At 61.4% G+C, this 57,671-nt stretch carries 47 protein-coding genes (2 of these 47 cut by a window edge); 23 read left to right on the forward strand and 24 right to left on the reverse strand.

Features of this window, described 5'->3' with window-relative positions:
- The 6 genes from OU694_RS06960 to OU694_RS06985 all read right to left on the reverse strand — a co-directional run.
- A protein-coding gene (locus tag OU694_RS06960; protein WP_308910252.1) for an alginate export family protein crosses the window boundary here: on the reverse strand, positions 1–937 show its 5' portion. 284 nt of this gene lie to the left of the window's left edge; 937 of the gene's 1,221 nt are visible here — the first part of the coding sequence; it begins with the start codon at positions 935–937; the stop codon falls past the left edge of the window.
- 140 nt (positions 938–1,077) lie between these two features.
- A complete protein-coding gene (locus OU694_RS06965) occupies positions 1,078–2,259 on the reverse strand; it encodes a CmpA/NrtA family ABC transporter substrate-binding protein (RefSeq protein ID WP_308910253.1) in 1,182 nt (393 codons plus the stop codon).
- On the reverse strand, positions 2,252–2,866 hold the full coding sequence (locus tag OU694_RS06970; protein WP_308910254.1) for an ANTAR domain-containing response regulator: 615 nt from the start codon (positions 2,864–2,866) through the stop codon (positions 2,252–2,254). The genes OU694_RS06965 and OU694_RS06970 overlap by 8 nt, the downstream gene beginning before the upstream one ends.
- Positions 2,867–4,576 (reverse strand): ABC transporter ATP-binding protein, encoded by a 1,710-nt coding sequence (locus OU694_RS06975; protein WP_308910255.1) that lies wholly within the window; start codon positions 4,574–4,576, stop codon positions 2,867–2,869.
- An 11-nt stretch (positions 4,577–4,587) separates the two neighbouring features.
- Positions 4,588–5,676, reverse strand: a complete 1,089-nt coding sequence (locus OU694_RS06980) for an ABC transporter permease (RefSeq protein ID WP_308910256.1) — start codon at positions 5,674–5,676, stop codon at positions 4,588–4,590.
- A 1-nt stretch (position 5,677) separates the two neighbouring features.
- On the reverse strand, positions 5,678–7,081 hold the full coding sequence (locus OU694_RS06985) for a CmpA/NrtA family ABC transporter substrate-binding protein (RefSeq protein WP_308910257.1): 1,404 nt from the start codon (positions 7,079–7,081) through the stop codon (positions 5,678–5,680).
- Between the two features lie 325 nt (positions 7,082–7,406).
- Here OU694_RS06985 and OU694_RS06990 point away from each other — a divergent pair, with 325 nt between their 5' ends.
- The 7 genes from OU694_RS06990 (at position 7,407) to OU694_RS07020 (ending at position 18,110) form a co-directional block, all read left to right on the forward strand.
- Positions 7,407–7,619: a hypothetical protein gene (locus OU694_RS06990; protein WP_308910258.1), complete on the forward strand. Its 213-nt coding sequence runs from the start codon at positions 7,407–7,409 to the stop codon at positions 7,617–7,619.
- Between the two features lie 160 nt (positions 7,620–7,779).
- Positions 7,780–10,227, forward strand: coding sequence for a nitrite reductase large subunit NirB (gene nirB / locus OU694_RS06995; RefSeq protein ID WP_308910259.1), 2,448 nt, complete (start codon positions 7,780–7,782; stop codon positions 10,225–10,227).
- 4 nt (positions 10,228–10,231) lie between these two features.
- Positions 10,232–10,582, forward strand: a complete 351-nt coding sequence (gene nirD / locus OU694_RS07000) for a nitrite reductase small subunit NirD (RefSeq protein WP_289502877.1) — start codon at positions 10,232–10,234, stop codon at positions 10,580–10,582.
- On the forward strand, positions 10,579–13,212 hold the full coding sequence (locus OU694_RS07005) for a molybdopterin-dependent oxidoreductase (RefSeq protein ID WP_308910260.1): 2,634 nt from the start codon (positions 10,579–10,581) through the stop codon (positions 13,210–13,212). Before nirD ends, OU694_RS07005 begins: the two co-directional genes overlap by 4 nt.
- A complete protein-coding gene (cysG, locus tag OU694_RS07010) occupies positions 13,202–14,605 on the forward strand; it encodes a siroheme synthase CysG (RefSeq protein ID WP_308910261.1) in 1,404 nt (467 codons plus the stop codon). The genes OU694_RS07005 and cysG overlap by 11 nt, the downstream gene beginning before the upstream one ends.
- A gap of 219 nt (positions 14,606–14,824) precedes the next feature.
- Positions 14,825–17,278 (forward strand): TonB-dependent receptor, encoded by a 2,454-nt coding sequence (locus OU694_RS07015; protein WP_308910262.1) that lies wholly within the window; start codon positions 14,825–14,827, stop codon positions 17,276–17,278.
- Positions 17,279–17,453: 175 nt separating this feature from the next.
- Positions 17,454–18,110 (forward strand): GntR family transcriptional regulator, encoded by a 657-nt coding sequence (locus tag OU694_RS07020; protein WP_308910263.1) that lies wholly within the window; start codon positions 17,454–17,456, stop codon positions 18,108–18,110.
- Positions 18,111–18,178: 68 nt separating this feature from the next.
- Here OU694_RS07020 and OU694_RS07025 read toward each other — a convergent pair whose 3' ends face one another.
- From OU694_RS07025 to OU694_RS07035, 3 genes are read right to left on the reverse strand one after another with little or no spacing between them, the layout of a single operon-like run.
- Positions 18,179–20,041 carry a hydantoinase B/oxoprolinase family protein gene (locus OU694_RS07025; protein ID WP_308910264.1) on the reverse strand — a complete coding sequence of 621 codons (1,863 nt, stop codon included), beginning with the start codon at positions 20,039–20,041 and terminating at the stop codon, positions 18,179–18,181.
- A gap of 11 nt (positions 20,042–20,052) precedes the next feature.
- A complete protein-coding gene (locus tag OU694_RS07030) occupies positions 20,053–22,107 on the reverse strand; it encodes a hydantoinase/oxoprolinase family protein (protein ID WP_308910265.1) in 2,055 nt (684 codons plus the stop codon).
- 48 nt (positions 22,108–22,155) lie between these two features.
- On the reverse strand, positions 22,156–23,091 hold the full coding sequence (locus tag OU694_RS07035) for a hydroxymethylglutaryl-CoA lyase (RefSeq protein ID WP_373460271.1): 936 nt from the start codon (positions 23,089–23,091) through the stop codon (positions 22,156–22,158).
- 191 nt (positions 23,092–23,282) lie between these two features.
- Here OU694_RS07035 and OU694_RS07040 point away from each other — a divergent pair, with 191 nt between their 5' ends.
- Positions 23,283–24,473 carry a CaiB/BaiF CoA transferase family protein gene (locus tag OU694_RS07040; RefSeq protein WP_308910267.1) on the forward strand — a complete coding sequence of 397 codons (1,191 nt, stop codon included), beginning with the start codon at positions 23,283–23,285 and terminating at the stop codon, positions 24,471–24,473.
- Entirely contained in the window at positions 24,473–25,105 is a 633-nt protein-coding gene (locus OU694_RS07045) for an isochorismatase family protein (RefSeq protein ID WP_308910268.1), read from the forward strand. Before OU694_RS07040 ends, OU694_RS07045 begins: the two co-directional genes overlap by 1 nt.
- Before the next feature lie 25 nt (positions 25,106–25,130).
- On the opposite strand, the gene OU694_RS07050 is transcribed toward OU694_RS07045, so the two are convergent.
- Genes OU694_RS07050 through OU694_RS07060 form a run of 3 tightly spaced genes read right to left on the reverse strand, consistent with a single transcriptional unit; the run spans position 25,131 to position 27,645 of the window.
- Positions 25,131–25,772 (reverse strand): DUF4412 domain-containing protein, encoded by a 642-nt coding sequence (locus OU694_RS07050; protein WP_308910269.1) that lies wholly within the window; start codon positions 25,770–25,772, stop codon positions 25,131–25,133.
- 11 nt (positions 25,773–25,783) lie between these two features.
- A complete protein-coding gene (locus tag OU694_RS07055) occupies positions 25,784–26,710 on the reverse strand; it encodes an OmpA family protein (protein WP_308910270.1) in 927 nt (308 codons plus the stop codon).
- Positions 26,707–27,645, reverse strand: a complete 939-nt coding sequence (locus OU694_RS07060) for a hypothetical protein (RefSeq protein WP_308910271.1) — start codon at positions 27,643–27,645, stop codon at positions 26,707–26,709. The genes OU694_RS07055 and OU694_RS07060 overlap by 4 nt, the downstream gene beginning before the upstream one ends.
- Positions 27,646–27,860: 215 nt before the next feature.
- Between OU694_RS07060 and OU694_RS07065 the strand changes: the two genes are divergently transcribed.
- Positions 27,861–28,562 carry a hemerythrin domain-containing protein gene (locus OU694_RS07065; RefSeq protein WP_308910272.1) on the forward strand — a complete coding sequence of 234 codons (702 nt, stop codon included), beginning with the start codon at positions 27,861–27,863 and terminating at the stop codon, positions 28,560–28,562.
- 1 nt (position 28,563) lies between these two features.
- Positions 28,564–29,604 (forward strand): hypothetical protein, encoded by a 1,041-nt coding sequence (locus OU694_RS07070; RefSeq protein WP_308910273.1) that lies wholly within the window; start codon positions 28,564–28,566, stop codon positions 29,602–29,604.
- 18 nt (positions 29,605–29,622) lie between these two features.
- On the opposite strand, the gene OU694_RS07075 is transcribed toward OU694_RS07070, so the two are convergent.
- Complete coding sequence (locus OU694_RS07075) at positions 29,623–30,525, reverse strand: LysR family transcriptional regulator (protein WP_308910274.1); 903 nt, start codon at positions 30,523–30,525, stop codon at positions 29,623–29,625.
- A gap of 111 nt (positions 30,526–30,636) precedes the next feature.
- Between OU694_RS07075 and OU694_RS07080 the strand changes: the two genes are divergently transcribed.
- The 6 genes from OU694_RS07080 to OU694_RS07105 all read left to right on the forward strand — a co-directional run bounded on the left by OU694_RS07080 (position 30,637) and on the right by OU694_RS07105 (position 39,729).
- Positions 30,637–31,299: a glutathione S-transferase family protein gene (locus OU694_RS07080; RefSeq protein ID WP_308910275.1), complete on the forward strand. Its 663-nt coding sequence runs from the start codon at positions 30,637–30,639 to the stop codon at positions 31,297–31,299.
- Positions 31,300–31,363: 64 nt separating this feature from the next.
- Complete coding sequence (locus tag OU694_RS07085) at positions 31,364–34,033, forward strand: helix-turn-helix transcriptional regulator (protein WP_308910276.1); 2,670 nt, start codon at positions 31,364–31,366, stop codon at positions 34,031–34,033.
- Between the two features lie 145 nt (positions 34,034–34,178).
- Entirely contained in the window at positions 34,179–35,735 is a 1,557-nt protein-coding gene (locus OU694_RS07090) for a hydantoinase/oxoprolinase N-terminal domain-containing protein (RefSeq protein ID WP_308910277.1), read from the forward strand.
- 1 nt (position 35,736) lies between these two features.
- Positions 35,737–36,837, forward strand: coding sequence for an S-methyl thiohydantoin desulfurase family protein (locus OU694_RS07095; RefSeq protein ID WP_308910278.1), 1,101 nt, complete (start codon positions 35,737–35,739; stop codon positions 36,835–36,837).
- Positions 36,834–37,562, forward strand: coding sequence for an aspartate/glutamate racemase family protein (locus tag OU694_RS07100; RefSeq protein WP_308910279.1), 729 nt, complete (start codon positions 36,834–36,836; stop codon positions 37,560–37,562). The genes OU694_RS07095 and OU694_RS07100 overlap by 4 nt, the downstream gene beginning before the upstream one ends.
- 43 nt (positions 37,563–37,605) lie before the next feature.
- Positions 37,606–39,729 carry a TonB-dependent receptor gene (locus OU694_RS07105; protein WP_308910280.1) on the forward strand — a complete coding sequence of 708 codons (2,124 nt, stop codon included), beginning with the start codon at positions 37,606–37,608 and terminating at the stop codon, positions 39,727–39,729.
- Between the two features lie 78 nt (positions 39,730–39,807).
- On the opposite strand, the gene OU694_RS07110 is transcribed toward OU694_RS07105, so the two are convergent.
- From OU694_RS07110 to OU694_RS07125, 4 genes are all read right to left on the reverse strand, one after another.
- Positions 39,808–40,620, reverse strand: a complete 813-nt coding sequence (locus tag OU694_RS07110; protein WP_308910281.1) for an alpha/beta fold hydrolase — start codon at positions 40,618–40,620, stop codon at positions 39,808–39,810.
- A gap of 31 nt (positions 40,621–40,651) precedes the next feature.
- Entirely contained in the window at positions 40,652–41,209 is a 558-nt protein-coding gene (locus OU694_RS07115; protein ID WP_373460219.1) for a VOC family protein, read from the reverse strand.
- Between the two features lie 215 nt (positions 41,210–41,424).
- Positions 41,425–42,237: an IclR family transcriptional regulator domain-containing protein gene (locus OU694_RS07120; protein ID WP_308910283.1), complete on the reverse strand. Its 813-nt coding sequence runs from the start codon at positions 42,235–42,237 to the stop codon at positions 41,425–41,427.
- 73 nt (positions 42,238–42,310) lie between these two features.
- Positions 42,311–43,480, reverse strand: coding sequence for a CaiB/BaiF CoA transferase family protein (locus OU694_RS07125; RefSeq protein ID WP_308910284.1), 1,170 nt, complete (start codon positions 43,478–43,480; stop codon positions 42,311–42,313).
- A 161-nt stretch (positions 43,481–43,641) separates the two neighbouring features.
- Here OU694_RS07125 and OU694_RS07130 point away from each other — a divergent pair, with 161 nt between their 5' ends.
- The 4 genes from OU694_RS07130 to mobA all read left to right on the forward strand — a co-directional run bounded on the left by OU694_RS07130 (position 43,642) and on the right by mobA (position 48,275).
- Positions 43,642–44,433, forward strand: a complete 792-nt coding sequence (locus tag OU694_RS07130) for a citryl-CoA lyase (RefSeq protein WP_308910285.1) — start codon at positions 43,642–43,644, stop codon at positions 44,431–44,433.
- A gap of 240 nt (positions 44,434–44,673) precedes the next feature.
- Positions 44,674–46,884: a TonB-dependent receptor gene (locus OU694_RS07135; protein ID WP_308910286.1), complete on the forward strand. Its 2,211-nt coding sequence runs from the start codon at positions 44,674–44,676 to the stop codon at positions 46,882–46,884.
- Between the two features lie 79 nt (positions 46,885–46,963).
- A complete protein-coding gene (wrbA, locus tag OU694_RS07140) occupies positions 46,964–47,566 on the forward strand; it encodes an NAD(P)H:quinone oxidoreductase (RefSeq protein ID WP_308910287.1) in 603 nt (200 codons plus the stop codon).
- Between the two features lie 112 nt (positions 47,567–47,678).
- Positions 47,679–48,275, forward strand: a complete 597-nt coding sequence (gene mobA, locus OU694_RS07145; protein ID WP_308910288.1) for a molybdenum cofactor guanylyltransferase — start codon at positions 47,679–47,681, stop codon at positions 48,273–48,275.
- Here the strand turns inward: mobA and OU694_RS07150 are convergent.
- Positions 48,180–50,033, reverse strand: coding sequence for a pyridoxal phosphate-dependent decarboxylase family protein (locus tag OU694_RS07150; protein WP_308910289.1), 1,854 nt, complete (start codon positions 50,031–50,033; stop codon positions 48,180–48,182). The two genes, mobA and OU694_RS07150, sit on opposite strands and share 96 nt — an antisense overlap.
- Before the next feature lie 130 nt (positions 50,034–50,163).
- Between OU694_RS07150 and OU694_RS07155 the strand changes: the two genes are divergently transcribed.
- Both OU694_RS07155 and OU694_RS07160 read left to right on the forward strand, forming a co-directional pair.
- Positions 50,164–51,327 (forward strand): NnrS family protein, encoded by a 1,164-nt coding sequence (locus tag OU694_RS07155; RefSeq protein ID WP_308910290.1) that lies wholly within the window; start codon positions 50,164–50,166, stop codon positions 51,325–51,327.
- Between the two features lie 10 nt (positions 51,328–51,337).
- Positions 51,338–52,567, forward strand: coding sequence for a molybdopterin molybdotransferase MoeA (locus OU694_RS07160; protein WP_308910291.1), 1,230 nt, complete (start codon positions 51,338–51,340; stop codon positions 52,565–52,567).
- A 75-nt stretch (positions 52,568–52,642) separates the two neighbouring features.
- Here OU694_RS07160 and OU694_RS07165 read toward each other — a convergent pair whose 3' ends face one another.
- The 6 genes from OU694_RS07165 to narH all read right to left on the reverse strand — a co-directional run.
- Complete coding sequence (locus OU694_RS07165; RefSeq protein ID WP_308910292.1) at positions 52,643–53,878, reverse strand: alginate export family protein; 1,236 nt, start codon at positions 53,876–53,878, stop codon at positions 52,643–52,645.
- A gap of 118 nt (positions 53,879–53,996) precedes the next feature.
- Positions 53,997–54,656, reverse strand: a complete 660-nt coding sequence (locus tag OU694_RS07170) for a carbonic anhydrase (RefSeq protein ID WP_308910293.1) — start codon at positions 54,654–54,656, stop codon at positions 53,997–53,999.
- Positions 54,657–54,669: 13 nt separating this feature from the next.
- On the reverse strand, positions 54,670–55,107 hold the full coding sequence (locus tag OU694_RS07175; RefSeq protein ID WP_308910294.1) for a hypothetical protein: 438 nt from the start codon (positions 55,105–55,107) through the stop codon (positions 54,670–54,672).
- Positions 55,108–55,109: 2 nt separating this feature from the next.
- Positions 55,110–55,793 carry a respiratory nitrate reductase subunit gamma gene (gene narI / locus OU694_RS07180; RefSeq protein WP_308910295.1) on the reverse strand — a complete coding sequence of 228 codons (684 nt, stop codon included), beginning with the start codon at positions 55,791–55,793 and terminating at the stop codon, positions 55,110–55,112.
- Positions 55,790–56,494, reverse strand: a complete 705-nt coding sequence (narJ, locus tag OU694_RS07185; RefSeq protein WP_308910296.1) for a nitrate reductase molybdenum cofactor assembly chaperone — start codon at positions 56,492–56,494, stop codon at positions 55,790–55,792. The genes narI and narJ overlap by 4 nt, the downstream gene beginning before the upstream one ends.
- A protein-coding gene (gene narH / locus OU694_RS07190) for a nitrate reductase subunit beta (protein ID WP_308910297.1) crosses the window boundary here: on the reverse strand, positions 56,494–57,671 show its 3' portion. The gene runs 373 nt beyond the window's last position; 1,178 of the gene's 1,551 nt are visible here — the last part of the coding sequence; its start codon lies off the right edge, out of view; the stop codon is at positions 56,494–56,496. Before narH ends, narJ begins: the two co-directional genes overlap by 1 nt.

Here is a 57,671-nt window from a genome sequence, read left to right on the forward strand (position 1 = left end):
CGGCCCAGCCGTTGAACTTGTGGAGCGTGGCGAGCGGTGTCTGGAAGGCGGCACCGCTGTCTGCCCCCAAAAGCTCGTAATCAAGCCCGGCCATCAGCCCTTTGCCCGAAACGCTTGCGCCCACATGCCAGAAGTCAGCGGCATAGTCAGCCGGATTGGCCCCGTGGTCGGACTGGCGCGCATATTCAATCTGATAGCCGAGCGAAACGAGGTCCGAGAGCTTCGCACTGCCCGCAAACCGGATGCCAAGTGTTTTCGACGACAGGCCCGCCGCCCCCGGCGCGTCGAAGTCGAGGAGATAACCATAGGCCGTCAGTTTGCCGTAGCTCCAGCCTGCATAGCTGGCGTTGAAGAGATGCGTGTCGCCGTGCAGATTGCCGAGCGGATGATCATTCCCGAAGATGCGGTTGACGTTCCAGACATAAGCATAGGTGGCGCTGACGCCTTTGGCGGTCGTCACCGTCGCCGCCGCACTATCATAGGTCTGGTCATTCTGCCGCCAGCCGACGGTGCCGATGAAGCGTTGGTCATCGAAATTGATGCCCTGCCGCCCGGCCCTTACCTCGAATGCGTCAGACTTATAGCTTGCCCATGCCTGATTGACCTCAGTGCCGGTCGGGTCCGGTACCACGGGATAGGCTGACTTGCCGTTGACCGTGCTGTTATAGGCAGCCCCGCCGATGGCCGCCACATTGGTGGCTTCCAGATGGCCGCTGAAACCGTTCACATTGGCGGTCTTGAACCAGAGTTTGGTAAGAAGCGTGGAGGCGGTGGCGTTTTCCGTGAGCCCGTCCTGATCAACGGCCTCCAGTCGGTAGCGGAGGTCGAGCCCGGCGTCACCATTCTTGAAAAAGTCAGTGATATCGTCAGCAAAGGCCGATGGCGCCTGCACCGCAATCATCACGGATGCGCCGATATATTTTTGAAATGCCTTCATCGAAGGTCTCCCTGCAGAATGTTTCTTTCATGGGTGGACCCGGACACGATTCATCCGTCGCGTGCGGCGCTGCACGGCCAGGGGTCGTGTTCTCGGGGAGGGGCGCGCCGCCATTGACGCGCGAGGATAAAGTCAATCGTTCAGGCGCCGCGCCGGATCGGGAAACGGCGCCAGTAACCTTCCACATCGCCGCCATCGAAGGCGTTGCCATCGAACGGCATGGCCGCCATGCGGCGACCCGCGTTTGTGTGGCTGCCAGCATCCTGTCGGCCAATGCCGTCCATGATGGTGGTATCGAAAATCGCGCTGACCTCATCCTCATGCCCCGCGCCGACCTGACCCCAGCGCCGCATCTGGGCGAGGAGCCAAAGGCCCGCTTCCGCATAGGGATAGCCAAGGTCGAGCCCACCGAAGGAGAGATAATCGGCAACCGGCTGGCGCGTCTCGCCGGGCACCAGCCGCGGGGCGCACATCAGGCCGCCAAGGATCACCTCGCGGTCGGTATCCAGATAGTCGGGCCCCGCCAGCATGTCGGCCAGCGCATTGCGGTTTGCCGGTTGTGCCGCCCAGCGCATCGCCGCCACACAGGCAGCCACGAGCCGCGACACCGTCTCGGCATGCCCGGTGGCCCACGAGCGCCGCAGTGCCAGCACCTTTTCGGGGCTGTAGGGATAGAGATCAGCTTTGGTGGCCATGATGCGCCCGATACCTTCCTCGACCGCCAGCTGGCTCCAGGGTTCACCTACGCAGTAACCGTCGATCTGACCTGCCCGCAGCGCCTCCACCATCTTCGGCGGCGGCACGACGGAAAGTTCCACATCCTGATCCGGATCGACCCCGCCGTGAGCGAGCCAGGCGCGGAGTTCATAACTGTGGCTTGAATAGGCGTGCACGCTGGCCAATCGAAGCGATGCTTCCCCTGCCGCCCGGCGCGCCTGCACGACGGCAGCAAGCATGGCAGCCGACTGGGCGCGGTCGAAAATCACCCTGCCCTTCATCAAGGTCCGGGCTTCCTCATACAGCGCAACCGAGATGGTGATCGCATTGCCGCCGCGCCCGAGAAGAAGCGGCACCATCATTTCAGAGCGAAAACCGCCAAGCCCCAGATGCATGGCAAGGGTCAACCCGCCCAGCATGTGAGCGCATTCGAGCTTCTCGAACGCCAGCTGGTCGCGCACTGCCGCCCATGAGGGCAGACGCACGGGCTCGATCCTGATGCCTTCTTCAAGGTCAAGGCCCAGTTCGCGCGCCACCACAATTGGGGCACAATCGGTGAGCGCGATGAAGCCGGCGCGGATAACGGGGAGGTTGGCTTCAGGCATGGTGGCGGTCTCCGAGTAAGCCGGCATCCAGTTCAAAGGCCGTGATGATGCTGTCGGCGATATCGACAATCTTGCGGCTCTGCTGCATGGCTGTGCGGCGCATCATGCTGTAGGCCTCCTCTTCCGTGATGCCGCGATACTGCATCAGAAGCCCCTTGGCGCGGTTGATGCGTTTGATATCGGCAAGGGCCGTGCGGGCCTCGTCGCGTTCGCGCAATAGCTGGCTGAAGCTTTCAAAGCGGGTCACCGCCACTTCGACAATCGGGCGCACCCGGTCCTTCTTCAGGCCATCGACCACATAGGCGCTGACGCCTGCCTCAACCGCGCGTCTGATGGCGTCGTCGTCCGACTGGTCAACGAACATGGCAATCGGCTTTTTCACCGAGCGCGACACCTGAAACATGTTTTCCAGCGTGTCGCGGTCGGGGTTTTGCAGATCGATGATGATCACATCGGGTTCGATGGCCACGATACGCTGGTGCAGATTTGCCGTTGTCCGAAGCGTCACCACATGGGTATAGCCGGCCTCAACAAGCGCCCCTTCAAGGAGCGCGGCGCGGGCCGGATCCTCGTCGATCACCAGAATATTGAGGCCGTTTCCTGCCATTTACGCTGCGGTCCTCCGCTTGGGGGTCGGTTTGCTTTCGGCGTCAGCCGGGTCGCCATGCTCGTAGGCTTCAAGAAAGGACAGAAGTTCTTCCCTGTATTCATAATATTTCGGATGCCCGACGAGATCGCGGCGGCGGCGCGGCCGGGGGATATCGATCTCCATGATATTGCCGATCTTGGCGTTCGGGCCGTTGCTCATCATCACGCAGCGGTCGGCCAGAAGGATCGCCTCGTCCACATCATGGGTCACGCAGATGGCGGTGACCTGCGTGCGCGCCCACACGTCCATCAGCACCTCCTGCAACGCCCAGCGGGTGAGGCTATCCAGCATTCCGAAAGGCTCATCAAGCAGCAGCAGCTTCGGCGACAAGGCAAATGCACGGGCGATGCCGACACGCTGGCGCATGCCGTTCGACATTTCAGCCGCCAGCTTGTGCATGGCATCGCCAAGCCCCACACGGGCGAGATAATATTCGATCACGTCGCGCTTTTCCGCCACCGTTGCATGCGGATAGACGCGATTGACACCCAGCGCCACATTCTGGAAGGCGGTCAGCCATGGCATCAGGCTCGGCGCCTGGAACACCACAGCGCGTTCCGGCCCCGTGGAGATGACCTGACGCCCATCAAGGATCACGCCGCCGGCGCTGATCGAGGTCAGCCCCGCCGCCATATTGAGGACCGTGGACTTGCCGCAACCCGAATGGCCGATGAGCGTGATGAACTCGCCCTTCTTCATCTTCAGGTCGAAGCCATCGACGATGGTGAGCGGCCCCTTCGGGGTGTCATAAACCTTGGAGATTTGCGAGAATTCCACATAGCGGTCAACGCGCGGGCTGGCTGCCGCCTCACGGTATGCTTTAGGTGCCCGGCCAATTTCGATGGGGGCGATGGTCGGCAGGATGCCCTCGGCCGCTTGCCGTGCGGCGGTCGCACCTTTTTCGGCCTCGATCAGGAAGCTCGTCACTTCAGCCCGAAGTTTCACAAAGCCTGCGTCATGGTTCATCGCGGACCGCAGCCGCGGGCGCGGGATATCCACCTTGAAAGCAGGCCCGAGCGTGGCTTCAGGCCCCGGTGTCAGCGGGATAATCCGGTCAGCCAGCAGGATCGCCTCGTCCACATCGTTGGTGATCAGGATCACCGTCTTGCGGTCCTTCGCGCGGATCGCATCCAGTTCGTCCTGCAATTTGGCGCGGGTGAGCGCGTCAAGGGCGGACAGGGGTTCATCCAGCAATAGGATTTCCGGGTCCATGGCCAATGCGCGGGCCACCGCCACCCGCTGGCGCATGCCACCCGAAAGCTCGTGCGGTTTGCGGTCGCGGGCATGGGTAAGGCCGACCATATCGATATAGCGGTCAACGCGCGCCTGCCGGGCCGCCTTGTCTTCGCTGCCGAAAAGGCTATCGACCGCCAGCGCGATATTGCCCGCAACTGTCAGCCACGGCATCAGCGAATAGTTCTGGAACACCACGCCCCGGTCAGGGCCGGGGCCGGTGACCGGGGTGCCGTTCATCGTGATGCTGCCGCGTTCGGGCTTCACAAGACCCGAGATCAGCGAGATGAGCGAGGTTTTGCCCGCCCCCGAAAAGCCGACGATGGCCAGAAACTCGCCTTCCTCGATGGCAAGGTTGATATCCCGCAGCACGGGCGTACGCCCCCTGCCCTTGCCATAAGAAAAAGCGACGTCCTTGAGTTCAAGATGTGCCATTTTCCGCCCCCTCACCGCTGTGCCCGGCTGGTGACCAGCGCTTCAAAGGCGAGCATCAGGCGGTCCAGCAGGAAGCCGATGATGCCGATCGTGAAAACGGCGACCATGATACGCGCGAGCGAGCTGGATGACCCGTTCTGGAACTCATCCCACACGAATTTGCCAAGCCCCGGATTCTGGGCCAGCATTTCGGCGGCGATCAGAACCATCCAGCCAACCCCCAACGAGAGCCGCATGCCGGTGAAGATGAACGGCAGGGCCGACGGCACGATCAGCTTGCGCACCTGCACACCGGGTGACAGCCGTAGCACGCGGCCGACATTCAGGAGGTCCTTGTCGATCGAGGCCACCCCCATCGACGTATTGATCAGGGTCGGCCAAAGCGAGCAGAGCGTGACGGTGATGGCGGAGGTGAGGAACGCCTTGTCGAACAGCGGATCATCGCTCACATAAAGCGCACTCACCACCATCGTGACAATCGGCAGCCAGGCCAGCGGCGACACGGGCTTGAAAATCTGAACCAAAGGATTGATCGCTGCGTTCATCGCGGGCGACAGGCCGCCGACGATGCCGACGGGTACGGCCACCAGCGTGGCGAGCAGGAAGCCCATGAAAACGGTCTGTATGCTCGTCCATATCTGGTCAAAATAGGTCGGCTTGCCAGTATAGGGATGGATTTTCGGCTCGTAAGTCGGGTCTTCGGCGACCCGCACCTCGTTCCGCGCCCGCTGGCGCTCGTAGAAAGCTTCCGCTTTCTCGCGTTCCGCCATGTGGCTGTCCACAAGGCCGCCGAAGGCTTCGGCCACCTGCGCCGGCCCCGGGATCGCCCCGAGGCTTGTATCCACCTTCGGCGCCATCTGGGCCCACAGCCCGAGAAAGAGGACGATCGACGCGAGCGGAATGCCAAGGCCGCGCCACAGGGCTTTGAGTTGTGCCGAGGGATCCTCGCCGTTCGCCAGCCGCAACATCGGGGTGACCCAGCCAAAGCCGAAGATGGAGATATAACCGTCAATCCGCCCGATGATCAGGCCGCGCTGAGCCTGTGCAGCCTTGCGGGCAGCGCGGGCAAGTTCGGGGTCGTTCTTGGTTGTTGCGTTCATGTCAGTTGCCTCCCGCTCGTACAGGGGCCGCGTCGTCCTTCAGGCCGATGCTGAATTTGCGCAGGTAGGCCGTCGGCGCTTTGCCGTTGAAGGCGATGCCATCGATGAAATGGGTCTGCGGCGGCCGGTAGCCGTCTGTGTCCCACGGAAAATCCTCTTCCAGTGCCTTGCCTTCCTGCACCAGCAGCCGGGCGGCTTTCAGGTAGATTTCAGGCTGATAGACCTTGCGGGCGACCTCGTCGTACCAGGCATCGGGCTTCGCTTCCCCGACCTGGCCCCAGCGGCGCATCTGGGTGAGATACCAAACAGCGTCGGAATAATAGGGATAGGTCGCAAAGTAGCGGAAAAAGACGTTGAAATCGGGTACATCGCGCTTGTCACCCTTTTCATATTCAAACGTCCCGGTCATCGAATTGGCGATGACGGCGGCATCCGCCCCCACATAGGCGGGCTTTGCCAGCATCTTCACCGCTTCCTGCCGGTTGGCATTATTGTTTGCATCCAGCCACATGGCTGCGCGGATCAGCGCCTTGACGACAGCGAGATGCGTGTTCGGATATTTCTTCGCCCACTCGGCCGAAACGCCGAACACCTTTTCCGGGTTGTTCTTCCAGATTTCATAATCGGTGACGACCGGCACGCCGACGCCCTTGAACACCGCCTGCTGGTTCCAGGGCTCGCCCACGCAATAGCCGAAGATGGTGCCCGCCTCCATCGTCGCCGGCATCTGCGGCGGCGGGGTCACGGAGAGCAGCACTTCGGCGTCCGTCGTGCCTGTCACATCGCCCGTCGTATAATAGCCCGGATGGATGCCGCCAGCGGCGAGCCAGTAGCGCAGTTCATAATTGTGGGTCGAAACGGGAAAGACCATGCCCATCTTGAAAGGCTTGCCCTCGGCCCGGTACTGCTGGACCACCGGCTTCAGATAATCCGCCTTGATCGGATGCACGGGCTTGCCGTCAGCCCCTATGGGGACATGCTTCTTCATCGCAGCCCACACCTCGTTCGACACGGTGATGCCGTTGCCGTTGAGGTCCATCGAAAAGGCGGTGACGATATCGGCCTTGGTGCCGAAGCCAATGGTGGCGCCGAGCGGCTGGCCCGCCAGCATGTGGGCGCCGTCAAGCTCGCCCGAGATCACGCGGTCCAGGAGCACTTTCCAGTTGGCCTGCGCCTCAAGCGTCACATAAAGCCCCTCGTCTTCAAAATAGCCAAGCTCGTAGGCCACCGCGAGGGGGGCCATGTCGGTCAGCTTGATGAAACCAAGGGTCAGGGTTTCCTTCTCCGGCCAGAGATTGTCCGCCGCTGCCGGCAGCCCGAAGCCGCAAACAAGGGCCGCGAGCGCCGCAACGCGGCGGCATGTGCTGGCAATCCGTTTGCTGATGTCAGTCGTTTTTCCTTGCATCCTATCCTCCGAAAGCCTTGTCTCTGCCTCGAATGATCGATGCGTCGATCAGCCGGAGGCCAAAAGCCGCTGCCTTCATGCGGGCGAGCCCGGCCAGAAGCTTGCAGCGATGTCTTTCGACCCTCCGTTGGATCGGAAACCTGGTACGCCTTCATCGGCGACCGACAGGCAGCAAGCAGCAAAGCGCGTGCCAAGGAACCTGCCCGTCATGGCGCCCGAAGGTGTCGACTGTCAGGGCTAAGGCATAGAAATCGCAGCCGCCTGCGGGTTTCCTTGCTGCAGAGCAACGCAAAAATTGTTTCTATATTCCCGAAAGGAATGGCCGATGGGGCGGTTTCGCCTCGAATTCGACCTGCGTTTCATGTTGCAGCGCATCTATTTTATTGACTATTTTTTGTTCATTGATTATTTTTTAATCATTGTGACCAGCTTCAATCGACGCCACCGCGTAACGGGCGGCATGCTGGCAGACGGCAGAATCGCAGGGCTTCGGCGCCATAATCGGCCATCAGGCCTCGCATGGCATGCTCCTTGCTGATCTTGACCGGTACAGGCACCCGATTTGCCACCGACCCAACGGCGGGTCATTTCAGGATAACGACGTCCAGGGCCACAGCCATCAGGCTGGCGGGCGGATGTCGTTTTTCACCTCCCCCTCCTTCCACCGGCACCCCTGGACCAGCCAAGTGGAAGCGACCATGACAAAGTCCAAGAAACCCAGACTGGTGATTGTCGGCAACGGCATGGCCGGCATTCGCACGCTCGAGGAACTGTTGAAGCGCGCGCCGGATACCTATGATGTCACGGTGTTCGGGCAGGAGCCGCGCCTCAATTATAACCGCATCATGCTGTCACCCATCCTCGCGGGCGAGAAAGCCTATCAGGACATCATCCTCAACGACTGGGACTGGTACGAGGCCAACAATATCCGCCTGCATGCGGGTGACCCTGTCATCGGGATCGACCAGAAGCACGGCTTCGTATTCTCGGCCGCCGGCCGCAAGGTGCCCTACGACAAGCTGTTGCTCGCCACAGGCTCAGAACCCATCGTCATTCCCGTCCCTGGCCACAAGAAAGAGGGCGTCATCACCTTCCGCGACATGAAGGACGTGGAAACGATGATCGACGGCGCCGGGCGCCTGCAACATGCCGTGGTGATCGGCGGCGGGCTGCTGGGTCTTGAGGCGGCTTACGGCCTTTCCACACTCGGCATGAAGGTCACCGTGCTGCATCTGGCCCCGCACCTGATGGAACGCCAGCTGGATATCGCCGCCGGCACACTGCTGAAGCAGGAGCTGGAGCGGCGCGGACTCGATATCATCCTCGAGGCCGATACCGCCGAAATCACCGGGGGCGATCATGTTGAAGGCGTGACGCTGAAGGATGGCCGCAGCTTCCCGGCTGATCTTGTCGTGATGGCCGTGGGTATTCGCCCCAACACATGGCTCGCGCGTTCACACGGGCTGGCCACCGGCCGGGGCGTTCAGGTGGACGATCACATGATCACCTCCAACCCGGATATTCTGGCGATCGGCGAATGTGTCGAGCATCGCGGCCTTTGCTACGGCCTCGTCGCCCCCATCTGGGATATGGCACGGGCCGCTGCCGACACGCTCGCCGGGTCGGACGGCAAGGGTTATCAGGGCTCGGCCATCTCCACAAAGCTCAAGGTCACCGGGGTCGATCTTTTCTCGGGCGGCGATTTCTCGGGCGGCAAGGGCACCGAGGATATCGTGTTCCGCGATGCTGCCCGCGGCGTTTACAAGCGGCTGGTGGTGAAGAAAGACCGCCTGATCGGCGCCGTGCTTTACGGCGATACGGGTGACGGCCCCTGGTATTTCCAGATGATCAAGGACGGTACCGACATCAGCCCCCTGCGTGGCACCATGGTCTTTGGTCAAGGCTTCGAGGAGGGAGCGCTTTCCGACCCTTTTAAGGCGGTCGCGGATCTGCCGGCTGACGCCGAGATCTGCGGCTGCAACGGCGTTTGCAAAGGCACCATCCAGACAGCCATCACCGAAGGCGGCCTCACCTCGCTTGCCGAGGTGCGCGCCCAAACCAAGGCCTCATCCTCCTGCGGGTCCTGCACCGGGCTTGTGGAAAAGCTGATCGGCTTCACATTGGGGGATGGCTATGTGGCCGATAGCGGACCGAAACCGCTCTGTGGCTGCACCGCGCTTGATCACGGCGAGGTCCGCCGGCTGATCGTCGCCAAAGGCATCAAGGATATCCCGAGCGTGTTTCAGGCACTGGAATGGCGCACGCCGGATGGCTGCCATACCTGCCGCCCTGCCGTGAACTATTATCTCCTCTGTGCCTGGCCCGGCGAATATCAGGACGACGCCCGCGCCCGCTTCATCAATGAACGCGTCCACGCCAACATCCAGAAGGACGGCACCTATTCCGTGGTGCCGCGCATGTGGGCCGGCGTCACATCCGCGAAGGAACTTCGGGCCATCGCCGATGTGGTGGACAAGTTCAATATCCCGACGGTGAAGGTAACAGGCGGCCAGCGGATCGACCTTCTGGGCATCAAGAAGGATGACCTCACCGCCGTCTGGGCCGACCTGGGCGCCGCCGGGATGGTTTCAGGCCATGCTTATGGCAAGTCGCTGCGCACGGTGAAAACCTGTGTCGGGACCGACTGGTGCCGTTTCGGCACGCAGGACAGCACCGGGCTCGGTGTGAAGCTTGAGCATGCCACATGGGGCAGCTGGATGCCCCACAAGTTCAAGATGGCGGTCTCGGGCTGCCCCCGCAACTGCGCCGAAGCCACGATCAAGGATTTCGGCATCGTCTGCGTGGACAGCGGCTACGAACTGCATGTCGGCGGCAACGGCGGCATCCATGTGCGCGCCACCGATCTTCTCTGCAAGGTCACAACCGAGGAAGAAGCCATCGAATATTGCATGGCCTTCATTCAGATGTACCGCGAGGAAGCCTGGTATCTGGAACGCACCGCGCCATGGATCGAGCGGGTGGGGATCGACCATATCCGCGACCGCCTCACCAGCGACTCCGAAGCTCGCATCAAACTACGTGACCGTTTCCTCCTGAGCCAAAAGGACGCGCAGGATGACCCGTGGGCGGCGCGCGCAAATGGCATGGATGCCCATGAATATCAACCTCTTGTGACGATTGGATGAACCGATGGTTAAAGCATCCACCTTCACCCTTGTCGGCCAGCGGGACGATATTCCCCGCCTCGGATCGCGCCGCGTGCGCACCCCGGCGGGCGAAATCGCCCTCTTCCGCACCAGCGACGACAAGGTCTTCGCGCTGAGGAACGAATGCCCGCACAAGAAGGGGCCTTTGTCTGAAGGCATCGTGCACGGGCACAGCGTTACCTGCCCCTTGCACAACTGGGTGATCAGCCTGGAGACCGGCGAAGCGCAAGGCGCCGACACGGGCTGCACGGGCAAGCTTGCCGTCGAGGTGCGCGACGACGGCTCAATCTATCTGGCCATTCCTTCGGGCATGGCCGAGGCGGCAGTGGCATGACAATCACAAGGACCACATGCGCCTACTGCGGGGTGGGATGCGGAATCATCGCCACCAAGATGGAAGGAGGGGTCCGGATCGAGGGCGACCTGTCCCACCCCGCAAACCGCGGCCGCCTGTGCTCCAAGGGACTGGCGCTTGGCCAGACGCTCGATCATACCACCCGCCTTGCCTATCCGATAATCGACGGTGAGCGCGTTTCGTGGGACACCGCGACCCGCGCCGTTGCCGACAGGCTTTCCACCGTTATCGAAGAACATGGCCCCGATGCCGTTGCCTTTTATGTTTCCGGCCAGTTGCTGACCGAGGACTATTATGTCGCCAACAAGCTGATGAAGGGCTTCATCGGCAGTGCCAATATCGACACGAACTCGCGCCTGTGCATGGCATCGACCGTGGCAGGCCACACCCGTGCCTTCGGCGGCGATATCGTGCCCGGCGATTACGGCGACCTTGAAGAGGCCGATCTTGTGGTGCTTGTGGGCTCCAACCTCGCCTGGTGCCACCCCGTATTGTTCCAGCGCTTGCGGGCGGCCCGCGAGGCGCGCGGCACAAAGGTGGTGGTGATCGATCCGCGCCGCACCGAAAGCTGCGATATCGCCGACCTCTATATTCCCGTGATGCCGGACGGCGACGTCCTGCTGTTCAACGGCCTTCTCTCCCACCTGGACGCCTGCGGCGCTGCGCCCACCGCCTACACCGGCCATTACGTAACCGGCTATGCCGATGCTGTCGCGATAGCCCGGCACGAAGCACCGGAACTGGCGGCTGCCATCGCCGCACGCGGCATTGAGGCTGAAGTCGCGGCCTTCTACCGTCTGTTTACCGCCACCGAAAAGGTGGTGACCATCTTTTCCCAAGGCGTCAATCAAGCCCACAATGGCACCGACCGGGTGAACGCCATCATCAATTGCCATCTGGCCACCGGCCGCATCGGCCGGCCCGGCATGGGGCCTTTTTCGGTGACCGGCCAACCGAACGCGATGGGCGGGCGCGAGGTCGGCGGGCTTGCCAGCATGCTTGCCGCCCATATGGGCTTTTCGGACCATGAGTGCGATCTCGTGCAGGGCTTCTGGCAATCGCCCGCCATCCCCCGCGCGGCAGGCCTTCGCGCTGTCGACATGTTCGACGCCGTTCATGACGGGCGCATCAAGGCGATCTGGATCATGGCGACCAACCCGGCGGTCAGCCTGCCGCAGGCCGCAAAGGTCCGCGAGGCGCTGGCCCGCTGCCCCACTGTGATCGTGTCCGACTGCGTGAAAGATACCGACACACAGGCTTTCGCCCATATCCGCCTGCCCGCCACAGGCTGGAGCGAGAAGGACGGCACCGTCACCAATTCCGACCGCACGATCTCCCGCCAGCGTGCGTTCTGGGCACCCTACGCCGAAGCACGGCCCGACTGGCGCATCATCTGCGATGTGGCCACTGCCATGGGGCATGGTACGGCCTTCGCCTACGAGAGCCCCGCTGATATCTTCCGCGAACATGCCGCCCTCAGCGCGTACCGCAACGAGGGCAGCCGCGCCTTCGATATTGGCGCACTGGCCGACATAGATGCCGCCGCCTACGATGCGCTCGGGCCCACCAAATGGCCGCAACAGGCGAGGGAGCGCAGCCAGACACGACTTTTCGGGGATGGTGCCTTCTTCACGCCGGACGCGCGGGCGCGGATGGTCGCCCTCGGTCACCGCCCGTCGCCTGCCGTCCCCTTGCCTGATTATCCGCTTCTCCTGAACACCGGGCGCTACCGGGACCAGTGGCACACCATGACCCGCACCGGCCTCGCCCCCAGCCTGACGGGGCATAGGCCCGAGCCGCTTCTGGACATATCCCCCACGGATGCACGGTCGCACGGACTGACCGACAAAGGCTTTGCCAAAGTCGCCAGCCCGCGCGGCCGTGTCGTCGTCCGTGTACGGGTGACCGAAGACCAGAAGCCCGGCGAGCTGTTCCTGCCGATGCACTGGTCCGAAACCCATGCAAGCGCCGCCCTTGTTGGCACGCTGATCGCACCGGAGGTCGATCCCCTTTCCAAGCAGCCCGCCTTCAAGTCCACGGCGGTCTCCCTTGCCCCCGCCGTCATGACATGGCGGGGGCTTCTTCTCTCCCGCGCGGAAATTGAACCCAATACACCCTACTGGACCCGGACCCGGCTGAAGCATGCCACGCTCACCCGCCTCGCAGGCCGCGCCGAAGCCGATCTCGAATCATTTCGCGAGCATCTTCAACAATTGGCACCCGACATCGCCAGCACCCGGGATGGCTCTGGCCTGCGGCTCGCCGGCTTTGAAAAGGGAAAGCTGTTATTCATGCTTTTCGCGAGCGAAAGCCTTGCCGGCATCGACCTTGGCTGGGCGGACAGTCAGTTTGAGGCAGCAAGCCTTGAGGAAAACGCTCGCCGACAGCTGCTCGCCGGCCGCAGTCCCGGTGCCGTGCGGGACACCGGCCCGGTCGTCTGTTCCTGCTTTCAGGTCGGCCAGAACACGATCCGCGATGCCATCTGCAAGGGCCGCCTGACCAGCACCGACGGTGTTCGCGACGCCACCGGGGCCGGTGGCAATTGCGGCTCCTGCATCCCTGAAATCAAAGCCCTCATCACCCGGGAGTTAAGCCCCAATGCAGCCTGAATCCCTGTTTCCGATCAGCCTTGACCTCCGCAGCCGCACTTGCCTGATGCTCGGCGGCGGCTCGATTGCCGCCAACAAGGCAAAGCCACTCCTCGACGCGGGCGCAACGCTGCGCCTTGTGGCCGACCATCTTTGCCCCGACATGGCGGCACTGATGAAAGATCACCCCATCCAGCACGTAGGTGCCTTACTGGATGAAGCGCATCTCGACAGCGTCATGCTTGCCATCGACAGCGGCGAGATGCCGGCCTTCGCCGACGACCTACGCCGCCTGACACTGGCGCGAAGCATCCTCCTGAATGCCGTCGATGCACCCGCCCGCTGCGACTTCCACATGCCTGCCGTGGTACGGCGGGGCCCTATTCAGGTTGCAATCTCTACGGGCGGTGCCGCCCCCACACTCGCCCGGAACCTTCGCCAAATGATCGAGCGCCTGTTGCCGCATGATATTGCCCAGCGTGTGCGCCGCGCCGCCACCCTCCGCGCCGAGGTGAAGGAGAAACTGTCACCCGCTGCCCAGCGTCGCCTGTGGGACCGGATGTTTGACCTTGGCCGACTGGCAGGCACGGAACCAGATCTGCCGGACCACCTGACCGAGGCCGAAATCGCGGCGGCACAAGGCGACGGCACCCCCGGCGAGGTCTGGCTTGTGGGCGCAGGTGCCGGCAGCGCCGACATGATCACCCTCAAGGGCCTGAAAGCGCTGGAAAGCTCCGATGTGGTGCTGCATGACGCGCTGATCGACCCCGCGCTCCTGTCGCACGCCCGGCGCGATGCCCGACTCATCGCTGTCGGCAAGCGCTGCGGCAAACGTTCGGCAAGCCAGGAGTTTATCAATCGCACGCTCGCCAACCTTGCAACACAGGGCCGGAAGGTGGTGCGCCTGAAATGCGGCGATCCCTTCATCTTCGGGCGCGGCGGTGAGGAACTGGATCACCTGCAGTCAGCCGGTATCCGCACCCATGTCGTGCCCGGCGTGACGGCTGCTTCCGTTGCTGCCGCCGATTGCGGCATCGCCCTCACCCACCGGGGTGTCTCGCGCCGCCTGACGCTGATGACGGCAAGTACGAACGATGCCCTCGCCGAAGACAGGCCAGACTGGCAGGCCCTGCTGACCGGCGGGACGGTGGCGCTTTACATGGCCCGCAACAAGATCGACAGCCTGATGACTGAAATGACCGCGAGCGGCATCCCTGCGCACCTGCCGGTGACGATCATCGCCAATGCGGGACGTGCGGACCGCCACCTCACCGCTGGCACAATCGCTTCCCTGCGCGCAACACCGCCCACCCTCGCGGACGACGCTCCGACCCTCATCCTCGTCGGCGCATCATCGGCGCCCCGGCTTGCCGCCGCGGTTGAACCGAACGCCTCTTTCGTCGCAACAGCCTGACCGGCCCCCACCCACCAGACACGGAACCCCGGCCAAGGGAAACCATGGGCGGGGAAACCTCATGCCTGATGCCGACCGGCCCATTGCACAACAAATGACAGATTAATGTATACAATTATCTTTACGCCCGCCGCAGAATATGTATCCTGTGAATGATAGGGAAAGTGCGGTTAATCCGGGATAAATTGTAAAATACGGTAAAAATCAGGAGAGGGTGTCATGCGGAAATTGGGTTCCAGCCTGCTGGTATTGTGTACGTACGGACTAAGCCAACAGGCAGTTGCACAGACAGAAGACAATAACGACGACTTCGCGCTGGAAGAAATCGTGGTCACGGCGCGCGGCCAGCGCGAGATTCTGCGGGAAACCCCCGCAACACTGACGGTACTGACCTCCGAAACGCTGGAAAAGACGGGCATCAAAACGGCGTCCGACTTTGTGAATTTCACCCCCGGCGTTTCCATCGTGGCCAACACCGCCGAGGCTGGCGACAACCAGATCAACATCCGCGGCATCAACAGCGCGCGCGACGCAGAATCCTCTGTGGCTCTGGTCGTTGATGGCATCCTCAAAACGAATACGGCGGTTCTCAATCAGGATCAGGGCACTGTCCGCCAGATTGAAATCCTGAAAGGCCCGCAAGGCGCCATCTATGGCCGCAACGCAGCCGCCGGCGCCATCGTGATGACCACCGCCGAACCCGGCGACGAGATGGAAGGCGGCTTCAAGGCGAGCGGCGGCAACAACAGCAATTTCAGCGGTGCCGCCTATATCAGCGCCCCGATTTCCGACACGGTCGGCTTCCTCGTTTCTGCAGATTACACAACAACGGACGGCTTCTTCCGGAACCGCTATCTTGGCGACCGCGCGATTGTCGACGACCGCGAAGCATGGAACCTCAATGGCCGACTGGTGCTGAAGCCGAGCGACGTGACGAAGATCGACGCCAAACTGCGCTACGGCGAACTGAGCGGCGCCTCGATCAACTTCAACCCGATCTTCGCCCTGCCCACCTTCGCAAGCGGCCTTGGCGTACCTGCCTTCTATGAAGACATCAACAAGCACACCTTTATCTATGACAGCAACATCCGCCCCGAGAATGACCAGCGCACCTTCGAAGCCTCGGTCAAGCTGGAGCATGAATTCGATACGATGCGGCTGACCGCATGGGCCCTCTACAGCGACGTGAAGAACGACCTGACCGCCGATGGCACCTCGGGTGACTTCTTCCGCTATGCCGCAGTGCCGGAATGTATTGCCTCTACAGCCGAAGCCGTGGGCTATCCGGCCAATCCGCCTTCCTATTTCGCGGGTGAATTCGGCCAGCTTTACGGCGCCTACTCGCCCACGACCTGCGACGGTACCCAGTATCAGATGCGCAACCAGAAAGACTTCAGCGCCGAAGTCCGGCTGGCGTCGCTTGATGACGGACAGCCGCTGCAATGGCAACTGGGCTCATACTATCTCAATATCGACCGCACGACGGCGGTGAGCCTCGGTGCCGACCTCAATCAGGGTGTGCTGCAAAATCCCTATAACGGCCCGACCTCGGCCAATCCGACATCGCAGCTCTATTGGGATAATTTCAACACCAATGTTTATGCCGGCTTCGGCTCGCTGAGCTATGCCATGAGCGAGGCGCTGAAAGGCACCCTCGCCCTGCGCTACGACCGCGAGGAACGCAAGGTGCACAACCTCGCCCCCGCGGTGTTCGACCCCTATACCGGCGGCCCGATCAACCCCGGCCAGCAGGTAGTGAACGGCGTCGTGCAGCCGATTGAGGACCAGTCGAAAACCTTCGACCAGATCGAGCCGAAAATCAGCCTGAGTTATGCCCCTGACCGCACCTTCACGGCCTTTGCCAACTGGGGCATTGGCTTCAAGTCCGGCGGCTTCAACAACCAGGGCAGCAAGGCGCTGATCGATGCCAACTTCAACTCGGCCCCGGTTAATGCGGGTGTGGTGATCAACGACCAGTTCCGCAAGGAAACCTCGAGCGCGTTTGAAGCAGGTATCAAGGGCAGCTTCCTTGACGGCCGTGTCAGCTACGACCTTGCCGGCTATTACACCAAGGTCGACGACATGCAATTCTTCGAATTCTTCGTCGGCGGCTTCGGGCTCCTACGCGTTGTTTCCAACATCGACCGGGTCGATATCAAGGGCCTTGAAACCAACGTCAATGTCCGCATCACGCCAGAATGGCGCGTGTTCGGCGGGGTGAATATCACCGACAGCGAGATCAAGGAAAACTCTTCCCGCCCCAACACTGTCGGCAACAAGTCGCCCTATACGCCGGATTACACGATCAATGCCGGCACCCAGTATAGTCACGAGATCACCGACGATATCGACCTCTTCGTGCGGGCCGACTGGCGTCGCGTGGGGCCGACCTGGTTCCATACGGTTCAGGACCAGACGCGAGTGACGATCTTTGAAGCCTTCTATCCGGGCCTCGGCACCGCCAATTATGACATGACGCAACGCAAGGCCTATGACCTCGTCAATCTGCGCATCGGGTTCGAAACCGATACATGGAGCCTCACCGGCTATGCGACCAACCTCTTCAACGAGAAATTCGTCGAAGAAGTGATCCCGGCCGTCGAGTTCGGCGGGTCGTTCGTCTCGCCCGGCGCGCGGCGGTCCTACGGCCTCGAGCTGACCTATAAATTCTAGGAAACTCCGGGTGTACACACCCTCGTAACAATCATCGAGGCGCAGCTGGCAACGGCTGCGCCTCTTTTCAATGGCATGAAAGAGCATACAGCCGGCGCGAAGCCCCTGTTTTGGCGTGCCAAAGCCGGGCAAGTTCCGTATAGAGGCTGTAGTCCTTCCGGAAAGGAACTCGAAGGTGTCGAAAGCGACTGAAAAGGCTTATGAAACGATCCGCGCGGCGATCCTGTCCGGGCGCTACGCTCCGGGCGCCCATCTCAAGGAAGAGGAACTGGTCGGCCTTTGCGGGGTGAGCCGCACCCCGGTGCGCGATGCCCTCAGGCGGCTTGCAGCCGACCGTTATGTGGTCGCGCGCCGCAATCAGGGCACCTATGTCAATGAATGGTCGCTCGACGACATCGCCTGCATCTTCGAGATGCGCGCCCTTCTCGAAGGCTATGCCGCCGAACGCGCCGCCTCCCGCATCACGCCCGATCAGCTCGCCCGTGTCGACAAGGCATGGCGCGATATCGAGGACGTGCTCTCGAAAGACAGTCTGGACATCCCGGAATTCCTGCGCGCCAACCGCGTGTTCCACACAACGATCATTGAGGCGGCCTGCAACCGCCAACTCCGCGAAACCATCGACCAGCTGGTACAGCCCCCGATCGTCAATCGCACGGCGATGACCTATTCACGGCAGGATCTGCGCCAGAGCAACGATCACCACGGGCTGATCCTGTCGGCACTTAAAACAGGCGACGCGGTCACCGCCTGCACGGCGATGCGCCAGCACCTGCTGACGTCCTATCAAAATTTCCTGCGCAATTACGACCGGTCGCTGGGGCAGGAATAACCGGAAAAACCATAGAAAAGGGCCGCCTGTGACATCCACCGGCGGCCCTTTTTCATTTTATGCAGCGATCAGTGCTGGCGCGGCGGCATTGGCGCTGGCAGGCCGGTCTCCACCTCGCAGCGTGCCCGCAGTTCCTCGATCGACGGGCCGAAATTGAAGATCTGGCTGGTGTCGATTGTCTTCGCCATTTCAGCGCGGCGGGCCGTGGTGGCGGCTTCATCGACTGTGAAGTCATCCCGCACTTTCACGCCATAATTGTCAAAGGCACCCTCAATGCTCACAAGGCCGCGTTTCACCTCAAGTGCAACGAGATCGGCGTCACGCTCGACCGGGCTGCCCCAGCCGCCGCCACCCCAAGTGATATAGTCGAGCTCGTCGCCTTCCTGTACCTCTATATTGTCGCACTTGGCGGGCAGGATGATTTCCTCGCCCGATTTGCGGCGCAGTACCTTCCTTGAACGCTCGCCCGGCTCGCCACCATTCACGCCCCAGGGTGAAGTGAACCAGCGGTCGTCGTGGATCGCGATGATGCCGTCATTCAGGAAGGCATAGGTCATCAGGATGCCATTGCCACCGCGGTTCTTGCCCGCCCCGCCGCTATCGGGAAGCGAGGTATAGCGGGTGATCCGCATCGGGAAATAGCGCTCCAGAAATTCGTTCGGCACGTTGGTGAAACCCGGCCACAGGCTGTGACCATCGGGCCCGTCGCCCCAGGGACGCCCCGGAATGCCGCCGAAGCCGATCTGGAAGAGCTGGAACCATTCGCGGCTGTCCTTGTGGAAGCCGGAATACATCAAGTGCGGACTTGAAGAGAAACCGGCCGCGTTCAGGAATTCCGGCTGCCCCTGCCCCAGAAGCCCGCCAAGCACATCAAAGATGCGGCCAAGCGCGTGGGTGCGGCAGGAGAGCGCCGCCGGGAAGGCCGGTTTCAGAAGGCTGCGTTCCGGGATACGCACGTCCACGAGGTCATAGAAGCCGTCATTGAACAGCACCTGCGGGTCAAACACCATGATCATGTAGATGCCGAAGAACATCTTGAGCATGTTTTCATTGAGATAGAAGTTCACCGAACCCACGGCCTGCGGATCTGTGCCATCGAAATCCAGAATGACCTTCTCGCCCTCTCGCCACATGGTGCATTTCAGTTTATAGGGGCCGAAACCGCGCCCGTCATCGCAGATATAATCTTCGAAGCTGACTTTCTTTTCGGAAACCGCCGAGGCGATGAGATGCCCCATCGCGCGCTTGTTGCGGGCCAGAAGCTCGTCAGTTGCCGAGGCGAAAAGATCGTCGCCGAAGCGCTCGCAAATCTCGTTCACACGGCGCTCGGCCACCCGGCAACTGGCAACGATGGCCAACAGGTCGGCACGGCACCATTCCGGCATCCGCACCTGATGCAGCACCAGCTTCAGGATATCTTCCTGCAGCACATCCTTGCGGAACAGCTTGATCGGCGGGATGCGCACACCTTCCTCGAAGATGGAGGTAGCGTCAGTCGGCAGCGAGCCCGGTACCTTGCCGCCGATATCCGTCTGATGGCCGAACATGCAGGCCCAGGCGGTCAGGCGTCCCTGACGGAAGATCGGCCGGATGATCAGCCAGTCGTTATTGTGACTGACAGCCCCTTCGCACGAATAGGGATCGGAAAGCCAGATCATGTCGCCTTCCTCGATCTCACCTTCATAGGCGCGCAGGAAGCCGCCAATGAAGCTGCCGAACTGGCCGACGACCATCAGGCCGTTGCGGTCGGCAATCAGCGGGAAGGCGTCGCCCTGCTCCCGGATGCCGGGGCTCATGGCCGTGCGGAAGAGTGTGGCATCCATCTCTTCCCGCGCATTGCGCAGGGCATTTTCGATGATATCGAGCGTGATGGTATCGACCTCGATCGGCGAGAAGGGCGTTTCGTTTGTCTGGATGATTGTTGCAGCCATTGTCTTTCCCCTCACGCGACCGGATTGATCAGGATATTGCCGAAGTCATCAACGACCCCGACATGGTCGGGCAGGATCACCGCGGTCGAATCCATTTCGGTGATCACGCACGGGCCCGCCAGCCGGTCACCGGCCTCAAGCTTGGCTCGTTCATAGATCACAGCGTCGCGTTCCTGACCCTCGACCCACATGCGATGATCGCGCAGCTTCGCCTGCGCGGGGTCAGTGTCTCCCTTGGCGAGCTTCTGGGCCGGCATTTCCGCCGCCTTGCCAAGCCCGATGGCCCGAAGGTTGACGATTTCATGCACCACATCGAGATTGAAGGTGAAAAGCCGCTTGTGTTCGGCATCGAAGGCCGCTTTTACCGCCTCAATGCCTCGGCCTGCCTCGAAATCTGCGATATCGATGGCCATGCTGACCTCGAACCCCTGGCCCGCGTAGCGGACCCCGGCCTCGAACCGTACCGATTGCTCGTCCTCGGGCACGCCTTCGTCTTTCAGGTCACCTTTCACCACCTCGCGCATCTCGGCCAGCAGCGTGGCGATTTCGGCATCTTCCGTCTGGTTCACCATCTTGTTGAACGATCGGGCATGTTCGTAGCGGAGCTGCGTGGTCGCGTCCCCGGTGGCACAGAGCACGCCGGGACTGACCGGCACGATCACCGGATAAGACCCCATCAGCTTGCCGACAGCGTTCGAATGCAGGGAACCCGCGCCGCCAAATCCCATCAGCGCGAACTCGCGGGGGTCATAGCCCTGCTGCACGGAAACAAGGCGAAGCGCGCCGAACATGTTCTCGTTGGCGATATCGATGATGCCCTGTGCTGCCTCATAAAGGGTGACCCCCAGTGCATCGGCCACTTTCTGGACGACCGCCTTGGCAGCGTCCCGGTCCAGCTTGAAGGTGCCGCCCAGAAGCGATTCCGGCAGGTTGCCAAGCACGACATGTGCGTCCGTCACCGTCGCGCGGTCACCGCCCTTGCCATAAGCCGCAGGCCCCGGCACGGCACCCGCCGATTCCGGCCCCACACGCAGAGCACGGGTCAGTTCCGGCACATGGGCGATGGAGCCACCACCAGCGCCTACCGTTTTTACATCCAGCGACGATGCCCGCACGGTGAGGTGCCCGACGCTTGTTTCGCGGCGCAGCTTGGGCTCGCCGTTTTCAATGAGCGCCACGTCGGTCGACGTGCCACCCACATCAAGCGTCAGGATATTGCCGATCCCTGCATTGCGCGAAACCCACAAGGCGCCTGTCACGCCGCCGGCTGGGCCTGACATCAGAAGGTTCACCGGATGCCCCTCGGCCTTCTCGGAGCCCATCAGGCCGCCGTCGGAGCGCAGAAGGTTGATCCGGCCTTTCATGCCAAGGGCGCGGAGCTTGGCGCGCAGGTTGGCCACATACATGGCCATCACCGGGCGCACCAGCGAGTTGGCAACAGTGGTGAGTGCCCGCTCATATTCCTGCATCTCGGGCAGGATTTCGTGGCTCAGCGAAACCGGGATATCGGGGAAAATCTCCGCGGCGATTTCACCGACGCGTTTCTCATGCGCGCCGTTCACATAGCTATTGATCAGGCAAACCGTCAGCGCCTCGATCCCTTCGTTTTTCAGGCGCTGGAGGGCCGCCCGCACGCTTGCCTCATCAAGCGGCTTCACCACACTGCCGTCAGCGGCGAGCCGTTCGGTGACTTCGACGGTTGTCTCCAGCGGGGCCAGCGGCTCGGGCTTTGGCCAGGTAATCCAGGCGGCAAGCCCGCCAGGCACCAGCGACCGGGCAACCTGCAGGATCTGGCGGTACCCTTCGGTGACCACCAGCCCGGTGCGGGCCCCCTTGCCTTCGAGCACAGCGTTCGTCGCAACCGTCGTGCCGTGCAGGAACTGGTCGATCTCGCCAGGCTTCACGCCCGCTTCGGCACAGATGGCCTCGGTGCCGTTGATCACGGCGACAGACGGATCATGCGGCGTACTTGGCACCTTGTTACGCCATGTTCTGCCGGTCTTTTCCTCGATCAGCAGGAGGTCGGTGAATGTCCCCCCAACGTCTACTCCGAGCCTGTATGACATCCCGTCTGTCTCCCCGTATCGGCCTTGAGCCGTTCTGAAATCATGATATCAGGCAGCGCAACTGGTGCCGCCGCCTTCTGGAAAGCCGCCCGCCTGCGCCACTTGCGACGGCACCGGACGGCCAAGAATTGTTTCGACCCAGCGTGCACCCGCGACAATCGCATCAAGCGACAGGCCCGTTTCGACCCCGCATTCCGCGAGCATATAGACAAGGTCTTCGGTCGCGATATTGCCGGTCGCCTTCGGTGCGAACGGGCACCCGCCAAGCCCGCCGATGGAAGCATCCAGCACATCGGCGCCAGCCTCGTAGGCGGCCCATGCATTGGCGATCCCGGTGCCGCGCGTATTGTGAAGGTGGACCCGGACGGGCATCCCCGGCAAGCGTTCCTTCAGTGTGCTGACAAGCGACGCCACGGCACGCGGGTTGGCGACGCCGATGGTGTCGGCGATGGCAATCTCGCGCGGGCCGGCCTCTGCCAGCGTTTCGGCAATCGAGACGATCCGGGCCGGATCGACCCGCCCTTCAAACGGGCAACCGAAGGCTGCCGAAATCGTCACCTGCGCCGACATGCCGTTTTCCACCGCCATACGCACGATCTGGCTTGAAACCTCGATCGATTCTGCCGACGTCTGCCCCTGATTGCGGGTCGCGAATGTATCCGTCGCCACCACGACGGCGCCTGCTTCGTCGACCCCGCGACGCCCGCCTTCCCGCGTGGCAAGGGCCCGCAGGAGGCCGCGTTTGTTGAGAACAAGCCCGATATAGGTCACATCATTGCGGTCCGGCAGCCCGGCGATCACGTCTTCAGCGTCCGCCATTTGCGGCACGCGGGCGGGATTGACGAAACTTGCCACTTCAAGGCGCCGCGCACCGGCATCGATGGCACGCGTGATGAGCGCGAGCTTGTTGGCTGTCGAGAAGATCACCTTCTCGTTCTGCAGGCCGTCCCGCGCGCCAACTTCGACAATTTCGACCGGTCTCATCATCCGTGTCTCCCGCCCTATCCATACGCATTTCTATTGACTGTATACAATCTCAAAAATAATTTGTATACAAAATTGGGACGCGATAAATCTGGCCATGGAAGCGATTGCCGGTCATGGGCCAATTTAAAAGAATGTATAAACTGAAGGGTCCGGTTCGCGGGGCTTCGGGTCTGGAAAAGGAGACAAGCATGTCGGACAATGGCTTTGGCGCCCTGCAGGGACTGCGCATGATCGAGCTCGGCCAACTGATCGCAGGCCCCTTCTGCGGCCAGCTGATGGCCGACCATGGCGCCGAGGTCATCAAGATCGAACAGCCCGGCAGCGGCGATCCGATGCGCGAATGGGGCCGCAACAAGCCCGTCTGGTGGCCGGTCATCGCCCGCAACAAGAAATCGGTGACGCTGAACCTGCGCGTACCCGAGGGGCAAGATATCCTGCGCGAACTGGTGCGGGACGCCGACTTCCTCCTCGAGAATTTCCGGCCGGGCACCATGGAAAAATGGGGCCTTGGCTATGATGAGCTTTCCAGGATCAACCCGCGCCTGATCATGATCCGGGTTTCGGGCTATGGCCAGACCGGGCCGTATGCGTCCCGCGCCGGCTATGGCTCAATCGGGGAAGCCATGGGCGGCATGCGCAATCTGGCAGGCGACCCTTCCACCCCGCCGAGCCGCGTGGGCCTTTCGATCGGCGATTCCCTTGCGGCCACCTATGCCACGCTTGGCGCCCTGATGGCGCTGCACCGGCGCAACGTGACGGGCCGTGGGCAGGTGGTGGACAGCGCCATCTATGAAGCCGTGCTGGCGATGATGGAATCGACTGTTCCCGAATATACCGAAGCCGGTTTCATTCGCGAACGCACGGGCTCGATCCTGCCCAAGGTCGCGCCTTCGAACGTCTATCCGACCAAGGACGGCGAAATCCTGATCGGCGCCAACCAGGACAGCGTCTGGACCCGCATGGCCGAGGCCATGGGCCGTCCGGAACTGGCCACCGACCCCCGCTATTCAAGCCACCATGCGCGCGGCGAAAACCAGCAGGAACTGGACGACCTGATCTCGGCATGGAGCCGCGGCTTCACGTCGAAGGAACTCCTGGACCTGATGGAAGAAAACGGCGTGCCGGCGGGCAAGATTTTCAAGGCACCTGATATGCTTGAGGATCCACACTTCAAGGCGCGCGACGCAGTGGTGAAAGTGGATCATCCGGGTTTCCAGAATATCTGGATGCAGAATGCCTTCCCGAAGTTTTCAGAAACGCCGGGTGAAATCCATTGGCCGGGCCCCGAGCTTGGTGCGCATAATGAGGATGTCTACAAGGGCATCCTTGGCCGGTCGGATGCCGACCTTGCCCGGATGAAGGCGGAAGGAATCATCTGATGGCGGGACGCACCCCAGAAGACCTGCAGGACGATTACCGAAAGGCTGGCTTTTCCGGAACGCTCGGCTTCGGCAAGCGCCCCGCCCTGTTGATCATTGATGTATGTGCTGCCTACCTCGACCCCGAAGCCCCGCTCTATGCCGGGATCGAGGCTGAGTGCGCCAGCATCGAAACGCTCCTGCAGGCATTCCGCGCCAAGAGATTGCCGGTCGTTCACACGCGGGTAGAATTTCTGCCGGGCGGCGCCGATGGCGGGCATTTCTACCGCAAGGTTCCGGCCCTCAAGGCCTTCGACCGCGGCAGCCCGCTCGCTGAGCCGCCAACCGCGCTGGCACCGGCCAAGGGTGAGGTCGTTGTCACCAAACAATATGCCAGCGCCTATTTCGGCACGTCGCTCGCCAGCACGCTCACAGCACTCGGCGTCGACAGCGTGGTGATCACCGGGGTCAGCACATCGGGCTGCGTGCGGGCCTCCTGCCTCGATACGCTGCAGCATGGCTTCATTCCGCTCGTCGTGGAAGATGCCTGCGGTGACCGTGACCGCCGTGTCCATGACGCCAATATCTTCGACATGGGCGCCAAATATGCCGATATCGTCTCGACAGCCGACGTACTAAGGCATCTGGCCTGAGCCAGATGCCTGCCGCTGCAGTAGGCTATTCGCCTGCAGCATCCTCGATCATGTCAGCCGGAAGTTCAAAGAGGTCACGAGGGAGACTTGTGCTTTCCACCTTTTTCAGGCGGGTAGCGCTTTCTTCACCCCGAACGATCACCGGCACGCCCGAAAGGCCCATCGATTCCATGTCGTTATAGGCACCCCCGCCGAAGGACATGGCCGCTTCCATCGATGCGAGTTCATCTTTCGTGAGACCAAAGGCCGCTTCATCGGCAAGGCACACCTCAATCGTCACCATGCCGGTGGCGTTCAGCTTGGCCCAGCGGCAGGCGATACCGCCCGCGGTGCCCTCTTCGCCCGTCCAGGTGCCTGCGAATTTCATCAACGGATTCTGCTGCGCTTTTTTCATCTGGGTGAGCATGGCGCCCGACATGCGGCGATACATCCCGTCCGCAGGGAAGCCGAACACATAGGACGGCCCGGCCGGGTCATAGATCGTGAAGCGGGCGTCATCATCTTCGGTTTCCGGCTGGTCGATCCGCACCTTGCCGTGCCCGACCGAAATCTTCATTTCTGCCTTGTCTTCGGTTTCGAACGTGAGCACGGCGTCGGCGTTTGCCGATACGGTGACAAGGCTCGCGAGCATCGCGGCGAGGCCTGCATTGATGGTCTGTTTGTTCATGATTTTTCTCCTCATTTGCTGTCGTCCGTTTGTTGATTGGATTGCAGGCGCAAGGTGACCCTGCGATTGCGGGCGCGGCCCGCGTCGGTCGCGTTGTCGGCAACAGGCTGGCTTGCCCCGAAGCCTGTTGGTGTGAAGGCGTCGGCGGTCGCCCCGCGTGCCGCAAGGGCCGCGACCACCGCTTCCGCCCGCGCTTGCGACAGGGCGAGATTGGCAGCATCCGATCCGATGGCGTCCGTGTGCCCCTCGACGCTGAAACGCGCGCCGGGGTCTGCCTTGTGCAGCGCGATGATCTCGGCCAGCACCGCTTCGCTTTCAGGCCGGAGGCGCGCGCTGCCAAAATCGAAATACAGGCCGTACAGATCGGCCTTGCCGTCCGCCTTCATGCGTTCAGCAAGGCTTTTTTCGACCGCGACAGGCGGCAGCACGCGGGTATAGCCGAGCTCGGTGTACCAGGGATGGCCCCAGTTGCTGTTGATCACGAACTTCAGGAAGCGGCCCTTGATTGGCGCTGTCCTGACCGACTGGCCGGCCTTGTTGCGCTCCAGTTCGAATGCGGCAACTTTTGCAAGACTGGTTTCCTCCGGCCCGACCCAGATCTCGATTTCGCGGGCGGAGATGCCCGGATGATCGGCTTCGTCGGCCAGGTAATTATCAAAGACGAACGTCTCGAATGTCTTTTCCTCCGGGAAGGAAAAGAGCAGCCAGTGCGGAAACGGAGCCTGGCTCGCCGAACTCCAGATGCGGGAAAGGATCGCGGATCCGTCCTCGTCCCCTGCATGGCGGATCAGGTTGGCCGCTTCCCAGCCCGAGCCAAACTCCGAGCTGAAGGCATGGACCCTGGCACCCGTCGCTTCGCTCAGAAGCTCGTCTTCCTCGGCCGCCACCGGTACGGCGAAGGCAAGGCAGAGCGCAGCCGCTATAGCTCCCCGCCTCATTGCCCGCCTCCGGTCAGCATGTCGATGATCGGCGAAAAGTCGGTGCGGGCGAGCCACTTGTCCATCATGGCCTGCAATTCCTTGTCGCCTGTCGAGTTATCAAGCCAGACGGAAGCAAAGCGCGGATCGCCCTGATCACTGCCTTCTTCATACAGGACCGGATTCAGATAAACGCGGGGAGTGGAAGCACCGCCTTTGACCGTCTCATACGCCCACATGGGATTATCGGGCGACTGGCCGGAATAGCCGGTCTGCTGCGAAAGTTCTTCGCCCGAAAGGCTTGCGAGCCTGTCATCAATGTCCCACATCTGCTGGGAGGCAAACTCGGCACCGCCATTCATCGCGATTTCGGCGAGGCGGGCCTTCCATTCTGTCAGATGGTCTTCAACCGTATAGGGCAACAGGATATCGGTGCCGACAGGTGCCAGCAGCAGGAACCCTTCCTTGCCATAAATCGGCAAGGCCCTGTTTTGCCCTTTCTGTTTGGGCAGGGGGAATGGCCGCAGCGGGCTGTCTTCCTGTGCGGCGTCGCTAAATGCCAGAATGTCCGAACTATTGATCTGGATATTAACAGCCGCGCGCAGCTGATAATCGGCCATGCCCTGGTCCAGTCCGCAATTGCCTTCCCAGACATCGCGCGGGTGAAAGCCAAGCTGGATACTGACCGTGTAGGGGGCGCCGTCGCGCGACGGATAGCCGGTAAAGATGGTCAGTTGCTGGCGGTAGCCCGGCATGCTGCCGAGCATGGGATCCTTTTCCAGCCAATCGGCAATCTTGCGGGTTGCTTCCACAAGGCGCGACCCTGCAACACCCTCGGCAACTTCGTCGCTGGCAACGGAATTGCGCTCCTCCACCCAGCAGCCCGCAGAGGCGCTGCTTGAGAGAATGGTGGACAGGAAAAGGAGGCCGAGACATGCCCGGCCAGAGTTTTTCATGATCATTTTATCCTCACTGTTCGTGTAGCAACCGGTGGGTTGCGGCTGCCCGTTTCTTGTGAGGCGCAAGATGCGGATTTGCTGCCGCGCCGGGAAGCTGCCAATTGCGCAGTTACATTCTGCGTTTATGCAGAACAAAACTGCAGGTCCGGTGACTTTGCCGAAGCACGCGCTGCGCCTATTGCTGTGGCATCCCAATCCACCGGAGAAGAAAAATGACCAACACGATAGCAACGCGCACAATAGCGATCCGCCCGAACCTTTACCGCGATATCCACAAGGGACTCCGGCACGGCCACGGGCTGATGCTCACTCGCCTCGGCAACAGCGACTGGCGCGACAATCACCAGACGCAGGCGTTGCTCGAGGCACTTGATGCCCATCTGCACCTCTGCGAGCGGCATCTGAAGCATGAGGATGATTTCATCCATCCCGCACTCGCCGCCTTCGACACCGGCCTCCTCCACAAGCTGGCATCCGACCATGAGAATCACGAGGTTGCACTCGGCACCCTCAGCGCCCGGATCGACAGCCTCAGCGCCACGACCGAAAACCTGCGGCCGCTGCTTGGCCACCAGCTCTATCTCGCCTTCGCCCAGTTCGTGGCAACGGATTTCGAGCATATGGAACGCGAGGAAGCACTGGCGATGCCGGTGCTGTGGGAGAATATGGACGACGCTGAAATCGGCATCATCCATGGCCGGATCGTCGGCGCTATCCCACCGGAGGAAATGATGGCCTATATGCGCCTGATGCTGCCGGCGATCACGCCTGCCGACCGGCTCGGCATGCTGGTAGGCATTCGCGCTGGTGCCCCGGCTGAGGCCTATCAGGCGATCCTGCAACTGGCGGCCCGCCCTTCGCTGAGTGCCGACGACTTTGCGTGGCTGACGGCCGAGCTTGAAAAGGCTGCCTGAGATGAAAACCCTTAAATTCGTTGCAGCACTCGGCTGTGCTGTTTTCATCGGCGGATATGCCTCTGCCGAACCCTTCAAGGTTTCGGTCGAGGCGATGGAACGTTTCGACCTGCAGAGCGAATCCAGCGAGGCGCTACCGGGTGAAAAGCTGTTCCTTCGGGTTCGCTATTATGACGGGGACATGCGGCCGGCGTGCCGCGATGCCCTCGAGGAAAACGTCCCGCAGGATTGCAGCCTCCTGACCCCGCTCATCACCTATGAGGTGACAGAATGGACCGTCAACGGCATCCAGAACGGCAATGGTGACGTTGGCGCGATTTCCAGCCTCTCGGATGGCCGGGTGACTTATATGGCCCCCGCCGAACCGCCGAAGCGCAATCCCGTGGCGGTCACCGCAAAAGTACGGGTCGGCAGTCAGGATATTCTTGTCAGCACCGAAATCACCATACGCCCACCGAGCAAGTGGGAAGGCTATGTGACCTACAATTTCGAAGCGGATTATCAGGAAAACGATCAGGGCGCGAACCGGACCACCAACGGCAAGGTCAAATTCTTCGGCGCCTACGAGATCGATGAAGTCCTTTCCGACAGTTACGGGGACGACGGCACAGGGGTCGTCTTCCTCGCTATCGCGCCGCGTGAGGCCGAGTATGAATTCGACGAAAAGACCAGGGACGACTGTGACCGCACCTCCAGAATGCGGGGCAGCTTTCTGAAAGGCCTTAAACTGCCGCCGCCCAACCAGACACTGAACCTGGCTGTTGGCAAAGACGGCCTCGAATTCGGGAACGTGATGCCCATGCCGATAGATGCTCAAGGGGAATGGCATGTGCGCAATTGCATTGCCGACAAAGGGCTGGAAAGTTCGGGCGAGATGGAAGACTTCGTCAATATGGACTTTCTGATCGATGGCGCTTTCAAGGCCCCGCTTGAAGGCGGCATTTACCGGGGCAGTTTGCAGGAAGAAAGGACCTTCAGTTTTTCAGGCCGGGAGTTTACCGGCATGCTCACCATGGAATGGCGCTTCCGGCGGCATAACTGAGAAACCAGATACTGCGGGTCAGCGTACCGGCCCGCAGTGTTTGCCGAACTCGGCCGCGAAGAAATCCATGAAGGCCCGGATGCGGCGCGCGTTGCGCATGCTTTCGCGCACCAGCATGAAAAAATCGTACCGACTGCCCGGTATTGCGCCCATACAGCGGTGCAGGTCCTCGTAATGATCGCCAATAAGCTGGGGCAAGGGTCCGATGCCAAGCCCTGCCCTCACCGCGGCCACCACATTCGTGAGACTTGAAGAGGTTGCGCCGACAGGGGCGTCACGTGCGGTTTCCTTCAGCCATGCCATGGCCGGCATCTGGCTGACGCTGCCTTCACACAGAACAACCGGACGTTCGCAGAGTTCCGCGATCGTTTCCGGCATCCCGCAGCGCGCGATATAGGCGGAACTGGCATAAAGATACCAGTCGGCAACCTGCAGCTTCCTCACGACAAGCCCCGCGTCGTTGGGCACGGTGCCGGAGCGCAGCGCGATATCGGCTTCCCCCTTCAGGAGATCGAGCCGCCGGTCCTCGACCATGATTTCGATCCTGACATCGGGATATTCCTCATAGAATCGCCCAAGTGCCGGAACCACATAGAGATTCGCAACCGATTCAGACATGGTCACCCTGACCGTACCGCTGATGCCGCGACGGCGCTGCTCCATTTGGGCGGCAAGGTCGGTAGCGATACTGTTCATCCGCACGGCATAATCGAGGACGGCGATCCCGTCCTCGGTCGGCAGATAGCCGGATTGCCGCCGTTCGACGAGCGTCAGCCCCATGGCCTGCTCGAGTGCCGCTACCCGGCGCGCCACGGTCGTCTGGTCCACCTTCAGCTTGCGGGCAGCGGCCAGCGTGGAGCCTTCCTCGAACACGGCGAGAAGGTAGCGCAGGTCGTTCCAGTCGAAGGTCGGGGCGGCCATCAGTTTTTCCGGTCAAATTGCTTTTGCAGCGCGCCACCCTTTCGGGCAACAATGCGCCGTCATTAACCAAGGCGACTGTAGTCATGCCGCCGACCGCGTCAAGGATGCCGAATGCTGCGCCTCTATATGGACCCGATTTCAACGACTTGCCGACCGATCCTGATGTTTGCCGAGGAAGCAGGGATCACGCTTGAGCCGGTGCTGATCTCGCTCATGAACAATGAGCAGATGTCGGCTGATTTCATCGCCATCAACCCGGCCCACGCCATCCCGGTGCTGGATCATGACGGCTTCATCCTGACGGAATCGTCCACCATCCTGAAGTATCTGGCTGACCTGCACGGGTCGCCCGCCTATCCTGCCGACATCAAGGCTCGCGCCCGGGTCAACGAGGCGATGGACTGGTTCAATACCGGCTTCTATGGCGCGTTCGGGCGGGGCTATGTCTATCCGCAGGTCATCGACTTCTTCATCTGGCCAACGCCTGAGCAACAGGAAGCAGCGCTCGAACGCGCGCTCATGCTCGCCAAGGACCGCTTCGCGCAGCTTGAAGGGCGGCTTGCCCTGAACGGCCGGTTCGTTTGCGGCGAAACGATCACCCTCGCCGACTATTTCGGCGCCTGCCTTGTCAGCCTTGGTGAACTTGTCGGCTTCTCGCTCGCCCCATGGCCCAATGTGCAGGCATGGATGGCGCGGATGCAGACGCGGCCGGCATGGGGTAACACTCATGCAGCTTTCAACGGCTGGGTGGCGCACTGCAGATCTGGAAATTGATTGTCAGGCCCATCGTCTCCTAAGATGTTAAGCGGGCACAGCCACAAAAAGGTGACAGGGTTTCATGGACAAAGGGCCGAACATTCCGGAATGGCTGGTAGGCGCCAAGGTCCAGCCACCGCGACAGGGACGGGACGAATTGTTCCGCCTGCCGACGGAAGAAGACGAAGCCCCTGCCTTTATCACCTATGTCGAAGCCCCTGCGGGATATGGAAAAACAACGTTCCTGACCCAGTACCGCCAGCGGTGGCTGGCGCGCAGCGATTCAAAGGTTCTGTGGCTGACCTTTTCGCGCGATGAAAGTGCCCGCAGCCTTGTTGAATATCTCGCCTTTGCCCTGCTTCGGCAGGATGTGTCGCTGGCGCATGACTTTTACGAGGGCGTCGCCGAAAACACCCAATTGACCCGCTATCTCAATATCATCGCCAACACGCTGGAGCATGACGGCAGCGACTGGCTCGTGGTGTTCGACGATCTGGAAGTGATCGGACGCGAGGTTCTGGAAGCGGTGGAATATCTGATCAGCATCGCACCGCAGAATGTGAACTTCCTGATAGCGGGCCGCACCAATCCCGGCCTCGCTCTCACCCGCTACGCGGCCCAGATGCAGCTTGATCAGGTGCGGGCGGAAGACCTTTGCTTCACCGCCCAGCATATCCTTGCCCTGTTCGGACAGAAGATATCGCTGGATGATGCCATCCGGATCGAGGAAGCGACGCTTGGTTGGCCCATTGCCGTGAAGCTCGTGCAGATGGACATCAAGTCCGGATGTTCACTCGACGAAGCCCTTCGGCGACTCGGCGATTCGTCAGCAACCGCCGCCCATTATATCAAGGAGCAGATCGAAACCCGGCTGCCGGCTGACATGCGCATCATGCTGCTGGAGGCCGCCGTCCTTGAATGGCTGGAAGCCGACGCCCTGAGAGCGACGCAGGGCAGTGACAATCTCCTGACCCGGCTTGGAGAGTTGGGCGAGATCGGATCGCTGATCAGCATGATTGATGACGGATCCGAAACGTTCCGCCTGCACCCCCTGTTACGTGACCATCTGGGCGAGACGCTGAAGCGCGAGGCGCCCGAGAAATACCGCGACCTGCATCGGCGCGCCGCCCGCTGGATGGCAGACAGGAACCGCCTGCGGCTCGCGCTTTCGCATGCCTATCTTTCGGATGACCGTCATCTGGTCGGCACCCTGATCGAGGAATTCGGGGCTGTGCGGCTCTTTTTCCGCGAGGGCGTGACCCGCGCCTACAGTTTCCAGGTTTATCTGAGCGACCCTATCCTCGAAAGCTTCCCGCGCGTCGCGCTGATGTATTGCGTGGCGCAAACGAAACTTGGCGCCCTCAGGGATGCCCGCCGGGTTTACCATCGGGTATCGGGCCTGACAGCCGGCTTCACCAAAGATCGCGACAGCGGCGATGATGTGGCCCTTGATCTCGACCACCGCTTCTGCCGGGTCTTCCTTGCACTCTACGGCTGCCTTGCCGGGAGCGACCTCCGGCAGGAAGATCTGGACCGCATGCCCGAACGCATGGGCACCTCGGCCGTTGTGGACGGCGCCTTCAACAACACCCTCTGCGTATCGAACTTCGTGCGGGGACAATTGGATGAAGCCGCGCGCCGCGCGTCCCACGCCCGCGCATCCTACGAAGATGCCTCCTCTCTCTACGGTCAGCTTTATATCGACCTGCACGAAGGCGCCATCGCCTTCAACCGGGGGGACCTTGACGCCGCAACCCGCCATTTCGAGGCAGGCAAGGCGCGCTACCGCCGCTATTTCCGTGAAGATGAAGGCGCCAGACTCGCCTGCGATGTCATGCAGGCCGAACTTGCACTTTACGCGGGCGACATGGACCGGGCGGCAAGACTGCTGCCCTCCTTCAAGCGGCGCCTTGTAGCGTTCGAGGCATGGCGCGACATTTATGCGATGGGCATCACTGCCGCTGTCGATCATTTCCTTGCTGAAGACAGGCTCGCCGACGCGCGCGACCTGTTGAAAGAACTTCGTCACTATTTCGAGGAAGAGCAGGTTGCTGACATGCTGCCGATTGTCGGCCGCCTCGAGATGGTGCTGAGGGCCGCAAATGGTGAAGCCATCGGCACCACACTCGGGTCGGGATACCTGCCGACGCCCGAGGTGCTCCTCGAAAATCTTGCAGATCTCGGCTGGCGGGACAGCGAGAATATCGTGCGCACCCATTATCTTTGTCAGCGATACCAGCGCCGCGACCTGAAACTCGGTGACATTGCGGAGGCTGTTGCCACGTATTTCCTGAAGCTCGGCCTGAATGTCCCGGCTTGCAGGGTGCTTGTCACGGCGGCCGCGTCCGAACATGCCACCGGCAAGCCTGAAGCCGCCTTCCGGCTTCTCGCCCTTGCTTTGCCGACGCTGCGGGCAACAGGCGGCGCCGGCCTCGCACGGCTTGAGGCGGCGGCTATCCGGGGCATTCTGGATGATGCCGCTGGCCCGATTGGCACCGACACGGACGATGTGTGGATCACCGAACTGGTGCGACAGGAATCCGCCCCGGACGGACCACTTTTCAGCCCGCGTGAAAGCGATGTCTTGCGCCATCTCGTTGAAGGAAAACAGGACAAGGTGATTGCCCGCGAGCTTGGCGTCACCGAGCATGCCGTGCGCTATCACCTGAAAAACATCTATGCCAAGATGCAGGTATCAGGGCGGCACGAGGCGGTCGCACGGCTTGGCAAACTGAGGCCGGTGGCTGGCTGACCTACCCAAACCGGTAGGTGGAGGCAAATGGCGCCGGTAGCTGCAAACCCACTGCTGCCACACCTGAATCTACTAATCTTCGCTTTTGTCCACCGGCGGCAATCATGCCTACGCTTGGGAACGTTTTCCAATCCCGAGGTAGGTTATGCGCATAGGTGTAGATGTTGGCGGCACGAATACGGATGCGGTCCTGATGGACGGCAGCAAGGTGCTCGCCTCCCGCAAGATGCCCACGACGGCTGACGTCAGCAGCGGCATCGAAGCTGCCATCGGTGCAATCCTCACCGAAGCAGACGTCACCGGCAGCCAGATCGACTGCGTGATGATCGGCACCACCCATTTCACCAATGCCTTTGTGCAGGCGAAGGATCTGGCGCGCGTATTTGCCCTGCGGATCGGTGCACCGGCGGGCCGCGGCATTCCCCCCTTCTCCGCGTGGCCCGCCGCGATGCGGGATGCCGTCTTCGGTGGTTATGCAATGGTCCGCGGCGGCTACGAATTTGACGGTCGGCAGATTGCGCCGCTCGATGAAGCTGCAATCGCCGCTGCCGCACGCGACATCAAGGCCAAAGGCATCGGCCATGTGGCGGTCTCCGGCATTTTCAGCCAACTGAATGCCGATCAGGAAATCCGCGCCGGCGAAATCCTCGCCGACGCAGTGCCGGGCCTCAGCGTATCGCTGTCATCGCAGCTTGGCCGCGTGGGGCTTCTGGAACGCGAAAACGCGGCCATCATGAATGCCAGCCTGCGCAGCCTCGCCGATCATGTGGCCGATGCCTTTGCCCGCGCGCTGGAAAGCCTTGGCATCACGGCCCCCTTCTTCGTCAGCCAGAATGACGGCACCCTGATGAAAACCGACCAGCTTCGCCGGTATCCGGTGCTGACTTTCGCGGCCGGCCCCACCAACAGCCTGCGGGGTGCGGCGTGGCTGACCGGCCTGAAGGACGCCATCGTTGTTGATATCGGCGGTACCACCACCGATATCGGTGTGCTGGTGAACGGTTTCCCCCGTCAATCGAGCGTAGCGGTCGATATCGGCGGTGTGCGCACCAATTTCCGCATGCCCGACATCATTTCCATCGGCCTTGGCGGTGGCAGCCGTGTGCGCGAGCATGGCGGCAAGGTCACCGTCGGTCCGGATTCCACCGGCTTCCGCCTGCTGCGGGAAGGCCTGATTTTCGGCGGCGCCACATTGACCGCAAGCGACATTGCCGTCGCCAGCGGCAAGGCCGATTTCGGCGACAGGAAAAAGGTCGAGCATCTGGACGAAGGTCTGGTCTTTGCCGCCCTTGATGCCATCCACGGGCTTGTGGAGGACGGGATCGACCGGATGAAAACCAGCCGCGGCAAAACCCCCATGATCCTTGTCGGCGGCGGGCATGTACTGATCAGCCGGCCCCTTGAAGGCATTTCGCAGACCGAAGCACCCGACCACGCCGGGGTCGCCAACGCCGTCGGTGCAGCAATAGGCCAGATCAGCGGCGAAATCGACCGCATCTACAATATCGCGAACGACGACAGCCGCGAGGCCGCCCTTGCGGATGCGCGCGAGCGTGCCATCGAAGCCGCTGTTCTGGCAGGGGCCGACCGGGCAAGTGTGGAAATTGTGAATATCGAAGCCGTGCCGCTGCAGTATCTACCGGGCGGTGCGACGCGTGTGGTTTGCCGGGCGGTCGGTGACCTTGTGATGGAGAAGGCGTGACATGGCGACTGAAATCAATCTCGACAATATCGAAGACCTCGCCGTCGGCTCCGCCTTCCTCGGCACCGGCGGGGGTGGGGACCCCTATCTCGGCTCCCTCCTCTGCCGCGAGGCAATTGCAAAATATGGCCCTGTGCGGCTCGTGTCGCTCGACGACCTGAAAGACGAGGACAGTGTCTATGTCGCCGCCGCCATTGGCGCGCCGACGGTGATGATCGAAAAACTCTTCTCGGTCGAGGACCAGCACCATGCGGTCAGCCTGCTTGAGCGCTATCTTGACCGGCCAGCGACAGCCATCACATCGGCCGAAATTGGCGGCTGCAACTCGATGATGCCGGTTGCCTATGCCGCCATGCGCGGCCTACCACTCGTCGACGGCGACGGCATGGGCCGCGCATTTCCCGAATTGCAGATGACATCGATGAATGTGGCCGGCATCGCCTGCGCCCCGATGACCCTGGCGGACGAACATGGCAACAGCCTGCTCATCCAAGCGAACAGCGGCAAGAAGGCGGAATTGCTGGCCCGGCCCGTGGTCGCCGAGATGGGGGCCAGCATATGCATGTCCTGCTACCCCATGACCGGGGCGGAAGCCCGTCGCGGCCTTGTCCGCGATACGATCAGCGCCGCGGTGGCAATTGGCGAGGCCGTACGCACGCGCGGCGATCTCTCGGCCATCGACCGGCTGGTCGGCGCCCTGCGTCAACATGCCTATTATGCCGATGCCTATCGCATCTTCGACGGCAAGATCACTGAGATCGAACGCACCACCCAGTCGGGTTGGGTGACAGGCAAATGCACCATCGCCGCGGCACTTGGCAAACGCGAGGCGCAACTTACCTTCAAGAACGAAAATCTCGTCGTCTATGTGGACGGCGTCCTGCGCTGTGTGGTGCCGGACCTGATCACCGTGGTCGACCAGGAAACCGGACAAGCCATTCCGACCGAGCGACTGGCCTACGGGCAGCGCGTCTCTGTCATCGGCTGCAGCGCACCCGCCCCGCTGAAAACTCCAGCGGCTCTTGAAGTGGTGGGTCCTGCCTGTTTTGGCCTCAGCGAAGCCTACACCCCGATCCGCGCGCTGATGGAGGGCAAGGAATGACCCATATCCGCCTCATCACACCGGTTATCACCGAAGGCATCCGCAAACTGGATGATATCGCCTTCCTGAAAAGCCCGACCCTTGAATTCAGCCACGTCCTTCTCGCGACCGGCCCTTCCTCGATCGAATGCGAGTTTGACGAGGCGCTTGCCGTGCCGGGCGTTGCCGCCCGCGCGCTGGAAGCAGAAAAGGATGGTGCGGACGCGGTGATCATCGATTGCATGGGTGACCCCGGCCTTGGCGTAGCGCGCGAACTGGTGTCCATCCCGGTCCTTGGACCTTTCGAATCTTCGGCGCATCTCGCGGCCATGATGGGTCACCGCTTCTCGGTGGTGACGGTGCTCGATTCCGTGCGGCCCATGCTTGAAAATCTGGCGACCATCTATGGTGTCGCAGACAAACTCGCTTCCGTGCGGGTGATTGATGTCCCTGTCCTTGAGCTTGAAGCCCGCATCACAGAAGTGCAGGCAGCCCTTGCCAAAGAAGCCGAGCAGGCTGTGCTGCACGACCATGCCGACACCATCATCCTCGGCTGCACCGGTTTTCTGGGCTGCGCCGAAGCCATTCGCGCCCATTTGCTGGCCAAAGGGCTGGATGTGCCCGTGATCGACCCTATCCCGACAACGGTTTGTCTCGCCGAAGCGTTCGTGAAAGCAGGGCTTGCTCAGAGCAAGCATTGCCATCCGCGCCCGCGCCCAAAACCCGTCGCCGGTTACGACTTCTGAAAATGGTGAAGTGCAATAGAATAATATGCAGGGAGATAAAGCCATGAAACTGGCATCGTCGTTTAAGAGAAATACGAGTGTTCTGGCCATTTCCATGGCCGTTGCCACCCTTATACCTGCGGCCGCATCGGCACAGACAGCCGGTCAGTCCGATGACCTTGTGCTTGAAGAGATCGTCGTCACCTCGCAGCGGCGCGAGGAACGCCTGCAGGATGTTCCGATCCAGGTCGCAGCCTTTTCCGACAGCAAGATCGAGGCCGCCGGGATCAAGGCCACGCAGGATTTCATCAATCTGGTGCCGAACGTTTCGCTGGACGACAGCTTCACCTACCTGAATACCTTCGTGGTGGTGCGCGGGGTGACGCAGATCAACAACGCGGACTCTCCGATTGCCATCATCGTGGACGGCGTGCCGCAGAACAGCCAGAAACAGCTGAAGATGAACCTGTTCGATATCGAGCGCATCGAGGTTCTGAAAGGCCCGCAGGGCGGCCTCTATGGCCGGAACGCCATTGGCGGCGCCATCAATATCGTGACCAAGGCACCCGGCGACACGCTGGAAGGCCAGGTGAATGCGAGCTATGGCCGCGGCGATGCACTGGACCTTACCGCTGTGATTTCCACTCCCGTGGGCGATGAAGGTGGCCTGCGTGTTTCCGGCAGCTACAAAACCGACAATGGCCGTATAGAAAACAGCCATACCGGCGAGAAGGTCGATTTTATCGATCATGACGCCGAGGTGCGCGCCCGATATAACCAGAATTTCGGTGAGCGGGTAAAGATGGACCTGCGGGCCTCCTACCGCGACTTTGAAGCCGGGGCTGTTTACGATTCCGTCGTCTTCTCCGGCGAGCCGGATGATTATGTCGCGCCGTCCGAGAATATCGAAGGCATCACCTTCGGCGACATCTTCGATGCCTCCGCCAAATTCGACATCGCCTTTGACGGCGCCACCCTTTCAAGCATCACCGGCTATACCGCCCTTGAAGAATATTTCCGGGGCGATATCGACTTCACCAACGCTGTCGACAAGCCGGGCGGTTTCCTCGGGCTCGGCTTCCAGGCGGGCCAAGGCCAGAATCTGGATCTTGATCTCTTCAGTCAGGAACTGCGGCTGGTGTCCGATACCGATGGGCCCTTCCGCTGGATCACGGGCGTCTATTATCTGCACACCGGGCGCGATCTCCTGACGCGCGCCTTCATTGATCTCACCGGCGATGTCAGCCAGTTCGACGATGGCATTGCGATCGTCAATCTCAGTGAAAGCAACAGCAACAATGCCTATGCTGTCTATGGCAGCTTCGACTATGACCTCACCGAAGCCCTGACCCTTTCGGGTGCCCTGCGCTATGACCGCGACAAGCGCAGCCAGACCGACCTGACGAGCGGCGACGTCCGCAAGACGGACTTTGACTCCGTGCAGCCGAAGGCGACGTTGACCTATCATTTTGATGACAACAAACTGGTATATGGCACCTACAGCACCGGCTTCCGCTCGGGCGGGTTCAACGCACCCACGGTGCGCATTCCCGTCTTCAAGGATGAGGAGCTCGAGAATTTCGAGGCCGGCTTCAAGACAAGTTGGCTGGACCGGCGTCTTGTCCTGAACGGCGCTGTCTACAAGTCGAAGAGCGACAATTTCCAGTTCTTCTTCGTTGATGCAGCCAGTGCTTCGCAGATCATCGGCAATATCGATAAAGTCGACATCTGGGGCGTGGAACTGGAAGCGCAGGCTCTCGTCTCCAAGGGCCTGCAGGTGTTTGCTGCCGTCGGGACGACCGACAGCGAGATCAAGGAAAACACCGATGTGCCTGCTTCTGTAGGCAACAAGACACCCAAGACCACGTCATGGAGCCTCAACGCCGGCTTCCAGTATGATGTTGAACTGACCGACACCCACAATCTGATGATGCGGCTCGATTACGAGCATCGCGGCAAAAAATACTGGCAGATCGACAATCTGGCAGTGCAGGAGCCGGTCGATCTTGTTGATATCCGTGTCGGTGTGGAAACCGAGGGATGGGGGCTCTATTTCACCGCCCGCAACCTGCTCGGCGAGAAATATTATACCGACTATAACCCGAGGGCCTACTCGGGCCTCGACACCGATATCGGCTTCCGCGCCCAACCCTCGACATGGGCGGTGGAAGGCAAGGTCCGCTTCTGACCTCGACCACCGTTTGCGTTTCCCGAACTGCCCCCTTCCGCAACATGCGGAAGGGGGCTTTTTCGCACCAGATATTCTCTAGGAAGCAGTAGCCCGGGCCGACAGGAAGGCCTGAATGGCATCCCCCACCTGCGCCGGATGGGTGAGGCAGGCCAGATGCCCTGCTCCTTCAAGGCGCAATCCTTTTGCGTTTGGCAACCCGGCAATGAGCGTGTCAGCAACGGCATGGAGCCAGCCGGTATCACGCTCGCCCGTGATGACAAGCGCCGGGGTATCCATAGTGGCAAGCCTGTCCGCGATATCGGGGGCGGGCGCCGCCGGAAGCGGGACTATCAGGTCTCGGCCCTCATAGGCGGCAAGCATGCTCAGCACCAGTGTTGCGGCATCACCTTCCATGCCGTACCGCAACAGCGGGTGGGCTGCCCAGTCGGCCCTCACCCGGTCCATGCCGCCAGCCGCCGCCCAGTCACGGTAAAGCGCCACCGGAATGGCCTCATCAGCCGCAGGCGGCGGAAAGCCGTCGAGCGGCGCGCTGACAAGCACCATGCCCCGGATGCGGGATGGCAGCCGGTCGCTGGCCCGGAGCGCAACGCGGCCGCCCTGCGACATGCCGACAAGGCCGCACACCGGCTCGCCAAGATGGTCAAGGAGCGCCGAGATGTCATCGACCTCCCGGTCCAGATCAGGCGGCGCCGAGGACTGGCCAAAGCCACGCCGGTCAATCATCGCCAGCCTGAAATGCGGCGCCAGCAAGGGCACCAGCGGCCCCCACATGCGCCGGTCGAAGCTCCAGCCATGCAGGCAAACCACAAGGGGCCCGCTGCCGCTGATATCCACAACGATTTCACCATCCGACCGTTCCAGCCGGATGGTTTCATATGAAGGGTTCATGGAACGGTCATGCCCTGCGGGGCAGGCCGCGTCAATGCGCGGCCATCTCGTCTTCCGGGCGGAGAACATTATTCACCCGGTGGTCGCCAGCGAGCCAGCGCTTCAGTTCGCTGTGGGCGTCCTTGCGGCGAATGGCGTTCAGCTTTTCCGCTGACGGTGAATCGACGGTGAATTCGAGGATCATCCCCGCCGGGTCCTTCACATAGACCGACCGGCAATAGCCGTGATCGAGGATATAAGTCTGCGGTTCCACAATCCCAGCCTTGGCGATCCGGTCAACCAGCGCATCCTGCGTTTCCTGATCCACGAGGAATGCCACATGATTGAAGGGCGAGGACGGGATTTCCGGGCCGAACAGGGCCTGGTCCTCAGGATTGGCAAACTGGAAGAAGGCAAGTGCGCCGCCATCCTCGATCTCGAAAAAGCAATGGGCATAGGTGCGCTCGGCACCGAACAACTCGTCCTTTTCACACCAGGTGGCGATCAGCGGCAGGCCGACCACTTCCTCGTAGAATTTACGGGTCGCTTCCAGATCCTTCGTGACATAGGCGGTGTGATGCAGCCGCTGGGGCCGACGTGTCATGGCCATCCTGTTCCTCCTCCACTTGAATGCGGGCCACCTGCCCGCCCCCGGAATATTCCGATGAGCCAGCCTCCCCCGAGGCCGGCCTCACTTCCGGAGGGGACGATACCACAGGCCCATCAGGCACGCAATTCGATTGTCGAAGTTGTTTTCGATATGCGAATTTTTTGAACCGGACGCACCAATCCTGCCGCCCGGACGCGCCTGAAAATGGATGGCGGTCAGCTGCCCCGCAGCGAATGAACGAGGAAAGGCCAGGCTTTCAGTGCACCTTCCACCTGATCGGCCGCATTCTGCAGAAGCGGCAGGCGGGTGCGGATCAGGTCATCCCGCGCGATGCGGGTGGTGGAGGTGGAGCAGTTGATGGCCGCCGCGATGCGCCGTTCGTTGTCGAACACCGGGACGGCGACCGATACGATTCCGTAATCGAGCTCGTCCTGCGCCGAATCGTAACCCTGCCGGCGAATCTGCTTCAGCCGGTCCCGGAGCACCGTCTTGTCGGTGATCGTATAGTCGGTGAAGCCTGCAAGCTCGACATTGGCAAGATAGTCATCGATCACATCGTCGCTCTGATAGGCCATCAGCACACGGCCGAGCGAAGTGGCGTAAACCGGGAAGCGCGTGCCGACCCCCGCCCCGAGCCGGATGCGGCGATTTGTGGAGACGTGCACAAGATACAAAATGTCCTCACCCGTCAGCACGGCGAGGGACGAACTGTCCCCCGTTTCATCGCGTACGGCCTGCAAATGCGGCGTCGCCACCTGCTCAAGATTCATCGACGCCAGGAAAGCGGAGCCGAATTCCAGCACCTGCGGGCGCAGCAGGAAACGGCGACCGTGACGACCGACATAGCCAAGCTTGACGAGCGTATTGAGGCAGCGCCGCGCAACAGCGGGGCTGAGACCGGTGGCGGCTGCAACCTCGGACAGCTGCATTTCGGGATGCTCCTGCCCGAAAACCCTGAGCACAGAAAGGCCACGCTCCAGCGTGGAAAGATATTCGGGATCCTGTTCCGTGCCTGCTTCGCGCGCCATATTCGCCTGCCCCTCCGGTCAACTCACCTGCTGCGATATAGCGCACCTCTGGCAGCGCTTGCCAGAAATTTGTCTAGGCCGGCCTTGCCTTTCGCGGGTCGGTGTCCACCTGATAGGCTGCTTTGACGGTAGCATCGTCGGCACCGAGAAGCGGTGGCGCAGTGATCGTCAGCGACCGTTCGCCATCAAAACTGACGGGGGACCGGATGCTGCGAAAAGCCTCCTTGGCAGGATCTGGATGGAGGGCAGAAACCTCCAGTTCCAGATGTCTTGCCTGCGGCGTCGCCAATATCTCGGCGGGCGACTGCACCGGCGAATGCGGCACTTCGTTTAAAGCCAGACGGTCGCACCATTCGGCCCGCGTCGCAGTCAGGAAAAGGGGCGCCAAGTACGCCACCACATCCTCATAATGCCCAATCCGCGATAGCCGGTCACCAAAGCGCGGGTCCTGCAGCATTTCGGGATGACCAACCGCTTCAGCAAGACTTTCCCAGAATTTGGCGGGCGAAGACATATGAAGCGCGATCCACTTGCCGTCCTTGCAGGCAAACACGTAGGACTGCGACACATGGGGGCGGCTGTAGGGCGTCATCACCATGTCTTCAGAGAAATAATGGGTGAAGTCATCAAGGTTGAAATGACACATGGCTTCGAGCATCGAGACCTCGACCTTGCGGCCTTTGCCCGTAGAGTGCCGCTCATTAAGCGCACCAAGGATGCCGTAAGCGGCGTAGAAGCCGGTGATGGCGTCGGCAATTGCCGGGCCCACTACTCGTGGATGCTCCGGGTTCACCAGAAGCCGCAGGAAACCGCTTGCCGCCTGCGCCACCGTATCGAAGGCTGGCCTGTCCTTGTCCGGCCCGGTGGCACCGAAACCAGATATGGCGCAATAAACGAGGCGCGGATTGATCGCCTGCAGGCGGTCCGCCCCCACACCCAGCCGGTCGGCCACGCCGGGCCGGAAATTCTGGATGAAAACATCAGCATCCGCGATCATGCGGTCGAGGATCGCCAGATCAGCTTCATCCTTCGTGTTCAGCGTGATGCTGCGCTTGTTTCGGTTATAGGTCTGGAAATGGGGGCTATACAGCTCCCCCTTGAAGGCGCGGAACGGATCCCCGTCCTTCGGGTTCTCGATCTTGATCACTTCGGCCCCGAGGTCGGCCAGAAGCATGCCCGCGGCAGGGCCGGTGATGAAGGTTCCCATCTCCAGAACCCGCACATTCTTGAGCACTTCAACCATGCATGCCCCCTTCTTTCGCCATCTCGAAATCCCTCGGCCAAAATGGCCCGCGCCATGATAGCCTTTGCAAAATTATCGGGCGGAGTATAAATTCTTCGATTATCGAAAACAAGTTCGTATAACGAAAATATTTGACACGAGCTTCACGGAAAGGGAGACCCATGAGAATTGGCAAGCAGGACCAGCCCTTCAGTGCCATCTGCACCTCGGACGCCGATAGCATCACGGTGCGTGGCAAGGATCTTGTCGGCGAGCTTATCGGCAAGACTGACTTTACCACCTATTTCTGGTTTCTGGTGACCGGGCATATGCCGACGGCGGAACAGCGTTTCTTCGCCGATGCCGTGCTCCTGTCCATTGCCGAACACGGACTGGTGCCAAGCGTGGTCGCCGCCCGCATGACCTATGCCGCCGCGCCCGAGGCATTCCAAGGTGCTGTCGCTGCCGGGCTTCTGGGGTGCGGTTCGGTGGTGCTTGGCAGTGCCGAGGTCACCGGCCGCTTCATCGCGGGCCTTGTCGCCGAAGTGCAAGAGAAAGGCATCAGCGAGGCAGAGGCTGCCGTTGCCGGTGTGCAAGCGTTGAGGGCTGAACGCAAGGCGATCCCAGGCTTTGGTCATCCGCAGCATTCAGGCGGCGACCCGCGCGCAAACCTGCTTCTGTCCCTCGCTCGCGAGCGCGGCGCTGCCGGCGCGCACATCACCATGCTGATGGCCGTTCAGAAGGCGATCCCTGAAGTCATCGGCCGCGACCTGCCGATCAATGTGAACGGTGCGATCCCGACCGTGATGCTGGATGTGGGCTTCCCGCTGGAGGCGCTCAAGGGCATCTCGCTTCTTGCGCGTACCGCAAGCCTGATCGGCCATCTGCAGGAAGAAGCAACCCGTCCCATCGGTTTTGTCCTCTCCGGCAAGGCGGCGGAAGCCATCACCTACGACGGCCCGACAGGCGCCTGATCTCCCTCGGCATGCCGGGAAACTGGTGACGCCAGCCCCACCTCGGGGCGGGCGTTTTCTTTTTGGCGATCGAGCCGTCTCGGAAAAACTTCGTAAATCGAACTTGACTTCGATAATCGAAAAACTTAGCTTTTCCATCAACCGCACGTGTCGATCATGGGGAGACCTGTCTCTTGGGGAAGGGACAGCCCGCAGACAGTCGGGTCGCCTGTGCGTTGGGGAAATGACAGGGAGGGAATCATGGGAAGCTTTGGAATTCGTCGGCCATATCTGGCCGGAACGTCCCTGCTGGCACTGACAGCAGGCCTTTTGAGTGTGCCAACCACTGCCGCGCTGGCGCAGGAAAGTGCGAGCGATGATGGCGGCATGGTACTCGAGGAAATCACCGTCACCTCGCGGCGCCGGTCGGAAAGCCTGCAAAGTGTGCCGGCTGCCGTCACCGCCTTTTCCTCGCAGACAATTGAGGACGCGGGCATCGAACGCCCTTCCGACTTCGTGGCGCTGACCCCGAACGTGACGCTCGTTGAAACCCAGAATGCGGGATCGAGCTTCATCGTCATCCGCGGTGTTTCGCAAGCCCGCAACAGCGAGCCTTCGGTTGCCGTGATCATCGACGGCGTGCAACAGGTGAACCCCGCGCAGTTCAATCAGGAACTTTTCGATATCGAACAGATCGAGGTCCTGAAGGGCCCGCAAGGTGCCCTTTATGGCCGCAACGCGATCGGCGGCGCCATCGTGGTCACCACAAAACAGCCGTCAGACGAGCTTGAAGGCAAGGTGAAGGTCGGCATGGATTCCGGCCCAGGCTACAAGGCGCAGGCTTCGATCAGCGGGCCGGTCGGCCAGTCCGATACGCTCAAGTTCCGCCTCGCCGGTTCTTTCATGGACACCGACGGCTATATCAACAACGAATATCTGGACGAGGAAGCCGATCCCTATAAGGATTTCAGCCTGCGCGGCATGCTGACATGGCAGGCGAGCGAACGCTTCCAGATGGACTTGCGCGGCTCGATGTCCGAGCTTCGCACCCAGGCCTTCTACTATAATATCGTTGCCGATGTGAACGATACGAGCCTGCCGGTGCGCGTGAACAATGCCGGGCAGAACGACCGCGACATGTATACCCTTTCGCTGCGCATGAATTACGATGCAGACTGGGGCACCTTCACCTCGGTCAGCGCCTACGACAAGCTTGAGGAAATCCTCACCGGCGACGCCTTCAACTTCCTGCCGATTGAGGAATCTTTCTTTTACGGCTTTCTTGGCTTCGACATGAACCAGAGCCAGTATCTGGACGTGGAGGCATGGAGCCAGGAACTGCGGCTGACGTCGAATTCCGACCAGCGGCTGCGCTGGATCGTCGGCGCCTATTTCATCGGCACCGATCGCTATATCTCCACCGGCAACATGGTGGATACGGGGCAAGGCGTCTTCCCGGTCTACCGCGAACCAAGCACCAATCCGATCAACCCGCAAGCCACCTTCCTCGCCGACTCCCAGGACAATTTCGCCTGGGCCGTTTTCGGCGACGTGACCTATGACATCACAGACGACCTGGAGATCGATCTTTCCCTGCGTTACGACCATGACAAGCGCGAGCAGACGACCCTGACGCCAACGCAGTATCTGCCGAACGTGCCCGGCTTCCCCGCAGGCGCCACCGGCGATGTGCGCGACCGGTCTTTCAGCGAATGGCAGCCAAAGGTGACCTTGCGTTACAATGTATCGGATGATGTCAGCCTTTATGCGGGCTACAGCACCGGCTTCCGCTCCGGCGGTTTCAACCAGACGGGCGTTGGCGCCGTTGCTTTCTCGAACGGCATCGTTGGTGTGAACGATATTTTCGAAGCCGAAGTCGCCAAAACCTTCGAGGCCGGCGTGAAATCGAGCCTCATGGACCGGATGATGACGCTGAACGCCAGCGTCTTCACCACCAAGTCCGAGAACAGCTATTTCTTCGTCTTCCTTGCCGCCAACTCCACGCAGAACCTCGGCAACGTGCCAGAGGCGCGCCTGACCGGCTTCGAACTTGAAGGCACGCTGCGCCCGATGGCCGGGCTGGACCTGAATTTCGGCCTTGGCTACACCGACAGCAAGATCAAGGACTTCGAAAACCCGGCCTATATCGGCAACGAGGTGCCGGTGCTGTCGCGCTACACGCTCAACCTTGGTGCCCAGTATCACTGGGACATCACCGACGATGTGCGCGGGATCATGCGGGTGGATTACCAGCGCATCGGCAAGACCTTCTGGGATGTGGAAAATTCCACCGTTCGCCGGCCGGTCGACCTTGTGGACGCGCGCATCGGGGTTGAGTGGAACGACTGGTCGCTGACGGCTTGGGCTCGCAACCTGTTCGATGAGCGCTATAATGCCGAATATTCGCCGGGCGGCTTCGTCTTCAAAGCCAAGCCTGCCCGTTACGGGATCGAGCTCAGCAAGCGTTTCTGAGCCTCCGCCTCTGATCGAGGGCGCCGACCGTTCCCGTGGCGCCCTCGTTTTTTATCCAGCAACCGACAAGGAGCAGATGATGGCCCGCATTCTGGTACTTTACTATTCAAGCTACGGACATATCGAGACCATGGCGAATGCCGTGGCCGAAGGCGTGCGCGAGGTGAAGGGCGCCGAGGTGGTCGTCAAGCGCGTGCCGGAACTGGTGCCGGATGAAGTCGCCAAGGGTGCAGGCATGAAGCTCGACCAAGAGGCACCCTATGCCGAACCCGGCGAGCTGGCCGACTATGATGCCATCATCTTCGGCACGCCGACCCGTTTTGGCAACATGGCAGCCCAGATGCGCAACTTCCTTGACCAGACCGGCGGCCTTTGGGTCAAGGGCGCGCTGATCGGCAAGGTCGGCAGCGTCTTCACCTCCACCGCCAGCCAGCATGGCGGGCAGGAAACCACCATCACCTCGTTCCATACCACGCTTCTGCACCATGGCATGGTGATCGTCGGCCTGCCCTACAGCTTCGCCGGCAACGCCATCATGACGGAAGTGAGCGGCGGCACCCCCTACGGCGCCAGCACACTCGCCGGGGCCGACGGCAGCCGCAAGCCCAGCGAAAACGAGCTCGCGGGCGCCCGCTTCCAGGGCCGCCACGTGGCCGAGATCGCCAAAAAGCTTGCAAGCTGAGCCACAGAAGGTCGCATTCTTCGGCCTACGGGCACGACGCCCTGCTTTACCTTGCGTGCAGAACCACGCATCCTAGGTGCAGGGATAAGTCATGTCAGGACTGCAAGGAACAATGGCCAACGAACCGGCATTCACTCTCCCCGGCATCATACTGGCTGGCGGACAGTCGGCACGCATGGGCGGCGCGGACAAGGCGCTCGCGCAAATCGGCAACGAACGCATGATTGATCTGGTGCAGCAGCGCCTTGCCGGTCAAGTTGACGAGATTCTGATTTCCGGGGACGATGACCGCGGTACCGGACTTTCCTGCATAAGAGACCACCCGGACGGCCCCAAGGGGCCGGCGGCCGGGCTCTTCGCTGCCTGGGCGCGGCTGAGTGCGGATCAACCTGCTGCTCGGGGATTCATCACCGTCCCGGTGGACGGGCCATGCTTCCCGGCCGACCTGGCCGCGCGGCTGAGCGCCAGTGGTGCGCCGGCAATCGCCGCCGACGAGGCCGGCACGCATCCGACCTTCGGCTATTGGCCGATCGCTGCACTCGGGAGCATCTGGCCGACGCTGGACCTTTCCCGGTCCCTCTCCCTCCACCACCTCGCCCGGATGATCGGTGCGTCAGAGGTGCGATGGCCGGGCAGTGACAGCTTCGTCAATATCAACACACCCGAGGAGCTTGCCGCCATGCGGCATCGGCGCAAAGCCGGCGCCTGATACGCCGCTATAGTGTGCGGCGAGTTCTTCGACGAACGCGGGCACTAGCTGTGCCCGAACCTCTGCGTTCGCCCAGAAGGGGTTCATGAAAACACAGCGCAGCAACACCATCGCCTCCGCGTCCACTGCCCCGCCGATTTCGGCCATATGCGCCGCGATGAGCTTTTCATAGCTTTCCAGTGAAAGGCTCGTCTTCGATACCGAAAAATGCGGGCTCGCCACGAATTTCCTGAAAACCGCTTCGGTCCGCCGGTTGGCTTCAGTGAGCGACATACCGGGCTCAGCCAGATTGAAGCAGAGGATATTGGTATCCAGCGGCCTGAGGGGCCGCACAAAGGGCAGTGAGGCCGCAAGGGTGGCCGCGAACAGCCGGCAGTTTTCAATCGTAGAGGCGATGATCTCGCCGAATCCCTCGGGGCCGAAACCGATGGCCTCCGATGTCAGCCACACCGCCGTCGCCCCGGCCGCCGACCGCGACCCTTCAAGCGTATAGGCCCAAACGCTGGCCCCGAGGTCGGCGCGGTCTAGGTAGGGCGCATGGAAGGAAGACACGGAATAGGCTTCCCGGTCCCGCGCCAGGAAGGCACCGCAACTATAGGGCACATAGCCGAGCTTGTGGGGATCAAGGGTAATCGACTGCACCCGGCCAAGCGCTGAGAGCGCCGCCCGGACCTCGGGCACCAGCAGATTCTCCGCCGCCCCGCCGAGAAGGCTCGCGAAAAAGCCCCCGTAGGCTGCGTCCACATGGTGCCAGATATCATGCCCTCGCGCTGCTTTCCGCTCGTCCAGCAGGTCCTGAACCCTGTCCACGGGGTCCACTTCGCCCGCCTCCGTGGTGCCCGCCACCGACACCACCATCAGCACCGGTCGTCCTTCCTTTTCTGCCTTGTTGAGGAGGTCCGCGAGTGCCGTCACATCGGTGCGGCCCGCGGCATCAAGCGGCACGGTCCAGAAGGCCCTTTCCCCGAACCCGAAGACGCTGACCCCCTTGAGCCATGAGAAATGCTTGTTGCCGGGCACCAGAACGACCGGCCCCTTGTAGGGTGATCCGGCATGCGCGGAGATGAGCGACGCGGCCTCGAACGGATTGCTGGCGACAAGGCTATAGTGGCGGGTTTTCGTCTCGTCGACCCCATACAGGGCGACCAGTTCGAAATAGCGCTTCCAGCCCATGTGGGCGCTCGCGAACACATCAAGCGGTACGCTGTGCTCCTCGGCCAGATAAAGCGCCAGGCTCAGCCAGTGATCGAGCCGGAAACGCGCACGCCAGATCGCTTCGAAATTCGCGACCGTCCCGCCGGACGTGAAATGGCCACAAGCCTCGGCAGGGCCATAGCCAACCATACTGGCGAGGGCTGCAATCGCTTCGGCTTCAAGCACAGACGTGACCTTTGAAACTTCTTTCGACGTATTATTCGGATTGTGCAGGAGCGCCGAAAAATGCCCGAGAAGCGCCGGCATGCTCATTTCCGAAACCATATGGCCGATATAACGCGGCGTATGCTTCGGCACCTCGTCCCGCAGTATATCGGTCAGGCGGGTGATCTGGCGGGCCAGCCTTTCGCGCTGCTGCAGAAAGGGCACCGAGACGCGTTCGTCATAGGGGATCGCCTCAGGATCATTCGGGAAAAGGTCCCGGCGCCAGCCGAACCAGCTATCGAGGATGGCCTGCATTTCGGACCGCAGCCATGCCTCGTTTTCGGAACGGGGCCCAAGGAAACAGGCATTCATGCGGGATAGATGGTCGAGATCGGTCATGGTCTGCGCCTCGGGCGGGATGTTCTGCAACCACCTTAAGGCAATCGCCCGCAGACAATTTGATCCGGGTCAAGGAGACACGGCTCAAACCGCCGTTCCCTAGGGTTCAGGATCAATAAGGGGAAGACCTATGTCCCGACGTCGGCCGGCAGGCCCAGCCTTTTTCACCTATGGCTTCAGGCCGTTTTTCTTCAGCGCATGGGCGGCAGCCTTTCTGCTGGTCCCGGTCTGGGTCCACATCTTCCTGACAGGTGCGGAGATCGCCGGGCCGGGCCCGCTTGTCTGGCATGCGCATGAAATGATCTTCGGCTTCCTGTCGGCCGCCATCGCAGGCTTTCTCCTGACCGCCATCCCGAACTGGACGGGGCGGCTGCCGGTCGCGGGGTGGCGCCTCGCCCTCCTCTTCCTGCTGTGGCTTGCCGGGCGGGGCGTCATGCTGTCCCCCTATGCGGGTGACCTTGGCGGGGTGCTGGTCGACAGCGCCTTCCTCGTTATCTTCTCCGCCCTTGTGTGGCGGGAAATACTGGCCGGCAAGAACTGGCGCAACCTGCCGGTCTGCGTGATGGTCAGCCTTCTCGCCTGCGCCAACATCCTGTTCCATGCTGAACGCCTACTGGCCGGCGCACCGGACTACAGCCTGCGTCTCGCGCTTTCGATGGTGCTATTGCTCATCAGCCTGATCGGCGGCCGCATCATCCCGAGCTTCACGACCAACTGGCTGATCAAGGCGGGCAAACCACAGCGTCCCCGTGCTTTCAACGGGTTCGACAAACTGGTGATCGGCGCCACCGTCCTCGCCCTTGCGGGCTGGACTGCCTTTCCTGAAAACGAACTGACGGGCAATCTTCTCGTCATTTCCGGTCTTCTGCATGCGTTGCGGATGATGCGCTGGTGCGGCTGGAAAACGACCGCCGAACCGCTCGTCTTTATCCTGCATGCCGCATATCTCTGGATGCCCGTGGGGTTGGTGCTGGCGGGATACGGCGCCATCGCCCCGTCTGTCATCCCCGCCACCATGGGCCTGCACGCGCTGACGGCCGGCGCCATGAGCCTCATGGTCGTTGCCGTCACCACACGGGCGACACTCGGACATACCGGACGCCCGCTCGCCGCAACCCGCCCCATGAATGTGGCCTATCTCGCACTCTTTGCGGCTGCCGTTGCCCGCACGCTCGCCCCCTTGTTCATGGGACAGTATCACATCGGGCTCGCCGTCAGTGCTGCCCTCTGGTCCTTCGCTTTTCTTGTTCTTGTCGTCTATTTCGCGCCGATGGTCTTCCGTCCGCGCCCCTGAAGGAGTTTCCATGCTTTCCTATCCCGACGCGCTCGCCCTTGTCCTCGATCACGCCGCCCCGGCCACCCCTGTTGAACGGCCCCTTCGCGAAGCCGTCGGATGCGTCCTCGCCGGCGATCTGCATGCGAAAGCTGCCTCCCCCTCGTTCGACAATTCGGCGATGGATGGATATGCCATCCGCTCGGTCGATACGGTAGGGGCCAGTGCCGAAAAACCGGCGCGTCTGACAATATCCCGCACCTTCGCGGCAGGCGACGCCGGAACGAACGTTGCCCTGTCGGCGGGGGAAGCTGCCGGAATCATGACCGGCGCCCCCGTGCCGCCCGGCGCCGTCAGCATCATTCCCGTTGAAATGACCCAGCAGGATGGAGACACCGTCCTGATCAGTGCGCCCTACCCGGCCGAGCGCAACATCCGCCGCAAGGGCAGCGATTTTGCCGTCGGCGACCTGCTGCTCGCCGGTGGCACCTTGATCACGAGTGCCGCCATCCCGCTCCTTGCCGCTTCTGGACACGAACGGTTCCGTGTGCGCCCGCGGCCCTGTGTCTGGTGGATTTCAACCGGTCGCGAACTGGTCGACGAACCCGGACGTCAGCTCCTGCCCGGCCAGATATACAACAGCTCCGGCCCCTACGGCGAAACCGCGCTCAGGGCGGCAGGCTGCGACTGCCTTGGCCGCACAACCGTGGGCGATGACGGCGAAAGTTTCCGCCGTGCGCTGGATACGGCGCTTGAAAGCCCGGCCGATGTTATCGTCTCCACGGGCGCTGTCTCGGTCGGCACCTATGATTTCGTGCGGGCCGAGATCGAAGCCATGGGCGCCGAGATCCTGCTTCACCGCGCCCGCGTCAAGCCGGGCAAACCAATCCTTTTCGCCAAACTGCGCGACGGCCGCCATTTCTTCGGCCTGCCGGGCAACCCGGTTTCAACGGCCATGGGGCTGCGGATGTTTGCCGTGCCCTTCCTGCGTGCGCTCGCCGGCCTGCCGACCGAAGCGCCCGTGAAGGCTCGCCTGTCCGACGAGGTGTCGGCCACCAAGGGGCTTACGGTGTTCCTGAAAGCGGGGCTCTTTGAAGACGACGGCAGGCTCGTCGTCACGCCCTTCGACGGGCAGGAATCCTACAAGCTGCACTCGATGGCCCTGATGAATGCCTGGATCGTCCACCCGGAAGGGGTCGAAAGCCTGAAGGGGGGCGAGATGGTGAATTGTTATCCCGCCGACCGCAGCCTGTTTGCCTGAAAGCGGACGGGCATGAATGGAAAAGGAGGCGGGGCTAGGGACTCCCGCCTCCTCCCACACCGGGGCTCGTCCGTCCTAGAATTCAGCCCCGAGTGTAAGCCAGACCTTGTCGGTATCCGTTGCGAAGGCATCAGCACGGTAATGCGCACCCTTGAGCGCCACGCTCAGCGATTTGCCAAGCTTTTTCGATATCTGCCAGTCGATCTCGTTGCCATAGTCCGCCCCGCCATCTTCGGCGGCAAAGGCATGCCAGGTGACCTGCAGGGTGAGCCCTGCCAGTGCGCCACCATCGGCCTTCGTTGCAGCGCCAACATAAAGGTCCGTGAGGCCACCGGCAGGTGTTGTCAGAAACTTGTCGGCCCAGCCGTTGAATTTGTGAAGGGTTGCCAGCGGCGTCTGGAATGCAGCACCGTCTGCCGCCGCGAGGACCTCGTAGCCAGCCGTAGCCGTGATGCTGGCCACCGTCAGCGCGCCTTCGATGGCATAATAGTCTGTGCTGTAGTCAGCCGCCGCGTCGCCATAGTCATATTGCCGGGCATAGTCGGCGCTGTAGGCGAACTGCATACCGTCGGCAATGTCCACAGCGCCGACGGCGCGAAGGCCGTATGTCTGGCTCGATAGAGTGGCATTCACGGCAGACGTGTCGGTATCAAGGTCGATCAGGAGACCGAAGGCCGTCAGCTCCATCGCAGGCGAGACCTTGTAGCTCAGCTGCAGCACTTCGGTCGCGGTTTCGAGGCTGCCAAGGGGATGGTTGTGGGAAAACACCCGGTTGACGTTCCAGACATGGGCCGCAACAGCCGTCAGTTTGCCTGTCTGGAAAATGCCGATGACCGCATCGAATGTCTGGTCATTCTGGCGCCAGCCGACGGTGCCGACGAACCGCTGGGTGCCGAGATTGATACCCTGACGCCCGGCCTGCAAAGTCAGGCCCGATCCATTCGTATAGGTGAGATATGCCTGATTGAGTTCCGTCCCGTCCGGATCGGCGACAACGGGATAGCGTGTCTTGCCATTGATCGTGTCGTTATAACTTGTCTCACCGACGACCGTTACATCCTCGAATTCGAGATAGGCCGAGAAACCCTTGAATGTGCCAGTCCGATATCCAAGCCGCGTCCTCAATGTCGAGGCCGTCGCGTCTTTCGCGAGACCGTCCTGGTCAACCATTTCCAGCCGGTATCGGAAGCCGAGGTTCGGGTCGCCTTTGGTCAGCGCTTCGGTCAGGCTTTGTGCCTCATCGGCATGGGCCGATCCCGCAGCAGCGAGCGCCAGTGCGATGAACGGCAAGGGGAAGTTTCCGAGCTGCATTTCTTGTCTCCTCAGAGCAGATAACGCAGTCTCGTCGTCCTTGGGGTCGCATCACCTGACCTGGGTCAAGTGATTGGCCTTATTGGAAGAATGCGGCGGAATGTCGCACCCGGCCACCTCAGTCCAGCGGGCGTACCAGCCGACGGTACTCGCCCTTCTCATAATCGTAGGAAAGCATGTCCCCGCTTTCGATCATGAAATACCAGGCATGCAGGGAAAGCCTGCCCTCATCAAAAGCTGAGCGGACGAAGGGATAAGTAAGAAGATTGCCAATCGACACCAGCACGCCCTCGAGTTCGCAGACCTGACATTGTTCCTCAAATGGCGCGTCGGGCATGTCGGCAAGAACAGCGGCACGGGCTGGTTCCAGTTCGCGGATCCAGCCAGCGACATAATCGTCCTGTGTGGTCTCGTCGATGTCACCGATCCCCGACATCAAGGCCCGCACACCGCCACAGGAACTGTGCCCCATTACAATGACATGCTCGACCTTGAGAACAGTGACGGCATACTGAAGCGCCGCCCCCACCGAGCGGTGTGTGTGTCGCCCCTCGGCGAAAGCTGGCACGATATTGGCGATATTGTTGACCACGAACAGGTCGCCTAGCCCGGCATGGGTCAGGATCGCGGGATTGACCCTGCTGTCGCTGCAGCCGATCACCATGATCCGCGGCGCCTGCGGCTTGCCGGCCCAGTGACGCCAGTCTTCGGCGGCGTCACCGAGATATCTTTTGCGGAACGCCCGGTAGCCATCGATCAACAGATCGTAAGCGTCCATCGCTGCCTCCGGTTCAAAGTGCCGCCGCGATGTCGAACCCGGCAATCCGTGTCTGCTCGGCAAGCGAAAGGACATAAGACCGGATGCCTTCCCGCATGCTGCGGGTCTGCAGATAGTCCCGTATCTTGTCCTCCACCGCCTCGAACGGCACGACCTGATCCGGCAGGTTGGAGGCGCGGAAGCGGGCTTCATTCTGCTCGTAATAATGACGGCAGATTTCAGTGGTCGCCGCCGGCACGCTGACGGCTTCCTCGATAAGCCCCATCAGCCGGGCGTCCTCATCCCCGATCTTGCGCTTCTGGCGGCGCGCTTCCTGCCGCAGCAGCTCGCGCACCACCAGCGCCTGCGCCGCCGCATTCCGGGCCGCTTCCATCGACGGCGCGGGGTGATACTGCATTTCGTTGAAAACAGCGTCATCCGTGATTTCGACATCACCTACGAAAATCGGCATTTCTACCCCCTCTTGCGAACGATCTGGTAGCCGGAACGGAAGAGATATTTGAACGGTGCACTGAACACATGGACAAGCCGGGTGAAGGGGAAGATCAGGAAGATGGTCAGCCCCAGCACGATATGCAGCTTGAAGACAATCCCCTGCCCCGCGACATAGTCCGCCGCACCGCCCCGGAAGGTCACGATATGCTGTGCCCATTCGGCCAGCGCGACCATCGAACTGCCGTCCAGATGCTGGGCGGAGAAGGGAATGGTGGCGAGGCCAAGGATCAGCTGCACATAGAGGATCACGAGGATCAGGAGATCGGCAGGCTTACTGGTCGCACGCACGCGCGGATTGGTGAGCCGTCGGTGCAAGAGGACGGTCATGCCAATGAAGCAGATCGTCCCGAAGATCCCGCCCGCCACCATGGCCAGCATCTGCTTGGTTGCCGGGGTGATGGCCAGTTCATACAGCCATTCCGGCGTCAGCAGCCCCACAAGATGCCCGAAGAACAGCAGGATGATGCCGACATGGAAAAGGTTGCTGCCGACCCGCAGGCCCCGGCTGGCGATCAGCTGGCTGGAATCGGCCTTCCAGCTATACTGGTTCTGGTCGTACCTGAGGATGCTGCCCCCAAACATCACGACAAGCGCGATATAGGGATAGATACCAAACAGGAATTCATTGAGATAATAGCTCATCTTGCTGCCTCCTGTGCGGGTTTGGGCGCGGTTGGCGCTATGGCGCGGGGCGGTTGCGCGGTCGGGCAGATGGAACAGGCATTCTCGCCTGCACCATCAAATGCCGGTGCCTCGGCCCATTCGCGGTCCAGCGCTTCAAGGCTTTCGTCACGCCGGCGGTCTTCTTCGATCGCCTGGGCAACAAAAGCAGTGTCGACCTTCGCGTTGGCGAGCGCGATGATGGCATCAAAAACCGCTGAATAGGGCGACTCCCGGTCCTTCAGCTTGGCCGCCAGCGCCGCCACGATATGAACGGCTTCGCCAAGCGTTTCGCGAGCCTCGGCGGGATCGCACACCGACAGAAACTCAAGGAAAAGCGGCAGATAGTCGGGCAGTTCGGCCGCCGTGATCTCAAAGCCTTTCGACTTGTAGAGATTCATCAGATCAACCATGGCCTGCCCGCGATCACGGGATTCACCGTGCACATGCTCGAACAGATGCAGGCTGAGGCCGCGTCCACGATCAAACAGCGCCACATACCTTTCCTGCAACGTCAGAAGGTCGCTGACGGTGAAACTGTCCAGAAGGGCAACCACATTGCCAAGCTGCTTGGGCGGCAGCAGGCGTTCGTCGAGAAGCGCCTCCTTGAGTTCGCGGTGGTGCGCCAGCCAGTCGGCCTTCGGATAACCAAGCAGAAGCGAAAGAATTCTATAGGTCTTCATCATCCCCTCCTGATGTTGCCGGACATGGTGTTTTCGTGGGTTGGTGTGCCGAAAAGGCTCTTCTTCGGGCGACCGCCATGGCAGCCGTCGCCGAAGCTGAAGCCGCAGCCAGACCGCGACGCGAAGGCGATCTCGTTCTCGAACGGTGTATCGCCCGAATATTCGCGGTGGTTGGTCGGGATCACGTAGCGGTCCTCATAGGCGGCAAGCGCCATGATCCGGTACATGTCCTCGACCGTCTCGATATCGAGCCCGACATGGTCGAGGATGCCGGTATCGATGACCCCGTCGACATGCTTGGCACGCATGAAGGCGCGCATGGCCAACATGCGCTCGAGTGCATGGGCCACCGGCTGCTCCTTGCCGCCGGTCAGCATGTTGGCGAGATATTTCACCGGGATACGGAGCTGCGAAACGTCGGGGATGACGCCGTCACCGGCAATCTGGCCTTCTTCATAGCGGCTCTGGATCGGGGACAGGGGCGGCACGTACCAGACCATCGGCAGGGTGCGATATTCCGGGTGCAGCGGGAAGGCGATCTTCCACTCCATCGCCATCTTGTAGACGGGTGAGTTGCGGGCAGCTTCCATCCAGCTATCCGGCACGCCGTCGGCCTTGGCCTGGGCAATCACCGCCGGATCATGGGGGTCGAGGAAGATATCGCACTGCGCTTCATAAAGCGCCTGCTCGTCCGCTACGCTTGCCGCTTCCTGAATGCGGTCGGCATCATAAAGCATCACACCGAGATAACGGATACGCCCCACGCAGGTTTCGGAACAAACGGTCGGATCACCGTTTTCGATACGGGGGTAGCAGAAAGTGCATTTCTCCGATTTGCCGGACTGCCAATTGAAATAGATTTTCTTGTAGGGGCAGCCGGACACACACATCCGCCAGCCGCGGCACTTGTCCTGATCGATGAGGACGATGCCGTCTTCCTCGCGCTTGTAGATGGCGCCCGACGGGCACGCCGCGACGCATGCCGGATTGAGGCAATGTTCGCAGAGGCGCGGCAGATACATCATGAAGGTATTCTCGAACTCGCCGTACATCTCCTTCTCGATGTCCTTGAAGTTATAGTCGGCGGACCTTTTCTCGAACTCGCCCCCGAGGATTTCTTCCCAGTTGGGGCCCCATTCGGGCTTTTCCATCTTCTGGCCGGTCAGTACCGAATGCG

This window comes from Pseudokordiimonas caeni, assembly GCF_026719705.1.
Lineage (GTDB): Bacteria > Pseudomonadota > Alphaproteobacteria > Sphingomonadales > Kordiimonadaceae > Gimibacter > Gimibacter caeni.

Coding starts and splice junctions, on each gene's coding strand:
- OU694_RS07060 (WP_308910271.1), bottom strand. CDS start 27,645: ATGAAAAACTCTGGCCGGGCATGTCTCGGCCTCCTTTTCCTGTCCACC.
- OU694_RS07115 (WP_373460219.1), bottom strand. CDS start 41,209: ATGGCCATGACACGTCGGCCCCAGCGGCTGCATCACACCGCCTATGTC.
- OU694_RS07135 (WP_308910286.1), top strand. CDS start 44,674: ATGGGAAGCTTTGGAATTCGTCGGCCATATCTGGCCGGAACGTCCCTG.
- OU694_RS06970 (WP_308910254.1), bottom strand. CDS start 2,866: ATGGCAGGAAACGGCCTCAATATTCTGGTGATCGACGAGGATCCGGCC.
- OU694_RS07160 (WP_308910291.1), top strand. CDS start 51,338: ATGCTTTCCTATCCCGACGCGCTCGCCCTTGTCCTCGATCACGCCGCC.
- OU694_RS07030 (WP_308910265.1), bottom strand. CDS start 22,107: ATGTCATACAGGCTCGGAGTAGACGTTGGGGGGACATTCACCGACCTC.
- OU694_RS07015 (WP_308910262.1), top strand. CDS start 14,825: ATGCGGAAATTGGGTTCCAGCCTGCTGGTATTGTGTACGTACGGACTA.
- narJ (WP_308910296.1), bottom strand. CDS start 56,494: ATGAAGACCTATAGAATTCTTTCGCTTCTGCTTGGTTATCCGAAGGCC.
- OU694_RS06980 (WP_308910256.1), bottom strand. CDS start 5,676: ATGAACGCAACAACCAAGAACGACCCCGAACTTGCCCGCGCTGCCCGC.
- OU694_RS07095 (WP_308910278.1), top strand. CDS start 35,737: ATGGCGACTGAAATCAATCTCGACAATATCGAAGACCTCGCCGTCGGC.
- OU694_RS07085 (WP_308910276.1), top strand. CDS start 31,364: ATGGACAAAGGGCCGAACATTCCGGAATGGCTGGTAGGCGCCAAGGTC.
- OU694_RS07170 (WP_308910293.1), bottom strand. CDS start 54,656: ATGGACGCTTACGATCTGTTGATCGATGGCTACCGGGCGTTCCGCAAA.
- OU694_RS07025 (WP_308910264.1), bottom strand. CDS start 20,041: ATGGCTGCAACAATCATCCAGACAAACGAAACGCCCTTCTCGCCGATC.
- OU694_RS07175 (WP_308910294.1), bottom strand. CDS start 55,107: ATGCCGATTTTCGTAGGTGATGTCGAAATCACGGATGACGCTGTTTTC.
- OU694_RS06965 (WP_308910253.1), bottom strand. CDS start 2,259: ATGCCTGAAGCCAACCTCCCCGTTATCCGCGCCGGCTTCATCGCGCTC.
- OU694_RS07155 (WP_308910290.1), top strand. CDS start 50,164: ATGTCCCGACGTCGGCCGGCAGGCCCAGCCTTTTTCACCTATGGCTTC.
- OU694_RS07050 (WP_308910269.1), bottom strand. CDS start 25,772: ATGAACAAACAGACCATCAATGCAGGCCTCGCCGCGATGCTCGCGAGC.
- OU694_RS07045 (WP_308910268.1), top strand. CDS start 24,473: ATGGCGGGACGCACCCCAGAAGACCTGCAGGACGATTACCGAAAGGCT.
- OU694_RS07055 (WP_308910270.1), bottom strand. CDS start 26,710: ATGAGGCGGGGAGCTATAGCGGCTGCGCTCTGCCTTGCCTTCGCCGTA.
- OU694_RS07120 (WP_308910283.1), bottom strand. CDS start 42,237: ATGGCGCGCGAAGCAGGCACGGAACAGGATCCCGAATATCTTTCCACG.
- mobA (WP_308910288.1), top strand. CDS start 47,679: ATGGCCAACGAACCGGCATTCACTCTCCCCGGCATCATACTGGCTGGC.
- cysG (WP_308910261.1), top strand. CDS start 13,202: ATGCAGCCTGAATCCCTGTTTCCGATCAGCCTTGACCTCCGCAGCCGC.
- OU694_RS07075 (WP_308910274.1), bottom strand. CDS start 30,525: ATGGCCGCCCCGACCTTCGACTGGAACGACCTGCGCTACCTTCTCGCC.
- OU694_RS07080 (WP_308910275.1), top strand. CDS start 30,637: ATGCTGCGCCTCTATATGGACCCGATTTCAACGACTTGCCGACCGATC.
- nirD (WP_289502877.1), top strand. CDS start 10,232: ATGGTTAAAGCATCCACCTTCACCCTTGTCGGCCAGCGGGACGATATT.
- OU694_RS07005 (WP_308910260.1), top strand. CDS start 10,579: ATGACAATCACAAGGACCACATGCGCCTACTGCGGGGTGGGATGCGGA.
- OU694_RS07035 (WP_373460271.1), bottom strand. CDS start 23,091: ATGAGACCGGTCGAAATTGTCGAAGTTGGCGCGCGGGACGGCCTGCAG.
- nirB (WP_308910259.1), top strand. CDS start 7,780: ATGACAAAGTCCAAGAAACCCAGACTGGTGATTGTCGGCAACGGCATG.
- narI (WP_308910295.1), bottom strand. CDS start 55,793: ATGAGCTATTATCTCAATGAATTCCTGTTTGGTATCTATCCCTATATC.
- OU694_RS07090 (WP_308910277.1), top strand. CDS start 34,179: ATGCGCATAGGTGTAGATGTTGGCGGCACGAATACGGATGCGGTCCTG.
- OU694_RS07150 (WP_308910289.1), bottom strand. CDS start 50,033: ATGACCGATCTCGACCATCTATCCCGCATGAATGCCTGTTTCCTTGGG.
- OU694_RS07065 (WP_308910272.1), top strand. CDS start 27,861: ATGACCAACACGATAGCAACGCGCACAATAGCGATCCGCCCGAACCTT.
- wrbA (WP_308910287.1), top strand. CDS start 46,964: ATGGCCCGCATTCTGGTACTTTACTATTCAAGCTACGGACATATCGAG.
- OU694_RS07070 (WP_308910273.1), top strand. CDS start 28,564: ATGAAAACCCTTAAATTCGTTGCAGCACTCGGCTGTGCTGTTTTCATC.
- OU694_RS06975 (WP_308910255.1), bottom strand. CDS start 4,576: ATGGCACATCTTGAACTCAAGGACGTCGCTTTTTCTTATGGCAAGGGC.
- OU694_RS07165 (WP_308910292.1), bottom strand. CDS start 53,878: ATGCAGCTCGGAAACTTCCCCTTGCCGTTCATCGCACTGGCGCTCGCT.
- OU694_RS07100 (WP_308910279.1), top strand. CDS start 36,834: ATGACCCATATCCGCCTCATCACACCGGTTATCACCGAAGGCATCCGC.
- OU694_RS07125 (WP_308910284.1), bottom strand. CDS start 43,480: ATGGTTGAAGTGCTCAAGAATGTGCGGGTTCTGGAGATGGGAACCTTC.
- OU694_RS07105 (WP_308910280.1), top strand. CDS start 37,606: ATGAAACTGGCATCGTCGTTTAAGAGAAATACGAGTGTTCTGGCCATT.
- OU694_RS07110 (WP_308910281.1), bottom strand. CDS start 40,620: ATGAACCCTTCATATGAAACCATCCGGCTGGAACGGTCGGATGGTGAA.
- OU694_RS07130 (WP_308910285.1), top strand. CDS start 43,642: ATGAGAATTGGCAAGCAGGACCAGCCCTTCAGTGCCATCTGCACCTCG.
- OU694_RS06990 (WP_308910258.1), top strand. CDS start 7,407: ATGGGGCGGTTTCGCCTCGAATTCGACCTGCGTTTCATGTTGCAGCGC.
- OU694_RS07040 (WP_308910267.1), top strand. CDS start 23,283: ATGTCGGACAATGGCTTTGGCGCCCTGCAGGGACTGCGCATGATCGAG.
- OU694_RS06985 (WP_308910257.1), bottom strand. CDS start 7,081: ATGCAAGGAAAAACGACTGACATCAGCAAACGGATTGCCAGCACATGC.